Origin of the sequence: Actinocorallia libanotica (genome assembly GCF_039525175.1) — a bacterium.
GTDB classification, from domain to species: Bacteria; Actinomycetota; Actinomycetes; order Streptosporangiales; family Streptosporangiaceae; genus Actinocorallia; species Actinocorallia libanotica.
Genome location: NZ_BAAAHH010000044.1, coordinates 1 through 51,975 on the forward strand (window position 1 = coordinate 1; position 51,975 = coordinate 51,975).

The window sequence follows — 51,975 nt, forward strand, 5'->3', positions numbered from 1 at the left end:
CTCCAACCTGGGCGGGCGGTTGGCCTTGGGCCGGGACCACCGGAGGCGCGGGAGCCGGGATTCCGGGCGCCGGTGGCGCGGGCGCCGGAGCGGGAGGCGCGGGCGCGGGCACCGGCTGCCCCGGAGCGGGAACGGGCGCGGGCAGCACGGGAGGGGGATCCGGCAGCACGGGCGCCGGCGCGGGCGCCGGTGGCACGGGGGCCGGTTCCGGCTGCACCGGGGCGGGCTCGGGCGCCGGTGGCACGGGAGCGGGCTCGACCACCGGAGGCGCCGGCGCGGGAGGCACCGGAACGGGCTCGGGCGCCGGAGGCTCCGGCGCGGGCGGCTCCGGCGCCGGTGGCACAGGCGCCGGAGGTTCCGGCGCGGGCGGCTCAGGTGCGGGCGGCTCGGGTGCCGGTGGCTCCGGCGCAGGGGGTTCCGGTGCCGGAGGCTCGGGCGCCGGAGGCTCGGGCGCGGGAGGTTCCGGAGCGGGAGGTTCGGGTGCCGGTGGTTCCGGTGCCGGAGGCTCGGGCGCGGGAGGTTCCGGAGCGGGAGGTTCGGGTGCCGGTGGCTCGGGAGGCGGGGCGGAGCACTGCCCCGCCCCGATGACGATGGTGACGTCCAGCTGGATGAGCACCAGATCGGCGCCGATGCAGACCACGATCCCGGGTTGGGGGTCGGCGGCGGCGGAGGGGCCCAGGACCGTCAGCGCGCACAGGACGCCGCCCAGCACGGCGGAGCGCTTGATCATCATGGGATCTGGCGGAATTCCCGCCAGGCGCTCTCGAACGCCGAGGCGTCGACGCCGAGCGGCCCGGTGAAGGTGTGGTCGATGGCGAAGACCAGGTACACCCCCAGCATGACGCTCCCGGCCAGCAGCAGGTAGGTGAACCGCACCGCGCCGCGGGGCCGCGCCCCGGCCAGCAGCGGATAGGCCAGCACCAGTCCGGCCGACAGGACGGTCAGCCACAGTACCCCGGAGGGCAGGCTGGCCTGGGCGTCCACGGCCCGCTGCCGGCGGGCGGCGTACACCTGCTCCAGCTGGGCCTCGACCGCGTCCAGGGATTCCTTCTCGGACTTGTCGCGCGGCTCCAGCAGGCCGAGGTCGGAGCGCAGGGAGTTCAGCCGCGCCCAGCCGGCCTCGGAGAGCTCGCCCCGGGCCAGCAGCCGCCACTCGCGTTCGGTGACGAAGCGGGTGTAGTCCCGCAGCGCCTCGCGGGTGGCCAGGGCGCTGTCGGGCGGCAGTTCGCCGGCGTTCCAGTAGGCCTCGGTCAGCGCCTGGGCCTCGGCGTAGGTGTTCTGGCGGGCGGAGTCCGCCACCGTCCACGGCACGATGACCGCGATGGCGAACACCAGCAGGAAGAGCGCCGAGAACATGGCGCCCGCGTGGGAGGACGTCGGCCCGTCGGCCGCGGTGTCGGCCGCGGTGTCAGCGGAGTCGGAGTGGTCGCCGTCGTGACGGCGTTTGGGGCGCGAGAACATCGGGCCTCCAGGGGGTGGCTACGTTATGTAGCCACCCTAGCCCGGAGCGTCCCGACGGTGTGCTGAAAGTAATCGGAACGTCTCTCTCAGGTCAACCTGACGGGGTTGAAGATGTCGGCATAAACCAGCAGCGCGCCCATGACCAGGAGGACGAGGCTCATCGCGTAGGTGAGCGGCAGCAGCTTGGCGACGTCCACGTAGCCGGGGTCGGGCCGGCGCAGCAGCCGTGCGAAGCCGCGCTTGATCCCCTCCCACAGGGAGCCCGCGATGTGCCCGCCGTCCAGCGGCAGCAGCGGGATGAGGTTGAACATGCCGACCGCGAAGTTGATGGAGGCCAGCAGCGCCAGGAACCAGGCGAGCTTCTCGACCCCGGGGTTCTCCGAGGCGAGGATCTCCCCGCCCAGGCGGCTGGCGCCGACCACGCCGATCGGCCCCTCGGGGTCGCGCTCCTCGCCGCTGAAGGCCGCGTGCCAGACGCCGACCATCTTCTGCGGCAGCTGGGTGAAGGCCTCCAGGGTGCGGACGGTCATGTCGCCCATCTGCGTCGCCACGTCGCCGGGCCCGCCCTGCACCCGGTCGATCAGCGGGCTGATCCCCAGGAACCCGACGGTGACCACCTTGTCGGAGTCCTTGAGGTCCTGCATCTGGTTGGCGGTGATCTGCAGGCTGACCGGCACCTCGCGGCCGTCCCGCCGCACCACGGCCGGGACCGTCTTGTTCGCCGACTCCCGGATCAGCCCCTGGAGCTGGGAGTAGTCCTCGATCCGCCGTCCGCCGAAGGAGACGAAGGTGTCACCGGGCCGCAGTCCGGCCTTGGCGGCGGGCGTGGAGTTCGCGGTCTCCTCGGCGGTGCACTCGCGCAGGCCGCCGTCGGGCAGGTACGCCTGCTCGGCGGGGATGACGCACTTGGAGATGCTGGAGATCGTCGGGGTGGACTGCAGGGTGCCCAGGCCCATGATCAGCAGGGCGAAGAACACCACGGCCAGCAGCAGGTTCGCGGCGGGGCCGGCGAACATGATGAGGAGCTTCTGCCACCACTTCTTGCTGTAGAAGACGCGGTCGGCGTCGTCCGGGCCGACCTCCTCCAGGGCGCCTTCGCGCGCGGAGTCGATGAGCATCTGGAAGCGGCCGGTGGAGGAGGCGCGGACCATGCCCTCCGGGTCGCCCTTGCGGGGCGGGAGCATGCCGATCATCCGGATGTAGCCGCCGAGCGGGATCCATTTGATCCCGTACTCGGTCTCGCCGCGCCGCCACGACTTCAGCGTGGGTCCGAAACCCACCATGTACTGGGGGGTGCGCACGCCGAACCGCTTGGCGAACGACAGGTGCCCCAGTTCGTGAAAGGCGATCGAGGCCATGAGCAGCACGAAGAACAGCAGCGCGCCGCCGAGCACGATCAGTGTTTCCATGTGTCGATGACCCCAGTCCCGCCCTCCGCGGAGGGCTGTTTCCACCCGTTACCCCGTGCCAGGGTAAGCGATTCCGACGATTCCGGCTCGCTTTCCCCCGGCGGCGCCGGGTTTCCCCAAGGCATAGCCTGAAGCGGACTTCCCAGAGGAGAGAGGCATGGACAGTACAGACCGCTGCGAACCGGCAGGTCGCGCCTGGATCGCCGAGGCGATCCGCCGGGTCGAGGCCGACAACAACCGCAGTGCGGACACCCACCTCCACGTCTTCCCGCTGCCTCCGGAATGGGGCATCGACCTCTACCTGAAGGACGAGTCGGTCCACCCGACCGGCTCGCTCAAGCACCGGCTGGCCCGCTCCCTCTTCCTGTACGCGCTCTCCAGCGGCTGGATCACCGAGGGCACCACGGTCATCGAGGCCTCCAGCGGCTCGACGGCGGTGAGCGAGGCCTACTTCGCCCGGCTGCTGGGCCTGCCGTTCGTGGCGGTGATGCCCCGCAGTACCAGCCCCGAGAAGATCGCGCTGATCGAGTTCCAGGGCGGCCGCTGCCACTTCACCGACGACCCGGCGTCGATCTACGCCGAGGCGGCGCGGCTGGCCGAGCGCACCGGCGGCCACTACCTCGACCAGTTCACCTACGCCGAGCGCGCCACCGACTGGCGGGCCAACAACAACATCGCCGCCTCGATCTTCGAGCAGCTCGCGCTGGAGCCGCACCCCGAGCCGTCGTGGATCGTGGTCAGCGCCGGCACCGGCGGCACCGCCGCGACCATCGGCCGGTACGTGCGCTACCGCAGGCACCAGACGCGCCTGGCGGTCGTCGACCCGGAGGGGTCGGCGTTCTACGACTCCTGGGTGGGCGGCGACCCGGCGCTGACCGCCCCCGGCTCCCGGATCGAGGGCATCGGGCGCCCGCGCGTGGAGCCGTCCTTCCTGCCGTCGGTCATCGACCGCATGTACCGGGTGCCCGACGCGGCCTCGATCGCCTGCATGCGCTGGACGTCGGAGGTCACCGGCCGCAGCGTCGGGGGCTCGACCGGCACCAACGTCTGGGGCGCCCTGCAGATCATCGGGGAGATGCGCGAACGCGGCGAGAGGGGCAGCGTCGTCACCCTGATCTGCGACGGCGGCGAGCGCTACACCCACACCTACCTGTCCGACGCCTGGCTGGCCGAACAGGGTATGGACCTCACCCCCCACCTGGCGTACCTGCGCGGGCTGCTGGCCCCCTGAGCCCCAACGCCCGCCCCCGGAACGTTCAAGATCGGCCTGCGGCGGCTTGGCGCCCCGCCGCCCGGGTAGGAGAGCGGCGTGCTCGCGCTGGGTGTGGTGCTGTTCTTCCTGCTGCTGATGGCCTCGATCGCGCTGCACGAGCTGGGGCACCTGCTGGCGGCGAAGCGGTTCGGGGTGCGCTGCCCCCAGTACATGGTGGGCTTCGGGCCGACGATCAGGTCGTGGCGGCGCGGCGAGACCGAGTACGGCTTCAAGTGGATCCCCTTCGGGGGGTACGTGCGGATGATCGGCATGCTGCCGCCGCGCCAGGGCGATCCCGAGGGGAGGCTGCGGCGCTCCTCGACCGGGCGGTTCGGGCAGCTGATCGACTCGGCGCGCAAGGAGGCGCTGGAGGAGGTCGGCCCGGACGACGCCGACCGCGTCTTCTACGCCAAGAAGTGGTGGCAGAAAGCGCTGATCTCCTTCGCGGGCCCGCTGATGAACCTCTTCCTGGCGTTCCTGCTGCTGGGAGTCGCCCTCATGGGCTTCGGGATCAAGGAGCCGACGATGGGCGTTGCGACGGTCGCCAAGTGCGTCGTGCCCGCCGCCCAGGCCGCCCGCGGATGCGGTGCGGGTGATCCGCCGACACCCGCCGCGCAGGCAGGGCTGCGGCCGGGGGACGAGATCGTCTCCTTCGACGGTGTTCCGGTCACCCGCTACCGGGAGTTCCAGCGGCTGGTGCGCGACTCGGCCGGCCGGCAGGTGCGGCTGGTGGTCCGCCGCGACGGCCGGGAGGCCGTGCTCACCCCGACCCTGATCGCCAACCGCGTCGCCGCGCTGGACGGGCGCTCCGGGACGATCACCGCGGGCTTCCTCGGCATCACGCCCGTCCAGGAGTACGTCCGGCAGGGCCCGATGGACGTGCTGACGCTCATGGGGGACATGGCCGCCCGCACGTTGCAGGCGTTCGCGGTCCTGCCGCAGAAGATGGCGGGGATCTGGGACGCCTCCTTCAATGGCGCGGAGCGCGAGTCCGACAGCCCCGTGGGCGTCGTGGGGGCGAGCAGGATCGGCGGAGAGGTCCTGGCCGCGGACACCCGGGCCGTCGACAAGGTCGTCCTTTTCCTGCTGGTCCTCGGCTCGCTGAACTTCGGCTTGGCGGCCTTCAACCTCATTCCGCTGCTGCCGCTGGACGGCGGCAACATCGCGGGCTCCCTGTGGGAGGGGGTCAAACGCGCTTTCGCCCGGCTGACGGGCAGGCCCGCGCCCGGCCCGGTGGACGTTGCCAAGGCGCTGCCCCTGACCTATGTGGTGGGCGCGCTGCTGCTGGCCATGGGCCTGCTCATCGCCTACGCGGACCTGGTCAACCCGATCCGGCTGCGCGGCTGAGGCCGCCTCAGGGCTCGAAACGGGCCAGTGTCCGCACGGTGTCGATGGTGTCGGCCTCCTCGGCGGTCTTGTCGGAGCGGTACCGCAGCACCCTGGCGAACCGCAGTGCCAGCCCTCCCGGATAACGGGGACTGCGTTGCAGTCCGTCGAAGGCGATCTCCACCACCTGGACGGGCCGGACGGTCACCGTCCAGCCGTCGTCATCGGTCTTCAGCTCGGTGAAGCGCTCGGTCTGCCAGGCGAGCATGCGGTCGGTCATGCCCTTGAACGTCTTGCCGAGCATGACGAACCCGCCCGTACGCGGATCGCGGGCGCCCAGATGGAGGTTGGACAGCGTGCCCCGGCGGCGTCCGCTGCCGCGCTCGACGGCCAGGACGACCAGATCAAGGGTGTGTCGGGGCTTCACCTTGATCCAGCCGGCGCCTCGGCGGCCCGCCGTGTAAGGGGTGTCCAGCGACTTCAGCAGCACGCCCTCGTGGCCGTGGGCGAGCGCGTCGGCGAAGAACGCCTCGGCCTCCGGCAGGTCGGCGGTGACCGTCCTGGGCATGCGCAGCGGTTCGGGCAGGGCCCGTACGAGCGCTTCACCGCGGACGGAGCCCGGCTCGTCCAGGAGGTCCACGCCGTCGAGGTGCAGGACGTCGAAGACGAAAAGCGACAGGCCGCCACCGTCGGAGCCGGAGCGGGAGTGCGTGGCCGCGCGGGCGGAGGTGACCTGGAAGGGGTGCGGATGCCCGTCCTCGCGCAGCGCGATCAGCTCTCCGTCGAGGATCGCGGACCGCAGGCCCAGGGCGCCCACCCGCTCGACGACCTCGGGCACGCGGGAGGTGATCTCCTCCAGGGTGCGGGTGAAGACCCGGACGCGCTCGTTCTCCACGTGAAGCTGGGCGCGGATGCCGTCCATCTTCCACTCGACGGCCATCTCGCCCTTGAGCGCCTCCTCCAGAGAGGGCGCGGAAGAGGCGAGCATCGGCCGGACGGGCCGCCCCACGCGCAGCGTGAACGCGGAGAGCGCCTCCGCCCCGCCCGCGAGGGCGGCGACGGCGACCGCGGAGAGCGAGCCCCGGAGCATGACGGCCCGCCGGACGGCCGCCGCGGGCACCTCGGCGGCCTTGGCGATCGCCTCGGTCATCACCCCTTCGAGCGCGCCCTGGCGGAGGTCTCCGGCGAGCAGCCGGATGAGGAACTCCTGTTCCGGTCCGGTCGCCTCGGCCAGCAGCGCGTGCAGCAGGCGACGTTTTCCGGCCACGGAGCCGGGGCCGGAGGCGGCCTTGATCTCGCTGAAGACCGCGTCGACCCGGCCGACGGAGAGGGCGGGCGAGGACGCGGCGGGCGGACGGTCGCGCAGGGCGGAGCGGCCGACGCCGATCTGGCGTTGCGGCAGCTCACCGGCGAGGTAGTGCACCACGAGGGGTGCCTCCTCGGGCCCGGCGTCGCGCAGACAGGAGGCGATGAGCGAGGTCTTCTCCCGGCGCGCGGAGGTCTCGGACACGGCTCGCCAAGCGGCGGCGAGATCGGTCAGCAACATGGATCCATCCTCTCCGGAGATAATGACAAAGCCCTTACGGGTCCGTACTTTCGAGAACGTGCGCGCTGATTTCGACCGGGTCTATTCGCCTCCCGAACCGCCCGAGCCGAGCCGCTGGCGGCCCCGGGGCTGGCAGGTGGCGCTCATCTCCTTCTTCCTGGCGGCGGGCGTGGTGTTCTTCGCCTTCCCGCTCCTGTGGAGCGATGCTCCGGAAGAGGGCGCGATGCCCACTCTGACGGCCGAGCACGAGGACGCCACGGAGCCTTCGCCGGAACTTTCGCCGCAACCGGCCGACCCGTCTCCGCCGGAGGAGCCCGGCGAGACGGCGGCGCCCTCGCCCACCGCCCCGGGCACCGCGGGTGAAGGGCCGTTGACGGAACTGCCGAAGAAGATCTGCGACAGCGTCTCGGAGGCGACTTTCCGCAAGTGGGTCGCGGTGGACGACCCGCAGGAGCACGGAGGCTCCCGCGCGGGCTCGTGCGGATACACCAGCGGCGACGGGAACGATTCACGTTATCTGCGCCTGGAGACGCGTCTGGCGGACGGGAACAACGATCTGGACCCGGTCAGCACCGCCAAATGGTCTTTCAACCAGGACTACGAGCTGCAGAAATCAGACAAGATCACCAAGACGCTTCTGCTGGAAAGGGTGACCGGTCTGGGAGAAGAGGCTTTTAGGCGGGTGTTCACTGATAACGGGGTGGAGAACGTGGTGACCGCTCGCATAGAGGCGCGAGTGCAGAATGTGATCGTCACCGTCAGCTACAGCCGCGGCTTCGAGAAGAAACCGCAGGAGGAGCAGGCCAAGAGCCTTCAGGGCGCGCGCGAGGTGGCCGAGGAGGCGCTGCGCTCCTACACCTGACGGCCGCTTGACCGGTGTTACTTATTGGTAGGTAAACGACCGTCCCGGTCAGTGGGATGAGCGGGTATTATCGAATCCTTGCTCATGCCGTATTGCCTGGTAATCGTGGTTTCGGGGGTGCCGGACACGTAATGCATGGGTTTCGCTACGCAAGATACTGGTTAGTAGGTGATGACCAGTAAGCAGGAGGAGGCGAAGGGCATGGCCGTCGATGAGGCCGGGGTGTCCTGGGCTTAGGCACCGGGGACGGACTGAATTCGGCGGCGGCCGGTGAGAAATCACCGGCCGCCGCCGTTTTCTCCGGCCGCCGCCCTCAGGCCGGGTCCATCCGGAAGACCTGACCGTTCAGGCTGAGCACGTACAGCTCGCCCGAGGCGTCCTGGCCGAACGCAGAGACGTTGCTGAGGTCGGTCAGCACGGTGTGGTGCCCCCGGGCCTTCCCGTCCGCCTGCTCGAAGGACTTCACCCAGCCCGCGCAGAAGTCGGCGTAGAGATACCGCCCTTCCATTCCCCGCAGCCGCTCGCCCCGGTAGACGTGGCCGCCGATGACCGAGCACTCGCCGTTCTCGTGCAGCTTGTACTCGTGGATGGGAAGCACGCCCGCCCGATCCCCGGACCTGAACTCATGGCTGCCCTCGCGCAGCGGCCACCCGTAGTTCTCCCCGCCCTTGGACGACGCGGGCTGGAAGTCGACCTCCTCCCAGTCGTCCTGCCCCACGTCGCCGATCCACAGGTCGCCGGTCTTGGAGTCGAAGGAGAACCGCCACGGGTTGCGCAGCCCGTACGCCCAGATCTCGGGCTTGGCGCCCGCCTTGTCGACGAACGGGTTGTCGGCGGGCACCTTGTACGGCTCGCCGCCGCGCGGGTCGATCCGCAGGATCTTGCCGAGCAGGCTGCCCAGGTTCTGGCCGTTGCCGTCGGGGTCGCCCGCCCCGCCGCCGTCCCCGAGGCTGATGTAGAGGTACCCGTCCTTGCCGAAGGCGAGCTGCCCGCCGTTGTGGTTGGTGCGCGGATGCGGCTGCTCCAGCACGACCCTGCGGTCCTGCGGGCGCACCGTGCCGTCGCCCTGGACGGGGTATTCCACGACCGTGATGGTGCCGTCCTTGGCGGTGTGGTCGAGGTAGAGGTACTTCCCGTCGGGGGAGAAGGCGATGCCCAGCAGCCCCCGCTCACCGCCGCTTCCCACGACCGAGGTGAGGTCCAGGACCGGCTCGGCGACCGCCTTCCCGTCGCGGATCGCGCGCACCCGGCCGGGCTGCTCGATGACGTACAGGGCGGGGTCGCCCTTGCGGACGGCCAGGCCCGTGGGCTGCTCCAGCTCGGCGAGCTCGGTGAGCTTCACCTTCCCGGGCACGGCGCCGGCCTGCGGACCCGCGCTCGGACCGGAGGAGGCGGACGAAGGGCGCTCGTTCACACTCTCGTCTCCGGCGCAGCCGGCGAGCAGGACGCCCGCCGCCGCCACCGCGACGAACCAGAAGGATCTGTGCATACTCCGATCATCGGTGCTCAGCCGGGTGCTCCGCCCAGGGCCCCGCCGAAATCGGTCTCGTCGTACGCCGAGTCCGGAACGAGCTGGACGGGGTCCTCGTCCCCGAGCGGGCGGACGACCAGCGAACCGCAGGGCCGGTCCCGGTCGTCGGGGACGCCGATCAGCAGCGCGCCGGCGGTGAACGCGACGGAGCTGCCGAAGTGCTCGTAGGCTCCCGGGTCGCCGGGGACGTCGGAGTTGAGCGCGTCGATGAGCAGCGCCTTGTCCCGCCGGTCGAGCGGCACGAGGTGGACCCAGCCGCTCTCGGGGTTGTTCCCCGTGCCGGGGCCGTCGTGGGGCACCCCGACCGCGAGGTGGACGCCGCCGCTCGTCACGTCGTTCCCGGCCAGCGCGAGCGCCCGGCCGTAGCGGTCGCCCGCCTCGATGTAGGGCGCCTTGTCGCGGTTCTGCTCGATGACCTCCGGCGAGTTCAGCCCCCGGCCGGTGGAGGTGAGCAGGACGACCCTGCCCGCGCGCTCCTTGCCGTCGACGGTCTGGCCGGGGGCGCCGACGGCGACGTAGGAGACGTCGCCCTCCCGCAGGTGGGCCAGGCTCCAGCCGATGTTCCCGCCGGGGGTGGGGGCGCCGATCTCCAGGTTGCCGTAGTTCCAGTGCTCGCCCGCCGACACCCGGCCGGTGTGGACGTCCTCGGCGACGCTGAAGGATCCCGTGTCCTCGCCCTGCCCTTCGACGTCCTCACCGGGTTCGCTGACGATGAGGTCCAGCCGCTCGGCCTCGCCCCGGATCCGGCCGAGGGCCACCGCCCAGCCGAAGAGGTCGCCCGCCTCCGAGACGCCCGACAGCCGGTCGTCGTTCTGGTCGACGGCCGCCTGCCCGGCGACCGCGCCCTGGTCGTCGAGGGTGAACAGGTGCACCGCGCCCGCGGAGGGCTCGCCCGCGACCTCCTCGTAGGGGGCGCCGACGGTGATGGTGGCCCGGTCCGCGCCGGTCTTGGCCGCGGCGGCCACCGACCAGCCGAAGGTGCGGCTCGTCCGCGAGGGCTTGAGCACCGCGCCGGGCTCGAAGCCCTGCGGAGATCCGAGGAAGATCTGCGCGCGGCCCGTGCCGCCGTCCGCCCAGGGGGAGCCGACGACCAGGTCGAGGCACTTGTCGCCGTTGAGGTACGCGGTCGCGAAGGAGTGGCCGAAACCCGCGCCGTCCTGCGGATCCCCCTGGAGGGGGACGAGCCTGCCGCGGCCCGGCCGGTCCCCGCCGTAGTAGACGGTCACCTGCCCGGCGGAGACGGCGTCGCCGAGGGTGGCCTTGGGGTCGCCGACGACGAAGTCGTCCCTGCCGTCCCCGTCGAAGTCGACGGACGAGGCCTGCTCGCAGGAGGAGGCGCCGGCCAGCTGCGGCGGGATCAGGAACGCGCCGGCCAGCAGCGCGCAGCATCCCAGCACCCCGGCTCCGGCCGTCGTCCACCGCTTCACAGCTTCACCTCGACGCCAGGGGAGCCGTCGGCTCCGTACAGCTTCACGGAGACCAGGTCGGCCCCCTTGGGGACGGCGAACAGCAGCTCTCCGGCGATCCTGCCGCCCGGCTGCACCGCGGGGGCGTTGTTGAGGAAGCCGTCGGTGATCTCCGTCGTGGCGACGCCGCCCTCCTCGGTCACCAGCATCTGCTGCCTGCGGAAGATCCGCTGGGTGGCCTCCCGGGCCGAGGGGTTGCCGACGGTCAGCGGCACCAGGCACAGCTCGGTGCGGTCCGCGGCGGGCACCCCCCGGTAGGACTCGCCGCCGCAGCGGGGCGTGCCGACGGTGAACTCCGCGCCCGCGTCGGTGACGGGGCGGCCGACGTCGGTGGCGTCGTCCAGGTCGATCTCCTTGAAGCCGGCCTTCTCCAGCGCATTGGTGATCTCCGGGCCGCCGCGGGAGGCGGGTTCGTCGTCGCGGTCGAACACGAAGACCAGGACGGTCGCGACGAGCAGCGCGCTCAGCGCTCCCGACAGCGCGACGACCGTGCGGCGGCCCTTCCGCTCCTCGGCCGCGGCGGGCGGCAGCGTCGGCACGGCCTCCGGCGGCCCGGACGGCGTCCGCTCGCCGGGCACGGGACGGCCGGACGGGGCGGTCCGCGGGTCGGGGCCGGGCGGGGCGGTCCGCGGGTCGGGGCCGGGCGGGGGCGCCTGCCAGTTCTGCTCCACCACGCGGGTGGCCTGGGCGTCGAGGCCCTGCGGGGAGCCGCCTCCGGTCAGCGCCACCAGCAGCTGCTGCGCGGTGGGCCGCTGGAGCGGGTCCTTGTTCAGCGCGGCGCGCACCAGCTCCAGCAGCGGCCCGGGCACTCCGTCGAGCTCCGGTTCGCCGTGCAGCATCCGGGAGGCCATGGCGATCGGCTCCCCGGAGCCGAAGGGGTGGCGCCCGCGGGCCGCGAACGCCACCAGGCAGCCCCAGGTGTAGACGTCCACGGCGGTGGTGGCGCGGTCGGCCAGCAGCTGCTCCGGCGCGATCCAGCCGGGGGTGCCGATGAGCTGCCCGGTACGGGTGACGCCGGTGGCGGAGTCCTGGGCGCGGGCGATCCCGAAGTCGATGACCCGCGGCCCGGACACCGACAGGATCACGTTCGACGGCTTGAGGTCGCGGTGCACCAGCCCCGCCTGGTGGATGGCGTTCAGCGCCATGGCGACGCCCACCGCGAAGCCCTGCAGGGTGCCGGCCGACAGCGGCCCGCGCTCCTGCACCTGGGCGAGCAGGGTCGGCCCCTCGATGTACTCGGTGACGAGGTACGGGTGGCCCTCGTGCAGGCCGTGGTCGAGCACCGCCGCGGTGCAGAACGAGGCGACCCGCTCGGCCGAGGAGACCTCCCGCTCGAAGCGGGCGCGGAAGCCGGGGTCCAGGCCCAGCTCGTCGCGGATCATCTTGACCGCGACCGGCGCCCCCTCGGGGGAGCGGCCCAGGTAGACGGCACCCATCCCGCCCGCGCCGAGCCGGCCGGTGAGGGTGTAGGCGCCCACGGCGCGCGGATCCGAGGCGGCCAGAGGCTCCGCGCCGCCCGGAGGGGGCAGGTCGTACAACTTGGGCTCCCAGCGTCAGTCCCCGATGCGCCGACCTTCGGCATCACGCTATCCCGTATTTTGATGGCCATGCCTGATCTCGGGTTCGAAACCGATGTCCGATGGGGGCGCATCACCTCGGCGGAGGCCGCGGCGCTGGAGCTGCTGGACGCGACGGAGCTGGCGCGCCGCGAACGCTACCTGCGCGACGCCGACCGCAGGCGGTTCACGCTGGGCGTCAACCTCGCCAAGCTGGAGGTGGCGCGGCGGACGGACGTGCCGCCCGGACGCGTCGTGCTGGACCGCACCTGCCCGGACTGCGGCGCCCCGCACGGACGTCCCCGCCATCCGGGCCTGCACCTGTCGGTCAGCCACTCGGGGGACTGGGTCGGAGTGGCCTTCTCCCGGGTCCCGGTGGGGCTGGACGTGGAGGAGCGGGCGCGGCCGATGGACGAGCTGGACGCCCACGTGCGCTCCGCGCAGGAGCCGCCGGGCGACCTGCACGTCTACTGGACGCGCAAGGAGGCGCTGCTCAAGGCGACGGGGGACGGCCTGAAGGTGGAGATGACCGACCTCACCGTCTCGCCCGCGGACCGGCCCGCCGCGCTGCTGGACTGGCGCGGCAGGCCCGGCCTGCCGGCCCGGACGCTGCTGCGCGACCTGGAGGCGCCCGACCCGGCCTACGCCGCGGCGCTCGCCCTGATCCTGCCCGGGGAGTGAGCCCGCCCCGCCGGAGCGGGGCGGGTCAGAACGGGGCGGGGAGGCGGGCGATGAGCCGTCCCAGCGACGGCGACACCCGGGACACCACGTGGGACAGGTGGCCTTCCAGGTTGATGGAGACCACCGCCTCGTCGCGCTCGATCGCCTTGATGATGCGGGCGGCGACCTTCTCCGGCGGGTAGTTGCGCAGCCGCAGCCCGGTCTCGCCCCACCGGTGGGCCCTCGCGGCCCTCTCCGGGGGCAGTCCGGATGCCGTCCTGGCGTTCTTGGCGATGTTGGTGCCGCTGAAGCCGGGGCAGATGCAGCTCACCCCGATGCCGTCCCGGGCCAGGTCGGCGCGCATGCACTCGCTGAGCATCCGCACCGCGGCCTTGGTGGTGCAGTAGGACGGCAGGGAGCGCACCGGCTGGTAGGAGGCGGCCGAGGCGATGTTGACGATGTGCCCGGTGCGCAGCGCCTTGGGCAGCGCCCGGTTGCGCTCGGCCAGCTGCCGCCCGAAGATCCGCGAGCCGTTGACCACGCCCACCAGGTTCACCCCGATGATGGCGTCCCAGTCCGCGGCGGTGGTCTCCAGGAACGGCCCCATCACCGCGATACCGGCGTTGTTGATCACCAGGTCCGGCACGCCGTGCGCCTCCCGGACCGCCTCGGCGAACTCCTCCATGGCGGCGGCGTCGGCGACGTCCACCCGGTAGGCGGCGCCGCCCGCGCCCAGCTCCTTGGCGAGGCGGACGGTCCGCTCGGCCCCGTCGAGGTCGAGGTCGGCGGCGACGACGCGCACGCCGCGCCGGGCCAGGGCCAGCGACGTCACCCGCCCGAAGCCGCTCGCGGCTCCGGTGACCACCGCTGTCCTGCCCTGGAAGTCCTTCACGTCGCGGCTCCTTCGGTCGGGGGCTGGAGGGTTCCGCTCAGGCCGGACCAGCAGAAGTCCAGGGTGTACTGGGCGGCCTGCTCGGGGGTGATGTCCGGACGGCGCGTGCACCACAGGGAGATGCGCTCGCACGCGCCGATGATGATCTCGGTGTACGCCTCGACGGCGGTGGGCGGCAGGGCGGGGGCCCAGGCGGCCAGGACCGGCGCGATGAGCTCGTGCTGCTGGCGGCGCACGTCCTCGACGGCGCCGATGGCGCCCTCGGGCAGGGCCATGGGCTCGTGCATGAGCAGGGCGAGCGAGCGGCTGTGCTCGCCGGTGAAGGCGTAGTAGGCGACCAGGCCGCGCCGCAGGACGTCCAGCGGGTCGGCGCCCAGGGCCATCGCCTCGCTGGTGACCCGGTACAGCTCGGCGCGGGCCTTGGCCAGGCAGGCCAGCAGCAGCCCGTCCTTGGAGCCGAAGTACTCGTACAGCATCGGCTTGGACACCCCGCAGCGCTCGGCGATCTCCTCCATGGAGGCGGCGCGGTAGCCCAGCTCGCCGAACACCTCCTCGGCCACGGCGAGCATCTGCGCCTCCCGCTCGGCGCGGGACATGCGCTTGCGTCCGGTTCTGGGTCGCGTGGTCGGCGTCACAGTGCCATACTCTACCATCGGTAACTTACCCGGAGTAACTTACCCTCAGTAGTAGACGCGGAGCCAATAAGGAGAGCGGTTCATGGGCGAGATCGTCATCATCGGGGCGGGCTTCGCCGGTCTTTGCATGGGCATCCAGCTCCGCAAGGCCGGTTATGACGACTTCGTGATCCTGGAGAAGGCCGAGGACCTCGGCGGCACCTGGTGGGAGAACACCTACCCGGGCTGCGCCTGCGACGTGCCGTCGCCGATGTACTCCTACTCCTTCGAGCTCAACAGGGACTGGTCGCGGCTGTTCGCCCCCCAGCCGGAGATCCAGCGCTACCTCGCGCGCTGCGCCGAGAAGTACGGCATCACGAAGCACATCCGCTTCGGCGTGGAGGTCGACACCCTCGAATACGACGAGGACGCCCTGCGCTGGAGCGTCACCACCATGAAGGGCGAGGAGCTGCGGCCCCGCGCCGTCGTCTCCGGGGTGGGCGCGCTGCACGTGCCGAGCCTCCCCGAGATCCCCGGCATGGAGTCCTTCGAGGGAGCGGCCTTCCACTCCGCCCAGTGGGACCACTCCTACGACCTGCGCGGCAAGCGGGTCGCGGTCATCGGCACCGGCGCCTCGGCCATCCAGTTCGTGCCCGAGGTCGCCAAGGAGGCGGCCGAGCTCACGGTCTTCCAGCGCACCCCGAACTGGATCCAGTCCAAGCCCGACATCGACATGCCCGCGGCCTACCGGCTGCCCGGCATGCCGCGCGCCGTCCGCAACGCCGTCTACTGGGTGCTGGAGGCGCGGGCCGTCGGCTTCGCGGTCGACCCCCGGCTGTCGGGGCTGCAGAAGTGGCTGGCCATGCGCCAGATCAAGAAGCAGGTGCCCGACCCGGAGCTGCGCGCCAAGGTCACGCCCGACTACACCATCGGCTGCAAGCGCATCCTGCTGTCCAACGACTGGTACCCGGCGCTGGGCCGCGACAACGTCGACCTGCGCACCGAGGGCGTGGCCGAGATCCGGGCGAACTCCGTCGTCACCGAGGCGGGCGAGGAGATCGAGGTCGACGCGATCATCTACGGCACCGGCTTCAAGGTCGTGGACGCCATGGACCACTGGAAGATCACCGGCCGCGGCGGCCGGAAGATCCAGGAGGCCTGGTCCGAGGGCATCGTCGCCCACCACGGCACCACCCTGCCGGACTTCCCGAACCTCTTCATGCTGCTGGGCCCCAACACGGGCCTGGGCCACAACTCGGTGGTGTTCATGATCGAGGTGCAGGTCGCCCACATCCTCAGCTGCCTGCGGATGCTCTCGGAGACGAAGTCCACCACCATCGAGCCCCGGCCCGAGGCGATGCACGCCTACAACGAGCGCCTGCAGAAGCGGCTGCGCAAGGCCGTGTGGAACGAGGGCGGCTGCAACTCCTGGTACCTGGACGCCGAGGGCGTCAACCGCACCCTGTGGCCCGGATTCACCTTCGAGTTCTGGGCCGGCAGCCGCAAGGCCCGCCCGGAGGAGTACATCCTGGGCTGATCCTCGACCTCCGGCCCCTGACCGCCGGCGGCCCCGGCGGTCAGCGGGCGAGGCGGGCGAGGATGGCCGCGACCTCGTCGATGAGGGCGGCGGCCTCGGCGTCGGACTCGGCGACGGCGACCTCGCGGCCCGCCTCGCCCATGACGGTGGTGAGGATCAGGGCGAGCATGCCGGACTCCTGCTCGCCCAGGAGCTTGGTGTTCTGCTGGATCCACAGGCGGAACCTGCGGCGGCGCGTCAGGCCGAAACCGGCGGGCCCCTCGCCGCCGGAGAACAGCCGGCTGGTGTGCCGCTGCTCCCAGCAGACCTCCAGGAACGCGCGGGCGCCCAGGATGAACAGGGCGATCGGGTCCCCGACCCCCTCGGTCCTGGCCCGCTTGACCGCCCGGGTGGCGCGGCGCTCCTGTTCGGCGGTGTGGTCCTCCCACAGCGCCAGGTAGAGCCCGGCCTTGCCGCCGTAGTGGTGGTAGAGGCTGCCGACGCTGATCCCCGACCGCTCGACGATCTCGGCGATGCCGGCGGCCTCGTAGCCGCGTTCGGCGAACACCTCGCGGGCGGCGTTCAGCAGGGCCTGCCGGGTGGCGTCGGCCCTGGCCCACTGCGCGCCGGACCGGGCTCGGGGGGCCGGTGGTTCGCTCATGCCCGGATTCTAGAGCACGGTTCTAGAATCTCATCCGGTGCCCGGCCGCCCACTAAGATGTCGGTCAAATGCCTACGTCAACCTGGTTCCGGCTGAATCCGGACAAGCGCGAGCGGATCCTGGAGGCCGCGCAGCGCGAGTTCGGCACGCACGGATACTCGACCGGCAGCCTCAACACCATCGCGCGCGAGGCGGACATCGCCAAGGGCTCCCTGTTCCAGTACTTCGAGGACAAGCTGGAGTTCTTCACCTACGTGGCGGAGGAGACCGCGCGCCGCATCCACGCGGAGATGGAGCGCCGGATCGCGGCCAGCGACTTCGAGCAGTCCTTCACCCACTGGCTGGGCGACGTGTGCTGCATGTGGGCCGACTACTTCGCCGAGCACCCCCTGGAGCGGGGGGTGACCGCCGCGATCAACCTGGAGATCGACAACGCGGTGCGCGCGCTGGTGCGCGGTCCGTCCAACCACTACTACATGCGCACGATCCCCTCCTTCAGCGCGATCTGGCGCGAACGCGGCGACGTGCGCCCCGACCTCGACGACGACGCGGCCACGGCCCTGCTCATGCTGGTGCTGCCGCACCTGGCCCTGGCCCCCTACTACGACGGGGTCGACCCCGTCCTGGGCCTGCGCGGCAGGACCCCCGAGGAGCAGTACCCGATCATCCGGGCGTTCGTCGCCAACCTCGCGCCCCTGTTCGAGCCCAAGGTCTGAGAACTCGGGCGACCGCAGCGAAGCGAGGATCGTCCGAGTTCCCCTCCGGGGGTCTGGGGGTCGCCCCCAGGTCAATGATCGGGCGACCGCAGCGAAGCGAGGATCGTCCGAGTTCTCCCTCGGGGGTCCGGGGGTCGCCCCCCGGATGAACAGGCCCCGCGGGCCTCAGCGCTCGAAGGTGTTCGCGACCATCGCCAGGGTGGCCCGGTTGCCGACGACGAAGCACAGGACGGACAGCTGCCGGTCGCTGTAGAAGGCCGAGAGCGCCCGCCAGGTGGCGTCGGAGATCATCCGGTCGGCGCACAGCTCGTCCACCGCGGCCAGCAGCAGGCGCTGCCGCTCGTCGAGGTCCTCCGGCTCCCCCTCCTGCCGGTCGTGCGGGTCGGTGTGGCGGGCGGTGCGCCGCAGCACCAGGGAGACGTCCTCCTGGGCGAGGCCGCCGCGCCGGTAGGTGGGCACCCAGAAGGACAGCCACGGCCACAGCAGCCGGGGGTGGCGGCCGATGACCTCGACGGCGTGCGGCATCAGGACTCCTCGATCTCGGCGACGAGTATCTTCGCCAGGCCCAGCAGGCGGCGGGCGTGCGGCGGCACGGCCTCGCCCGCGGTGGGGACGTCGGTGACGCGGGCGCCGGAGAGGCGGTGCAGCCGGCCGAGCCGCTCCACCCCGCCCCTGCCCGCGGCGAGCAGGTTGCGCACCCAGTCCGTGCGGTCGCCGTACGGCAGGGCGACGAAGAGGAGGCGGCCCGAGCGCACCGCCACGACGGGCGTGCGGTACTCCCGTCCCGACCTCCGCCCCCGGTGGACGATGACCGCGTACGGCGGGAGGTAGGGCGCCCACAGTCCCTGGACGCGGTTGGTGAGGCGCTTGTTGAACGCCGGGAGCCAGGGCGGGGCGAGCCGGTCGGAGTCGTCGGGGGCGCGCAGCCAGGAGAGCGGCCCGCGCTCCCAGGCGCCCGGCTCGGGCACGGCCCCGGCGGTCTTGAGGTACATGCCGAGCATCTCGTAGTGGCCGACCAGCAGGCACAGCTCCACCAGCCGCGACTGGTCGAGGAAGCCGCGCAGCTCGGCGAGGGTCGGCTCGCTGACCGCCCGCCGGGCGTGCAGCTCGTCGACGGCCCGCAGCAGGGCGGCCTGGCGCGGGTTCCACCCGGGCGACTGGGGCCCCTCGGCGACCCGCTCCACCGAGTCGATCGACAGGCCGCCCAGCCGGGCGAGGTGCAGGTGGTGGAAGAACTCGTACCAGGCGCCGATGTTCCACGCTGTGCGCAGCGTGACGAGCTCGACGTCGGCGCGCTCCAGCCGGCCCAGGACCACGACCGAGGCGGCGAAGCGCAGATAGCGGTGCATCAGCCGGGGGTCGCGCCCCGGCAGGTCGAACAGGCGCGCCCCGTCCGTCCCGGCGACCAGCGCCATCGCCTTGGCCATCAGCCAGGTGCGGGGGCCGAGCTCGGCGGGTCCGCCGGGGGCGATACGGGGCGGGACGGCGTGCTGCCAGCGGGGGGAGGCCGCCAGCCGTTCTTCGGCGTTCATCGGTGCTCCTGCAGTCGCGGGCCGCCCGCGGGGGCCCGGGGATCGCGACAGATCACACACAGCTCGCGTCCACCGTACAACCCGACGGAGCGCAACAAAGCTGTAGCATTGTCGCATCTGATGGGAGGGCGCGGAGGAGTCGGTGAAGGACATGGTGAAGGCGGGCCGCGGAAGAGGGCTCCCGCCCCGGCCGGCCCCGGCGCTCGACCCCTACCTGGACGCCGCCGCCCGCTGCTTCAGCCGCTACGGGGTCGCCCGCACGTCCGTCCAGGACATCGCGCGGGAGCTGGGCGTCAACCGCACCACGGTCTACCGGCAGGTCGGCAACGTCGAGCAGGCCACGCGCCTGCTGGTCTCCCGCGAGCTGCACCGCATCCTCGCCGCGCTGCCGGCCCGGGTGGCCGGGCTGAGCGGGCCGCAGGCGGCCATCGAGCTGCTGGTCGTGGTGGTGGAGGAGGCGCTGGCCCATCCGGTGGTGCACAAGATGCTCACCGACGAGCGGGAGCTGCTCGGCGCCCTGCTGGCCGACGGCATCCCGCAGCTCTTCCGGGAGATCGCCGACCGGGTCGCCCCGCTCATCGCGCTGAGCGTGCGGGCCGGGATCATCGCCGAGCGCGACCCGGAGATCCTCGCCGACTGGCTGGCCCGCATCGCCGTCACGGTGATGGTCTCCCCGCCGCGCACGCCGCTGCGCCGCTTCCTGGAGGAGCTGCTCGTCCCGGCCCTCACTCCCTGAAGCGGGGGCCGGAACACCGGGCCGGGCGACCGCGGCGAAGCGGGGATCGGCCGGCCCGTTCCGGGGGTCCGGGGGTCGCCCCCCGGGTGGATGGGGCGACCGCGGCGAAGCGGGGATCGGCCGGCCCGTTCCGGGGGTCGCCCCCCGGGTGGGAGGGCGGGCTCAGGCGGTGACGGCCTGGACCTTCTGCTGGAAGGCGAGCTGCTGGGGGGTCGGGTCGCCCTGGACGTTGATCATCGCCATGACCTGGGCGGAGTCGCCCTCGATGGTCAGCTCGCCGGACATGATCGAGCTCATCACCAGCGACGGGTCGTTCTGCACGTACAGGCGCTCGGCCACCGCGTAGGGCACCGTCACGGTGGTGGCGGCGTCGGGGTGCAGGCCGCGCTCGACGATGCCGGAGTCGGCGTGCACCTGCACGTCGCCGTCGGGGCCGCCGGTGATGACCAGGTTGATCAGGAGTCCCTTGACCTCGGCCGGGGGCTCGGGCCACTCGGGGCGCAGTGCCTCGATGGCGTCGAGCCAGCCGTTGGACAGGAACACGTGCTTGGCCACTGGGTCTCCTTGAGGGGGTGTCAGACGACGGTGTCTTGGCGAAGACGCCTGTTGATCTCGGCCAGGCGGGGCAGCAGGGGCAGCAGCGCCTGGACGAAGGGCATGTCCGACACAAGATGCCGAGTCAGTGCCCGGTAGGTCAAGAGGGCGCGCAGCCACTGCAGGAGCTCCGGGGGGATCCGCAGGCCGTGCCGCACCGCGATGTCCCGCAGGACGGGGCCCGCCTCCTCGCCGTGGCGCATCAGCCGCAGCGGGGTGAGCTCGGGGGCGGCGCGCAGGTCCTCCTCCAGCGCGTCGCGGACCGCCCGGTCCGCCGTCTCCGGCACCGCGCCCAGCCGCGCCAGCGCGTCGACCTGTCCGGCGAAGTCGCCGCTGAACAGGGCGGTGACGTAGTCGAGGAAGGCCAGCCGCACCGGGCGTCCCAGCCGCCCGACGGCGCTGCAGCCGGCCAGGGCGAGCGAGCCGTCGGGCAGCACCAGCAGGTGCTCGGGCCGCAGGTCGGCGTGGAAGACCCCGTCGGCCAGCGCGCTCTCGATCACGAGGGTCAGCAGGCCGGGGAGGGCGGCCTTGGCCGCGGCGCGGTCGAGTCCTTCGTCGAGCGGGACGGCGCCCTCGGGGAACTCGAACGCGAGGGCCTGCTCGGAGGCGAACTCGGGGAAGGGGCGCAGGAGTGTGAGGCCCTTCACTCCGCGCTCCTCCAGGAGCATGCCGAGTTCGACGGTGTTCAGGGCGTCGTTGCGCAGGTCGGTGTGCTCGATGGCCTGGCGCGCGGTGGAGCGCAGCACCGGCAGCGGGCGGACGGACCGCAGCTGGGGGACCAGCTCCGCGGGGCTCAGCAGGGTCGCGGCCAGCCGCAGGTCGCGCAGGAGGTCGTCGCGCACCCCCGGGCGGGCGACGCGGAAGAGCACCCGGCGCCCGTCGGAGAGGGTCGCGGGGTGGAGCTGGCTGAGCAGCGAGACGGTGAACGGCTCGTCGGCGACCTCCCGCACCTGGCCGGGGAAGGCGCGGCCCAGCAGCCGCCACACCTCCGCGGCGGGGATCGGCTGCGGCACGAGGGGCTCCTTGCGCAGCCGGTCGACCAGGAAGCCGGGGGCGATCCCCTCGCTCTGCTCCACCAGCCGGGCGATCTCCGCGCCGGAGGGGCCGAGCGCCTCGAAGTGGTCGCGGAGCCAGCCCGCGGCGACCGTCCGGAGCAGCTCCTCGGGCGGGTCGCGGTACAGCAGGCCGTCCAGGAGCGCGCCGGGCAGCCGGCGCACCGCCCAGAGCGCCTGGCCCGCCGGGAGGACCAGCGCGTGCCGGGCGAGCCGGGTCAGCGAGGGGGGTCCGGGGCTGGCCCAGGCGCGGGCGCGCTCGTCCAGCGCGGCGTCGCGGAATCGGCGGGCACGTGCCCAGCGTTCGACCTCTGAGGCGAGACCGGGCTGCCCGCTCACCCAGACGGAGGTCCGGGCGGCGGCCACCAGGCCGGGTGCGGGAGTCTCGGCTGCCATGCTCCGGACCCTAGCCAACGCTCCGAGTGACATGCAACATATCGCCGAATTTGTCGCAATGAGCTAGTTTCCCAGTGACTTCTCTTACACCCCGTGGAGGCATGCATGGCGTTTCGTGGCCCGTACGCAGACGGACCTTCCGCGGCGGACCTGAGGGTCGAATCGCCTCCCCTGAAGAAGCTCACCTGGCGGGATCCCGGCCGTCTGGCGGCGGTGCTGGCGGTGCTGGTCTCCCAGGTGCTCCTGCAGCTGGCGAAATGGCTGGTGCGGCGGGGCGAGCGGAACTGGAAGGCCGCGGCCTCGCGCGGGGTCATCGACGCCTTCGAGCGGCTCGGCCCCACCTTCGTCAAGCTCGGCCAGGTCATCGCGTCCTCGCCGGGCCTCTTCCCCAAGCCGCTGGCGGACGCCGCCCTGCGCTGCCTGGACGAGGTCAGGCCGATCAGCGTCGACCAGGTGCGCCGCGTCATCACCGAGAACCTCGGCGCGCCGCCCGAGGAGATCTTCAAGAGCTTCGAGGCGCGGCCCCTGTCGGCGGCCTCCATCGGCCAGGTGCACGCCTGCGTGCTGCCCGACGGCCGGGACGCGGTGATCAAGGTGCAGCGCCCGAACATCACCCGCACCATGGCGACCGACCTGCGGGTGGCCTACGCCGTCACCCGGCTGCTGGAGAAGCTCTCCAAGAACGCCCTGGCGATGAAGCCGTCCGCCGCCGTCGCGGACCTGCACGCGGTCACCTTCCAGGAGCTCAACAGCGCGCTGGAGGCGCAGCGCCAGCACGACTTCCGTGCGCACCTGCACGACTTCGACGACAACTACGACGTCGCCGTCCCGGAGATCTACTGGGACTACTGCGGTCCCCAGGTCATCTGCATGGAGCGCATGTACGGCATTCCGCTGGACGAGTTCGAGGTGATCCGCGAGCGCGAGGTGGACGGCGCGGAGATGCTCCGGCGGGGCGTCAAGGTCTGGGTGGAGTCGGCGCTGCTGCGCGGCGTCTTCCACGGCGACCTGCACGCCGGCAACCTCTGGCTGCTGGACGACGGCCGCCTGTGCTACCTGGACTTCGGCATCATGGGCAAGGTGGAGGGCCCCTGGCGGGAGCTGCTGAAGGACATGTTCTACACCGGCATGTTCGACGCCGACTTCAACCGGCTGGTCCCGCACTACCGCGCGCTCGGCATGATCCCCGAGGGCATCGGCACCGACGCCGAGATCGCCATGCGGCTGGAGCTGATCTTCGGCCCCATCCTCAAGTCCGGCATGGCAGGCATCAGCCTCGGCAAGACCATCGGCCTGGTCATGGACATGGCCAAGCAGTACCAGGTCGACTCGCCCCAGGAGCTCGTCCTGGTCAGCAAGCAGTTCCTGTACTTCGAGCGGTACTCCAAGGAGCTGGCGCCCGAGTGGGTGATCTTCGGGGACATCGCGCTGGCCGAGAACATCTTCCCCGAGCGCTACCAGGCGGCCAAGGCCGAGCTGGAGGCGGCGGAGCCCGCCTCCTCCTGAGAGGTCAGTACCAGTTGTTGCGCTGCCAGAAGGACCAGGCACCGCACGGGTCCTTGTAGCGCGCCTGGATGTAGGACAGGCCCCACAGCATCTGGGTGGTGGCGTTGGTCTCCCAGTTCGGGCCCGCCGAGGACATCTTGGAGCCGGGGAGCGCCTGCGGGATGCCGTAGGCGTCGCTCCAGGGGTTGTCGGCGCGCTCGTTCCAGTTGCTCTCCTTGGTCCACAGGACCTCCAGGGCGGGCCAGCACGCCTCCCAGCCGCGGGCGGCGTTGAGCTTGCGCCCGGCGTCCTTGTTCTGCTCGGACGACGGGTTGGGCATCTTGGCCAGCTTCTCCGCGGCGAGCTTGGCGTCGATCTCCTTCTTGTGCTTCTTGTACCAGGCGGCCTTGCGCCGCGCCTTCTCCTTGGCGGCCTTCTCCTTGAGGAACGCGCGGCGCTTCGCCTCGGCGATGGCGTCGACGACCACCGGCTCCAGGGGCTTGAGGTTCGACTGCTGCACCAGTCTCAGCGCCTCGCCCGCGGAGAGGTCGCCGTCCTCGGCGATGGCGGGCGGGTCGGCGTCTCCGCCGACCTCGAGGTACCACACGGCGGCGCCGAGCCCGACCATCACGGCGAGGACGATCGCCGTGCTGGTGAGGAAGCGGCGGAACGGGGAGTCCTGCATGGACAAGAAGAATGCCCCCTGGGGCCGCTCCACGGAAACCGCGGAGCGGAAAAATCACCCGCGGGTGAGCCTGCGCAGGGCGAGTTCGGCGTACAGCGCGCTGCCCGCGGCCAGCACCGAGTCGTCGAATTCGGCCTCGGCGGAGTGGTTGCCGGCGGCGGTCAGCGGGTCGCGGTCCGGCGGGCACGCGCCGAGCATCGCCATCGCGCCCGGCACGTCGGCCAGGACGAAGGAGAAGTCCTCCGACGCCGACACCGGCTGCGGCGCCTCCACGTACCGGTGCGCGCCGAGCAGGTCGCGGACGGCGCCGCCGAGGAACGCTGCCTCGCCGTGGTCGTTGACGGTCACCGGGTAGTCGACGCGGTAGTCGACGTCCACCGACACGTCGTGGGCGGCCGCGACGCCCTCGACGACGCGGCGCAGGCCCGCCTGCACCTTGCGCTGCGACTCGGGGGAGAAGGAGCGGACGGTCGCGGTGAACATCGCGTCGTGCGGGATGACGTTCGGCGCGTCCCCGGAGTGGAAGCTGCCGACCGTCAGGACGACGGGGTCGAAGACGTCGAAGGAGCGCGTGACGAACGTCTGGAGCGCGGTGACCATCTCGCACGCGGCGGGGATCGGGTCGCGGGTGGTGTGGGGCATGGAGGAGTGGCCGCCCTTGCCGCGGACCGTCACCGTGACGGTGTCGGCGGCGGCCATGATGGGCCCGCCCTTGCACAGCACGATCCCGGACGGCAGCAGCGAGGACGACACGTGCAGGGCGTAGGCGGCCACCGGCTTCTGCCAGGTCGCCTCCAGCACGCCCTCGTCGATCATCATCCGCGCCCCGGCGTAGCCCTCCTCGCCCGGCTGGAACATGAAGACGACGCTGCCGGGCAGGTCGCCGCGCCCGGAGAGCAGCCGCGCCGCGCCGACCAGCATCGCGGTGTGCAGGTCGTGCCCGCAGGCGTGCATCACCCCGGTGCGGCGGGAGCGGAACTCCGCGCCGGTGTGCTCGTCCAGCGGCAGCGCGTCCATGTCGGCGCGCAGCAGCACGGTGGGGCCCGGCGTGCCGCCGTGCAGGACGGCGGTGACGGAGGAGAGGGCATGGCCGGTGGTGATCTCCAGGGGGAGCCCGGCCAGGGAGTCCAGCACCTTGCCCTGGGTGGCGGGCAGGTGCAGGCCGAGTTCCGGCTCGGCGTGGAGGGCGCGGCGGAGGTCCCGGAGGTCGTCCTGGAGGGCGTCGGCCGCGGCGAGGGTGGGGTTCACGTCACGATCCAACCCCGATCCCACGGCCGGGGCAATTCATGAAGGACATTCATTTAGCGATGAATCTGGAAACGGGTATTCCCTCTTTGGATGGAATGCCAGTAGAGTCCCCCCTGATCCGCGGAAGGTGACTCATGTCGCGTGGAGCGGCCCATGTCACTCTTGTTGATGAAGGATGACCGCGATGGCTCTGCTGCTCCAACGCGCACCCGCTCTGGCGCTCCGGCAGGCGGGCAGACTGCTCGACGAGGCCGGCGAGCTGTTCGTCACCCTGCTGGAGGGCATGCGCCGCACCTGGGACGTGCGCACCTGGTGGGGCGAGTTCGTCGAGCAGTGCTGGTTCATGATCAGGGTCACCACGGTGCCCCTGCTGCTCATCGCGATCCCGCTCGGCGCGACGATCTCGCTGCAGGTCGGCGACATCGCGCGCCAGATCGGCGCCCAGTCCAGCACCGGCGCGCTGGTCGTGGCGGGCATGGTGCGCCAGGTCGCGCCGCTGGCCGCGGCCCTGCTCATCGCCGGCTCCGGCGGCAGCGCCATGACCTCCGACATGGGCGCGCGGCGCATCCGCGACGAGCTGTCGGCGCTGGAGGTCATGGGCATCAACCCCACCCACCGGCTGGTCACCCCCCGGCTGTGGGCGGCGAGCGTGGTGAGCGTCCTGCTGTGCTCCATGGTGATCCTGTCGGGCACGGCGGGCGGCTTCTACTTCAACGTCGTCCAGCAGGGCGTCACCCCCGGCGCCTACTTCGACGGCGCGGCCGCCCTGCTGCAGATCTCCGACCTGCTCGTCACGCTGTTCAAGGCGTGGATGTTCGGCCTCACCGCCGCGGCCGTCGCCTGCATGATGGGCATGAACTGCGAGTACGGGCCGGCCGGCGTGGGACGGGCGGTCACCCGGGCGACCGTCGCGACCTCCCTGCTGGTCTTCGCCCTGAACTACACCATCGAGACGCTCTACACCGTCCTCGTCCCCCCCAAGTTCTGAAACTGCGAGGAACCCCTTGGCTGCCATCCTCCCCGGGCGCAAACTGGGCGTCGCCGTCCAGGATCGGGTCAAGCGGCTGCCGAACGCGGCGAATCTGCCCGTCTTCCTGGGCCGGGTCGTGTACCACCTGGTGGTCGACCTGATCATCCGCCGCAAGTACGGCAAGGCCGTCGTGCGCCACATGAGCGACATGACCATCGGTGTCAACGCCGTCCTCATCGGCGGCGGCATGGTGTTCGTCATCTTCGCGATGTCGTTCCTCACCGGCGCCCTCGTCGGCGTCCAGGGCTACCCGTCCCTGCAGCGCATCGGCGTCGAGTCCTTCACCGGCCTGGTCTCCAGCTTCTCCACCATCCGGGAGATGGGGCCGGTCATCACCGGCATCGCGCTCGTCTCCCAGGTGGGCAGCGCCTGCACCGCCGAGATCGGCGCGATGCGCATCAGCGAGGAGATCGACGCGCTGGAGGTGATGGGCATCAACTCCGTCGCCTACCTGGTCTGCACCCGCATCGCCGCGACCGTCATCGCGCTGGTGCCCCTCTACCTCCTGGCACTGTTCTCCAGCTTCTTCGCCACGAAGTTCATCTCGGTGCAGTTCTTCGGGATGTCCGAGGGCGTCTACGACTACTACTTCCACATCTACCTGCCACCGCAGGACGTCTTCTACAGCGTCCTGAAGGTCGTCGTCTTCGCGTTCATCGTCATGTTCATCCACTGCTACCGCGGCTACTACGCCAGCGGCGGGCCGGTCGGCGTGGGCATCGCCGCGGGCAACGCGATCCGCGAGTCCGGGGTGGCGATCGTGCTGGTGAACCTGCTCCTGTCGTACATCTTCTGGGGAACCGGGGGGACGGTGAGCATCACCGGATGAGCGGCTCGGATCTCTCCCTCTCCAAGGCGGCCAGGACGCGGTTCGCGCTCCTGGGCTGCGGGATCGCCGCGGCGGGCGCCGCGGGCGCGGTGGTGGCGGCCCTGCCGTCCGACCCGCCGTCGCGCTACTTCACCGCCACCTTCGACCGGGCCGGACAGGGCCTGGACGACCGCTCGCGGGTGAAGGTCCGCGGCATGACCGTGGGCGCCGTCGTCTCGGTCGACCTCGACGGCCGGGGCCGCGCCCGGGTGCGGCTGCGGGTCGACGAGGACATCCGGGTGCCCGCCACGGTCGCGGCCGGGATCGAGGCGGTCTCGGTCTTCGGGCCCAAGGACGTCACCCTCGACCTCGGCTCGGGGGAGGGCGTCGGGCCCTTCCTGGAGTCGGACGCGACCATCACCCGGACCACCGGCCCGGCCGAGCTCGCCGACACCGGGCGCCCCATCGCCGAGCTGGCCGAGGCGATCGACCCCGACGACGTCTCCACGGTGGTGCACACCCTGGCCGAGGCGCTGCGCGGCAACGGGCAGAAGCTGCGCCGGACCACCGACAACGCCCAGAAGGTGCTCGACGTCCTGCACCGCGACCGCAGGAGCACGTCGCGGGCGCTGGAGGACGCCGCGGACCTGGCCGACGTCTTCGGCAGCCGCACCGAGACCATCGACGAGCTGCTGAAGGACGCCACGACCCTCAACCGGACCCTCACCGAGGACCCGGAGGACTTCGAGCGGACGCTGGAGAACGCCTCGGTCCTGGCCGACGCGCTCTCCGGCACGCTGAAGGACAACGGCGACGACCTCGCCCTGCTGATCGACAAGGGCGCGCTGTTCAACGACAGCCTCCACTCGCGCCAGAAGGAGCTGGTGGGGCTGATCAACGGGCTCGACGGCTTCTTCGGCGGGCTGGCCTCGATCATGCAGATCCCGGGTCCCGAGGGCACCCTGCTGGGCAACACCAACCTCTACGTCTCGCTCAACCTGTGCGACGAGCTTCCGGACCTGTGCCCGCCGGAGTGGACCTACACCGACAAGGACGACCCGAAGCCCGCGAAGGGCGAGAAGGACAAGAAGAAGCGGAAGGGGAACGGCTGATGGCCCGGGGCACCATCGGGCGCTACGGGCCGACTCCCGCGGCCCTGGTCAAGGTGAGCATCTTCGTGGTGGTCAGCTCCCTGCTGACCTTCTCCATCGGCTCGCTGATCCTCGGATCGAGCTTCAACGAGCGCTACGAGCTGCGCGCGAGCTTCGACGACGTCGGAGGGCTGCTCGCCAACGACCTGGTCAAGGTCTCGGGCGCGCCCGTCGGCAAGGTCACCGGGGTGAAGGTCGTCCGCGGCAGGGCCGAGGTCACCATGATGGTCGACCGCGGCGTGAAGCTGCCCGCCGACAGCACCGCCGAGATCCGCTGGCGCAACCTCATGGGGCAGCGGATGATCTACCTGATGCCGGGCGACACCCGGAGCGGCCGGTGGCTGGAGCACCGCTCGCGGATCCGCGCCACCAAGGCGGTGGTCGACCTCGGCGAGATCGTCGACACCCTCGGCCCGCTCACCCGCAACCTCGATCCCGAGCAGCTCAACAAGATCCTCCAGGCGGTCGCGGAGATGCTGGAGGGCAACACCGAGGACATCAACGCGATGACGGTGGGCCTGCAGCAGGTCGTGCGGACCTTCGCCGACCGCAAGGAGCAGCTGACCTCGATCCTGGACAGCTACTCCGGCCTGACGGACGTCGCGGTCCGCCGGGACCGGCAGATCGACCAGGTCATCGGCGACCTGGTGGCCATCAGCGAGGCGTTCGCCGGCAACACCGAGCTGCTGGGCTCGGCCGGCGGCGAGCTCGCCCAGGTCAGCCGGACCCTGGACCGGGTGATCAGCGGCAACCAGCGGGAGCTGGAGCGCGCGATCACCAACCTCGACCGGATCGCGCAGGGCACGGCGGACAACGCCGACCGGCTGGAGCAGGTCCTCCAGGGACTGCCTCCCGCGCTGCGCTCCCTGTTCAGCGTCGCGAACGGCGGCCACTACCTGCGGGTCAACGCCATGTGCATCAACGTCGTCCAGGGCTCCTGCCCGACCCCGATGCGGCTGCCCGGGCCCGAGAACAAGACGACCGACCAGGAGCGGCGCGACGGCGCGGCCTCCCTGCGGAGCCTGCTCGGCCGGCTGTCGGGACAGGGAGGACGGTGATGAAGAAGACCTTCTCCCGCGTCACGGCCGTGCGCGGGCGGCGCCCCAGGCTCGGCTCCCTGCGCGACCGCGACCGGCGGCTCGTGGCCGTCGCCTCCCTGGCGGTCCTGGGCGTCCTGCTCGCCTTCGCCTTCCTGTACGGGCAGCTCGGCCTGTTCCGCGGCGGCTACCACGTGACCGCCGTGTTCGGCGAGACCGGCGGCATCCGGGAACGGGACGACGTGCGCCTGGCCGGCGTGAAGGTCGGCTCGGTCACCGCGATCGAGCCGGACTTCCACAAGGGCCACGTCGTGGTCACCTTCCGGGTCGACGAGGGCATCGAGCTCGGTCCGCGCACACGCGCGGACGTGCAGATGTCCAATCTGCTCGGCGGCCGGTACATCAAGCTCACCGGCCCGGTGCAGAAGCCCTACCTGGACGAGCTGTCCGAGGCGAAGCGGCGCATCCCCAAGGAGCGCACCGGCACCCCGTACACGGTCGTGGACGCCGTGAACAAGTCGACGGGCGACCTCGGCACACTCGACATGGCGGCGCTCACCAAGGTCCTGAACGAGACGGAGAAGCTGACGCTCCCGTCGCAGAAGAACCTCAACAGGCTGCTCACCAACATCAGCACGCTGAACGCGGCGCTGAACGAGAAGAGCCCGCAGTTCCAGCGGCTCATCTCCAACGCCAACCAGCTCACGGGGACGCTGGCGCGGAAGAACGCCGACCTCACCCGCCTCATCGAGGCGTCGCGCACCCTGCTGGGCACGCTCTCCGAGCACCGCGACGAGCTGGCCGACTCGCTGGGCGGCAACAGCAGGACCGTCTCCGCGCTGGCGAACGTGGTGGACAGGCGCGGCAAGGAACTCGACGACCTCCTGGCCAACCTGCACACCATCACCCAGCGGCTGGAGCCGGACATCGGCGACCTGAACACCACCCTGGCGCTGCTCGGCCCCACCTTCGAGAACGTGGCCGCGGCCGGCGACACCGGCAACCTGGCCTTCATCGCGACGGGCCTGGGCGTGCTCCAGAACACCAAGACGATCCTTCCCCCGGAGGCGCGGCCGTGACCCCCCGAACGAGGCTCGCCGCCCTCGGCCTGGCGGCGGCGCTGCTCTCCGCGACCGGCTGCTCGGCCCTGGACGACACCGGCCGCACCCGCCTGACCGTCTACTTCGACCGCACCACCAGCTTCTACGAGGGCTCGCACGTCAAGGTGATGGGCATCGACGTCGGCACCGTGGAGAAGGTGGAGATCCAGGCCGACCGGATCAGGGTCGAGGCGAGCGTGGACGGAGACGTCCCGCTGCCCGCCGAGGTCAAGGCGTCGATCGTGCCGCTCAACCTCGTCGGCGAGCGCAACCTGGTGCTCTACCCTGCCTACACCGGCGGGCCCAAGGCGCCGGCCCGGCACGTCATCGAGCAGAAGGACACCACCCTGCCGATCGAGACCGACGAGGCGCTCGCGGCCTTCACCGAGGTGCTCGACGCCATCGACCCGACGCAGGCCAGGAAGGTCACCCGCAAGGCCGCGGAGTCCTTCGAGGGCAACGGGGAGGTCTTCAACCAGGTGCTGCAGGAGAGCGGGCGGCTCACCGAGACCCTCGGCGGGCAGGCCGACTCGCTGGCCGAGCTGGCCGAGAACCTCTCGGTCCTGTCGGACGTGGTGGAGGGAAGGGAGGACGCGCTCGGCGACATGATCGAGCAGTTGTCCACCGCGACCTCCGTGTTCGCCCAGGAGCGCTCGGCGATCGAGAGGCTGGTGAAGTCGCTGGTGAGGCTGGTGCGCAGCGGCGACGTCCTGCTGCAGAAGTACGAGGGCACCCTAGCCGACGACATGCGCGTCCTCACCCAGGTGACGCTGGTGCTCAAGGGCAACAGCGGTCAGTTGGAGCAGCTCATCACCTCGCTGCCGAAGGTCGCCGAGGCGCTGCTGGAGACCTGGGACCCCAAGAGCCACACCGCCACGCTGAAGGTCGCGCTCGACCCGGCGCTGCGCAACCTGGTGCGCCAGCTCGGCGTCTCGGACGGGGACGCCTGCATCCTGCCCCAGCCCGTGTTCGCCAACTGCAAGTGGGAGGACTAGAGATGAGAAGGCTGCTCCCGCCCCTGGCGCTGGCGGTCGTCGCCGGGGCCTCCGGCGCGTGCGCCCCCTCCACGCTCGGCGCGCCCACCGGCGAGCTGACGCTGGTCGCCCGCTTCAGCGACTCGCAGAACCTCGTCGCCGGGCACAGCGTGCAGATGAGCGACATCCGGATCGGCAGCGTCACCGGGGTGAGGCTGGTCGGCTACGAGTCCGAGGTGACCATCTCCGTCGAGGACGAGTACAGGATCCCGGCGGGGACGTCGGCGGAGGTCGCGCAGACCTCGCTGCTGGGCGAGAACTTCGTGAAGCTGACGCTGCCCGAGGGCGGCGCCCTGACCCGCGGCCCCTACCTCCAGGACGGCGCGCGGATCGAGCACACCAGCGTCGCGCCGCAGTTCGAGCGGGTGGCCGACAGCGCGGGCGAGATCCTGAAGGCGATCAGCGGCGACGACATCGCGACCCTGGTCAACGAGGGCGCGACGGCGCTGGACGGGCAGGGCGCCAAGCTCAACGACATGGTGGCCCAGTCGGGCGACCTGATGGCGCTCTTCACCGACCAGCGCGAGGACCTCGGCGACGCCATCGACCAGCTCGCCAAGCTCGGGCGGATGCTGGAGAAGCACGAAGGCACGTTCGCCTCCGGGGACATCGAGGAGACCATCGGCCTGGTCGAGGACAACAAGGAAAAGATCATCGACACGGTCGACCGGCTGACGGCCGCCGCCGAGGAGCTCAACGACAGGGTCTTCGTCGGACGCGCCGAGAAGATGCGCACGCTGATCGAGCGCCTGGACCCGACCCTGGAGACGATCGGCTCCAGCAGGGAGCAGATGGACCGGCTGGTGGCGAGCCTCGTCGACTTCCAGGCCGTCATCCCGCGCGTGGTCTACGACGGGCAGCTGCTGCTGTTCGGCGCGATCCGCGGCGGCTTCCACAACGACGCCTCCAAGGACGACCCGGCCAGCCCCGTCTTCCCGTTCCTCGACCAGATCATCCAGGGAGGCGGGCGGTGAACGGCGGGCGCGTCCTGTTCAACGTGGCGGTCTTCGCGGTCCTGTCGGTCGTGATGGCGGTCTGGGCGCTGCAGAACGTCGTGCGCCTGGAGGTCGTCGACCGGCCGTACACGATCCGCGCGGAGTTCGCCTCCTCGCCGGGGCTGCACGAGGGCTTCGAGGTCGCCTACCTCGGCGTCGGCGTCGGGAAGATCAAGTCGATACGGCTGGACGACGCCGGGCACCAGGTGGTGACCGAGCTGGCCATCGACCGCGGGGTGCGGCTCCCGGCGGCCCTCAAGGCGGCGGCGGGGCGCAAGTCGGCGGTCGGCGAGCCGTACGTGGACCTGTCGCCCCTGCCGGGCGCCGACCTGTCCGAGCCGATGCGGCAGGGCGGGGTGATCCCCAAGGAGCACACCTCCGTCCCCGTCTCCTACGGAGACCTGTTCGCCAAGGTCGTCGACGGGATCGAGGCGGTCGACCCGAAGGCCACGCGGCTGCTGTGGAGCGAGCTGGCCAAGGGCCTGGAGGGCCGCGAGGGCTCGCTGCGCCAGATCATCGACGGCGGCGACGAGCTGACCGCGACCTTCGCGGAGCGGACCGAGCTGATCGACGGGCTGACCAAGGACCTCTCGCGGCTCACCCGCTCCCTGGCCGGGCACAAGGACGCGCTGGGCAACGGCATCGACGACACCGCGGCGATCCTGGGGCCGCTGGCGGACCTGCACGCCGAGATCAAGGAGCTGAACCGGCGGGCGCCCGGGTTCACCACCCGGCTCACCGAGCTCGTCGGGCGGACCGAGGACTCCGTGGGCTGCGCCCTCGACGCGCTCGCCGGCGGGACCCTGAGCCCGCTGGGCACCCAGCGCAACCTGCGGGACCTGGAGCGCACCCTCGGCATGGCCGACGAGCTGGTCGTCGCGCTCGACGACCTCATCCAGCCCACCGGCGTCGGGGACCAGCAGGCGATCAACCTGGCGGCGATCATCTCCACCGCGGGCGAGGCGCCCGAGGACTTCCGCACGCCGATGGCGCAGCCCGCCGTGCCCGGCATCCCGGCCTGCGGCAACGGCGCCGACCCGTTCCGCAAGGCGGAGCCCGTCGCGGACCGCCGGAGGGACGGCGGCCGGGCGGCCGAGACGCCGGCGGCGGCACCCTCCGCCTCCGCGGAACCGGTGGGCACGGTCGCGGCGCGCCCCGCCGCCGCACGGGAGGCCGGCGGGCCCCCCGCCTGGTTGATCTACCTTCCGCCGCTTCTGGCGCTGGCGGTGCTGGTGAGAGTCGCCGTACGTTCCGTCCCCGCCCTGGCCCGCGCGCGGCGCCGTCGCCGGTGAACACCCCGAGGAGAACAGAAGTGAGCACGACCACCGGTCCGGGCAGGAAGCCCGTCCGCCGCGTCCGGGTGATCGAGTTCCTCGACGACGAGGAGCTCGACGAGGCGACCGTCGACGCCGTCCTGGCCGAGGCCGACGCCGCCGAGCCCGCCGAGATTGCGGCCACCGAGAAAGACGAGGCCGCGGCCACCGAGAAAGTCGAGCGGCCCGAGCGGCCCGGCGCGGCCGGGAAACCGGAGGAGGAACCCGCCGCGGCGGAGAGGCCCTCGCGCGCTCGGAGGCTTCCGGCGCTCCCCTCGGGGGCGGGCGGCCGGACCACCGCGCTGCTGACGGCCGGTGTCGTCGTCCTGGCGCTGCTCGCCGGGTTCGCCCTGTTCCAGTGGCGGTCGGCCGCCTCCGCCGCCGCGGAGCGCGAGGAGATCGTCGCCCGCGTCAGCGCCTTCGGCGAGGTGATGGCCACCTACTCCTATGAAGACGTCGAGAGCGCCAATGAGAAGGCGCTGACCTACCTCACCGGCGACGCCCTCGCGGAGCGCAAGAAGGTGGACCTCGACGCCCTCCGCGAGCAGTTCCAGTCGCAGAAGACCAGGCTGAGGTCCACCACCTACGCCGTCTACGTCGGTTCCGTCGACGGGAGCCTGGCCAGCGCCGTCCTGGTCTTCGACCTCCGCGGCGAGTCCAGCGCCCTGCAGGAGCCGCAGACGATCGGCAAGAGCCATCTGACGCTCGGCCTGATCAAGCGCGACGGCACATGGATGATCAGCTCCATGGTCCCGGCGGGCTCCGAGAGCACCGCGTCGACCACGTCCGTCACCTCCGTCCCGAGCGCCGGACCGACCTCCTCACCGGCGGAGAAGGACGGCGAGAAGGGTGAGAAGAACTGACGGTTTTCGGCTCCGTCCGTCCGGACCCCCGGCTACCTTCGTGTCCGGGGGCCTTCGCAGGACGGCTCCCGGCCGGACAGAAAGTGGGACCGCGGTGGACGCCGACGCGGAGGGCATTGCGGACCAGGAGCCGACCCGGGACTTCGGGCTGCTGCTGAGCGCGACGACACGGCTGGAGCGCATCATGGGCCGGGCGCTGGAGCGGCGCACCGGCATCACCCACGTGATGTTCGAGGTGATGCTGCGGCTCCAGGACGGGTGCCGCTCGATGAGCCACCTGGCGCAGGAGATGATCCTGACCAGCGGCGGCATGACCCGCCTGATCAACCGGATGGAGCAGGCGGGCCTGGTGGTGCGCGCCACCTCGCCGACCGACCGCAGGGTCCAGCACGCCTCGCTCACCGAGCGGGGGCGCGAGACCCTGGAGCGGGCGCTGCTGGTGCACGGCGAGGTGCTGCGGGAGTTCTTCTCCGGGCCGCTCAGCGACCGGCAGCGCGCCGAGCTGCGCCAGGCGCTGACCCTGCTGGAGGCGCGGGGGCGCAAGGAGCTGCCCTCGCTGGGCTGAGCGGGCTCAGTCCAGGCGCCACAGCAGGAGCTCCTGGTCGCTGCCGCCGGTGGCCAGCAGCCGCCCGTCGGGGCTGAACGCCAGCGCCTCGACCGAGCCGGAGTCGGTGGTCAGGGGGTGGCTCACCGGGGTGTGGGAGGCGGTGTCCCACAGCCGGACGGTGCCGTCCTCGCCGCCGCCGGCCAGCAGCCGCCCGTCGGGGCTGAACGCCAGGGACAGCACCCAGCCCTCGTGCTCGCGCAGGGGGGAGCCGACGGGGGAGAGCGTGGCGGCGTCCCAGAGCCGGACGGTGCCGTCGCCGCCGCACCCGGCCAGCAGCCGCCCGTCCGGGCTGAACGCCACGCAGGCGACCGAGCCCCGGTGGTCCTGGACGGGGAGGCCGAAGGGAGCGTGGGCGGTCATGTCCCACAACCGGATGACGCCTTCGCTGCTGCTGCCCGCCAGCAGCCGCCCGTCGGGGCTGAACGCCACCGACAGCACCCAGCCGGAGTGGTCGAACACCGAGACGGGGGCGGGGCTGTCGAGGTCCCACACGCGGACCGTCCCGTCGGTGCCGCCGCTGGCCAGCAGCAGGCCGTCGGGGCTGAACGCCACGGAGCGCACCGCGTGGGTGTGGCCCCGCAGCGGCTCGCGGGCGGGGGCGAGGGTCTCGGCGTCCCACAGGCGCACCGCGTGGTCGCCGCTGCTGGCCAGCAGCCGCCCGTCGGGGCTGAAGGCGACCGCGTCGACCATGGTGGCGTGGCCGGGGACCGGCGGCGCGGCCGGGGCGCGGCGCTCCAGGTCCCACAACCACATCGTGCCGTCGCCGTCGCCGCTGGCCAGCAGGCGCCCGTCGGGGCTGAACGCCACCGCCCGGATCGTCCCGGCGTGGCCCTCCAGCGGCGGGCCGCAGGGCTCGGGGAGGAGGACGCAGTCGACGGTGGGGGAGGTGGTGGCCTGGAGCGGCGACGTCGACAGGGCCATGGTCGAGGGGACGGGGAGCGCCGAGGCGGCGGCGCGGGGGGCCGGGACCACCGGGGTGTCCCCGGCCGCCTCCCGCAGCAGCACCGCCGCCTCCGCGGCGGTGGGCCGGTCGGCCGGGACCGGGTTCATCAGCGCCCGCAGGACGGGGGTCAGCGGCCCGGCGTTGCGGGGCGGCTCGTGCTCGGCCTGGCTGATGGCGAAGAGCAGGGCGGCGGTGTTGGGCCCCTGGAAGGGCGTGCGGCCCTCCACCGCGGTGTAGAGGGTGGCGCCCAGCGACCACACGTCGGAGGCGGGGGTGGCGCTCTCGCCGCGGATCTGCTCGGGCGCCAGGTAGGCGGGGGTGCCCACGATCGTGCCGGTGGCGGTCAGCGCGGTGGAGGCGTCGTCGAGGGAGGCGATGCCGAAGTCGGTGAGGATCGACCGGCCCTCCTCCAGCAGGATGTTGCCGGGCTTGATGTCGCGGTGGACCACGCCCTCGGCGTGCGCGGCGGCCAGGGCCTCGGCCACGTGGGCGCCGATGCGGCCCGCCTCCTCGGGGGAGACGGGCCCGGCGGACTCCAGCAGCCCGGCCAGCGAGGGGCCGGGCACCAGGTCCATCACGATCCAGGGGAGGTCCTCCTCGTCCCGGAACTGGTCGTAGACCGTGATGATGTGGGGATGGCGAAGCCGCCCGGCGGCGCGGGCCTCGCGCTCCATCCGGGCGACCAGCACCTCGTGCTGCCCGGTTCCCGAGGCGGGGAGGCGGAGCCGCTTGAGCGCCACGTCGCGGCGCATGTGCTCGTCATGGGCGCGCCAGGCCACGCCCATGCTGCCCTCGCCCAGCGGGGTCAGGAGCCGGTAACGTCCCGCCACCGTCCGGTCGTCTTCATACTGCACGGTAATCACATAAGCATATGAACGACCGGTCATGAATCGGCCATGCGGTGAGCGGCCGCGGTGAGCGGCCGCGGTCAGCGGCTGTAGAACTCCACGACCTGCTGCTCGTCGCAGACGACCGGGATCTCCCGGCGCAGGGGGAGCCGCTCCAGCCGGGCGAGCAGGGCGTCGGCGCGCACGTCCAGGTAGGGGGCCGGGACGGCGGGCGCGTAGCCGCCCTGGGCCGCGGTCTGGAAGGGGACCATCGCGCGGCTCTTCTCGGCGACGGTGATGAAGTCGCCCGGGCGCAGCCGGTAGGACGGGCGGTCGACGCGGCGGCCGTTCACCAGGATGTGGCGGTGCACGACGAACTGGCGGGCCTGGTAGATGGTGCGGGCGAAGCCGGCGCGCAGCACCAGGGCGTCCAGCCGCCGCTCCAGGTCGACGATCAGCGCCTCGCCGGTCTTGCCGTCCACCTTGCGCGCCCGGTCGAAGGCGAGCCGGAGCTGGGCCTCGCGGATGTTGTACTGCGCGCGCAGGCGCTGCTTCTCCAGCAGCTGCGCCTTGTAGGGGGAGTCCTTCTTGCGGCCCCGGCCGTGCACGCCCGGCGGGTAGGGCCGGGCTTCGAAGTACTTCACGCACTTGGGGGTGAGCGGGATGCCCAGGGCGCGCGAGAGTTTCGCCTTCGGCCGGGGGTTGTTCATGGTGCTCCTTCGTGATTAGGTATGCCTAAGTAAGGCTAGCCTAACCTAAACAACGGCCTTCCGTCCGCCCCGTCCCGTCACCCGTCCCGTCACAGGAGGACCACCGGTGATCTGCAGACCTGGACCCGCCGAGCGGGCTCGCACCCTCGCCTACGGCGTCGCCGGCGGTTCGCTGACCGCCCTGGAGCTCCCCGAGGAGATCGTCACCGCGCACGTCGCAGGCCCCGGCGGCACGCCGCTGCTGCTCATGCCGACCGCCTCCCCGGTGGTGCAGAGCCTGGCGCACGCCGCGGACCTGCCCGTCACGCTGCAGATCACCGACCTGGCGCCGGTGCCGCTGGCCGACCGGGTGCGCGGCACGGCCTGGCTGCACGGCTGGGTGACCGAGGTGCCGCTGGAGTCGCGGCGCGAGGCGGCCGTGCGGATCTCGCGGCTGCACCCCCGCTCCGACCTGCTCGACATCGGGGTGCGCATCCCCCGCCCCGGCGAGGAGCCGGAGTGGACGATCCTCTCCCTGGAGATCGCCGAGGTGCACCTGCAGGACCTGTGGGGCGACTGCGTCATCGAGCCCGAGGACTACGCCGAGGCCGTCCCCGACCCGTTCGCCGCGGTGGAGCCCTCCCTGGTCTCCCACCTCGACGCCCACCACCGCGACGAGCTGCGGGCGCTGTTCGGCCGCCGCTTCGGCGACGTCACCCCGGTGCCGGACGTGCGCGCCGTCGGCCTGGACCGCTTCGGCCTGCGGGTGCGCTGCTCGGCGCCCGGCGGCCCCGCCCCCTTCGACCTGCGCTTCTCCTTCCCCGAGCCGGTCGAGGACCTGGACGCCCTCCGCCGCGCCTACCGCCACCTCTTCCACGCCGCCCGCCACACCGCCGCCTGACCCGCGCCCGACGGGTGCGGGTCAGGTGTGGAGGCGCGACTCGAACGTCTCGGTGAGCCCGGCGATGAGGCCCTTGGGCGAAGGGCTGTAGTGCGGAGCGGGGCAGCGGGAGACGTGGGCGTCGATGAGCGTGGGACGTCCCGAGTCCAGGGCCGTGCGGAAGGCCGACCTGAAGTCCTCGATGGTCTCGGCGGTGTGCGCCTCGGCGCCGCAGGCGCGGGCGTAGGCGGCGAAGTCGGGGTTCTGGAAGTCGACGAAGGCCGTCTCCTGGTGCTCGAAGAGCTGGGCGAGCTTGACGAGCTTGTACTCGTGGTCGTTGAAGACGACCCAGATGACGGGGATCTCGTGCTCCACGGCGGTCATCAGCTCGAAGCCGCCCATCGTGTAGCAGCCGTCGCCGCAGCCGACGACGACCGTGCGGTCGGGGTGGGCGAGCTTGACGCCGATGGCGCCGTTGACGTGCGCGGCCATCGCGCCGAACGCGTCGTGCTTGCGGAAGCGCTGGCCGTCCCGGAGCTCCACGTGGTAGCCCAGCCATGAGGCGTGCGCGCCGGAGTCGGCCAGCAGGACGGCGCGGGGCGGCAGCATCCCGCCGATCTCCCGGGCGAGCTCACCCGGATGGATCTTGCCGGTGAGGTGGACGATGGGCCGGACCTCCCGGCCGCGGACGCGCGCCTCGGCGGGCGGCGCACCGCCCGCCCTGCGCTCCAGCGCGCCGGCGATCGCCGCCACCGCCGGGCGCGCGTCCGACAGGAGTGTGTAGTCGGGCTTGTACGCCTTGTGGAACTCGGCCTCGGAGATGTTGACGTGCACGAGCACCTTGCCGTCGAAGAGGTCCTCGCGGTAGTCGAACGTGGCGTGCTGGCCGAGGGAGTTGCCCACGCACAGCACCACGTCCGCCTCCCGGAACTCCCGCCACGCCGAGGCGTGGCCGCTGTCGGCGAAGACGCCCGCCGCCAGCGGGTGCCGCTCCGAGACGACGCCCTTGCCGTCGAGCGTGGTCAGCAGCGGGAACCCGAACCGCTCGATCAGCCGCTCGATCTCCGGCCCGGCGCCGCTGAGCACGGCGCCGAAACCGGCGAGCACCACCACGCGCCTTCGCCCGGCGACGGCCTGCGCCAGCACCTCCGCGATCTCCTCGACCCGCGCGGGATCGGGCAGGACGGGCGCGACCGCGAGCCGGACGGGCCGGATGCCGCGCACCTTCACGCTCCGGTCGTCGAGGTCCCGGGGGACGTGGACGTGCACCGGCCCCGGCCGCCCCGCGAAGGCCAGGTTGACGGCCTCCTCCAGCACGTCGAAGACCTCGCCCGGGTCGTCGATGACGAAGGACGCCTTGGTGGTGGCCGCGAACATCGTCCGGGAGTCCGGCGTCCCGCTCAGCCCCGACGTCTCGTTGAGCGCCCCCCAGCCCCGGAACCTGCGGTCGGCGTACCCCGAGACGGCCAGGACGGGATAGCACCCGGCCAGCGCCGTCGCCAGCCCGGAGAAGAGGTTGAACGCGCCCGGACCGGCGGAGGCGAAGCAGAATCCCGGCTTCCCGCTGTACATCGCGTACCCGCAGGCCATGAAGGAGGCGGCCTGCTCGTTGCGGGTGATGACCGTGCGGATCCGTTCGGAGCGCTTCAGCGCCATCATCAGGCCGGTGATGCCCTCGCCCGCCCCGCCGAAAGCCGCCTCCACCCCGACGTCCTCCAGTACCCGGACGACGGCCTCGTAGATCCGCATGCTCTCTCCCGGGTTCAGGCGAGTCCGAGGACGCCGGGCGGAGGCTCCTCGGGCAGGGCGGGGCGCCACGGCGCGAAGGCGCTCGCCTCCCTGGGCAGGAAGGCCGCGAGGTCCGGGCAGTGCCGCAGCAGGACGTCGTTCATGCCGTTGCGGGCGATCCAGTCCATGCCGAGCGGCGTGTAGATCTCGGGGCGGAAGTCGACGGTCAGGAACCGGTCGCTCTGCAGCCGCCGGGTGGCCATGAGGAGGAACACCCGGAAGGCGGTGTCGCTGAAGCCGAACCCCTCCGGCGGGGTCTCGGCGAACAGGCCGACCATCGTGTCGACCTCGTCGACGCTGCGGTAGACGTCCTTGAGCCGCGCCGCGGTGTCCGGGTCGGCGGAGATCTCCTCGAACCGGCGGACGCGCGGCTTGCGCAGCCCGGAGCGGAAGTCGTTGTAGCGCGGGACGCCGCGCCGCCGGTCGCGCACGAGGTCGACCACCGACAGGTCGATGATCTCGCCCTCCCGCTCCAGCCGCTGGAGCGTCCTCGGGTAGTTGTGCAGGGCGATCGCGCCGGGGTGGGCGATGCCGAACGAGTAGAGCGCGCTGGACAGGCCCGTCCGGCGCAGCACGTCCTCGGCCGCCGTGCCCAGGATGCCCTCCAGGCCCAGGCTCCCCAGGGAGCGGCCGGTGCGGTGGTCGGCGAACTCGTAGTCGTCGGGGATCAGCGGGTGCATCCGGTAGACGGCGACGAACTCCTCGGTGAGGGAGTACGGCACGCCGTGGTGGTCGGGCGCCGTCCCGGGGATGCCGGTGAGCGCGTGCGCGTCGGCCAGCCACAGGCCCAGCCGCGTCGCCCAGTCGCGCGGCGGCCCCGACCAGTTGGCGCGCATGCCGGCGGCGATCGTGTCGGTGGCGAGGATCGCCGGCGTCCACTCCAGTGTGTGGATCTTGGCGATGAGCGCGGAGACGACGAGCCGCGCCGTGTGGTAGATCTGCTCCTCCTGCATGCGCGGGTACGCGGTGCGCAGCGCCTCGCACACCGTGTTGTGCTCGCGGGCGAAGAGCGTGTGCATGAGGCTGACGCCCAGCCACCAGTTCTCCCGGAAGCCGGTGAGCGGGACGCCGTCGGGGCCGAGCGGCAGGTGCCCGTCCTCCAGCCGCAGTTCGGCGGCGCCGCCGGGCTCGCGCAGCGACATGGCGACGCTCTCGTCGCCGCCGTACACCTCCGAGCCGTCCCACCAGTGGGAGGCGGTGTTGGCGAACAGGATCGGAGGCTCTCCTTCGGCCGCCCGCACCCCGTGGTTCTCGGCGAAGCGCATCACCCCCTCGGGTGTCCCGCCCGGCAGGTTGGACCAGGTCATGCCGTGCGGCAGCGGCACCTCGACGTTCCTGGTGCCCACCGGGTAGCGCCGGTGGTTGACCCAGTCGTGCACCTGGAACTGGACCCATGAGGCGGCCAGCAGGTTGAGGGTGCGGGCGGGGAGGAAGTTCAGCCGGCGCAGCAGCTGCCTGCTGACGGTCACCGGGTTGGGCACGTCGAACAGGCTCGGCCGGTAGACGGGCGGCATGTTGCGGCCGAAGGCCGTGCCGAGGGAGCCCATCATCGGCTCGGAGAGGTCGTTGTAGGAGCCGTCGAAGCTGCGCCGTACGAGCATCTCCTCGTCGATGGCCGGAGGCATCTGGCGGGGTTCGGGCGGCGCCTCGCGGACCTCGGTGTCGATGAGGTCGTGGCGCTGCAGCCCTTCCCGGAGGGTGATGAGGTTGAGCAGGCCCAGCCGGGCGGGCATCCGGTGCCACGGGACGGCGCGGTTGACGGCGCGGAACCCCCGGCCCAGGATCCGGGAGGCGACGGCGTTGCGCCTGGGCACGGGGGTGACGAAGCGCTGACCCCTGCGGTAGGCGCTGCCCGCCTCGTAGGCGGCCTTGCGGGCGCGGTTGACGTTGCCGAGGGGCCGGAAGTCGTCGGTGGTGTTCCACGGGTCGAAGGCGAGCCCGTCGACGCGCAGGGCGGCGGCGCGCCCCTCCGCGGTCCCGACGTCCTGGCGCGGGATGGTCAGCGTCGCGACCGGGACGGACGGGGAGTCCTTCCACGCGGTCGCGCCGTTCTCGACGGGCGTGCGCTCGGCGTCCCGGTACCGCTGGACGCACAGTTCGAAGACGACGTCCCCCTGGGCCAGCCGTGCGGCCATCTCGTGGCCGAGGTAGTCGGGGTCGTTCAGGGCCGGGGAAGGGCCCTGAGGGGCGTCGGGGACCCGGCGCAGGTGGAAGCGCACCGGCCCGGCCCCGCCCCACAGCATCGCGCCGCGGCTCCAGTACGTCTCCAGCGCGAGGCTGCGCACCGTCCGCCCGGTGCCCGCCTTGATGTTGCGCCGCATCCGTGCGGCGGCGCGCCGGCCGACCTTCCGCGGCAGCTTGACGTACAGCCCCAGGCCCTTGCGCAGCGCGGTGTCGGCGCCCGCCATGGCCTGCGCGAACGCGACGAACTCGCGGGCGTTCGCGGCGTGGGAGACGGGGTGGTTCGTCATGAGCAGGTCGTGCGTCTCCTCCTGGCCCACCTGGATCCGCAGGGCGACACCGCGCAGGTCGGGCGCGGCGTCCGCCTGCCGGAGCCCGCTGGCGTTGGAGAAGCGCGCGATGACCGGGTACTCGGCGCCGGGCCGGGCGAATCCGACCCGCAGGTCCGCCGGAAGGTCGGCACGGAACCGCAGCGCCGCGTTCTCCACCCCGAGCAGCCCCTTGGCGTGGAACGCCCGGTCGACGCTCCGCGCCCCGCTCCGCTTCCTGATCTTCAGCTGGACCAGCATGAGGTCCCGCGCGAGCTCCTCGAAGATCCGCCGCTCCAGCTCGGGGCTGCCGCCCGCGTACCGCTCGTACCGCTCCCCGGCCCGCGGGGCCGCGGGCACCCCGGCCGCCGCGGTGGCCCCGGCCGTCGTGGTCGTCTCCCGGGCGGAACGCACCCGCTGCTCGGTCTCGTACATGGACTCTCCTACCGGTGTCGCCCACCTTGCGGAAATCCGGCGATCGCCGGTTGAACACCCGATAGGAGAGTTCCCGCCCGTTCCTCCAGCACCCTGTACGGAGCACAAAATCTAGGCAGAGAGCGGACAATCGGCGAAGGCCCAGCGCGCTCCTTCTCCGTCTCCGTGATTTCTCTGGAATCCCTTCCCTATAAAGCGCAAGAATTCGGGCATAGTGCGCAATTATTTATGCCGGTCCTTTGCTTGGCCGTGCGGCTTTCCGGGAATTCCGAAAGGGCGAGACCGGTGCGACGAGGAGAGGCGGCGCTGATGGGCGTTTCGGAACGGCCGGGGTGGAAGGGGGCCGGCGCGGCCGGTCGCGGGGGGCCGCCCGGACGGGGCCACGCCGGCCTTCCCCGCGGCCTCGGATCGGTACCCGGCTCCCCGCTGCACGAGGGCCGGTTCGGGCGGATGTTCCGGAGGCTGCCGCCGTTCACGCCCGACGAGGCGTTCATCGAGGCGCTGGTGCGGACGATGGTGGAGCGGTCCGGCGACCCCGGCGGCGACAACGAGGCGATCCCGGCCGGCTACACCTACCTGGGCCAGTTCGTCGACCACGACCTGACGTTCGACCCGCAGTCGAGCCTGGACCGGCAGAACGACCCCGACGCGCTGGTCAGCTTCCGCTCCCCCCGGTTCGACCTGGACTCGCTCTACGGCCGGGGCCCCGACGACCAGCCCTACCTCTACGACCGGAGGGGGACCGGCGCGTTCCTCGTCGGCGGGCACGACGGCGAACGGGACCTGCCGCGCAACCCGTGGGAGACCGCGATCATCGGGGACCCGCGCAACGACGAGAACGTCTTCGTGAGCCAGATCCACCTGACGATGATGCTGTTCCACAACAAGGTCCTGGAGCGGCTGCACGAGTTCCCGAAGGCCGCGCCGCGGGCCGGCGAGACGCCCTTCGACGCCGCGCAGCGGACGGTGCGCCACCACTACCAGTGGATCGTCGTGCACGACTTCCTGCGCCGTGTCGTCGGCGGGCGGACGTTCGGATCCGTCCTCAGGCGGGAGCCGCTGGTGCCCGGCGGCGAGCCGGTGGAAAAGGCGGACCTGCGGCTCTTCCGGTGGCGCAACGCGCCGTTCATCCCGGTCGAGTTCTCCGGCGCCGCCTACCGGTTCGGCCACTCCATGGTGCGGGGCGGGTACCGGCTCAACACCACGGTTCCGCCGCTGCCCACCTTCACCCCCGAGCCGGTCGGTGAAAATCCCCTCGGACATTTCGGGGGTTTTCGGAAACTGCCTCCGCAGTGGCAGGTGGAATGGCCGCGGTTCTTCGACCTCGGCGGCGACCCCGCGGAACTGCAGCCCAGCCGCAGGATCGACACGGGGATCGCCCCGCCGCTGCACGCGCTGCCCCCCGAGGTCGCGCCGGGCATGTCCTCCCTGATCCGGCGCAACCTCACCCGGGGCGCGCGGCTCGGCCTGCCCTCGGGGCAGGCGGTCGCCGGCGCCATGGGCGTCAGGCCGCTGACCGACGGCGAGCTGGCGCTGCCGGAGCCCGGCCCGGCGCCCCTGTGGTACTACGTGCTGCGCGAGGCCCGGTGCCTCCACGGGGGCCGCCACCTCGGGCCGGTCGGCGGGCGCATCGTCGCCGAGGTCCTCCTCGGCCTCCTCCACACCGACCCCTCCTCCTACCCGGCGATGGAACCCGGCTGGCTGCCCTTCCTGCCGTCGGCGCACGAAGGCGAGTTCACCATGTCCGACCTGATCAGGTTCACCGGCTTCGGCCTGACCCCGGTCTGAGGCGCCGGCCGGGGAGCCCCGGCCGCTCCGGCCGGCCGTGCCGGGAGGCGGCGCGTTCATCGACCGGCGCGTCCACGGGCTCAGGACGGGAGGGTCCAGGCGGGGGAGGCGTCGCGGCAGAAGGAGGCGAAGTCGCGCGGTTCGCGGCCGAGCGCCTCGCGTACGCCGTGGCCGAGCGAGGCGTTGCGGCCGTCGAAGACCTCGCGGCAGAGCTCGGTCAGCAGGTGGGCGTACTCCGGCCCGGCCTGCCGGGAGAGCTCGGCGTGGAACTGCTCCAGGGTGACGGGGAGGTAGGCGACCGGACGGCCCGCGGCCTCGGTGATCCGCGCGGCGGCCTCGTGGAAGGTCAGGAGCTCCGGCCCGGTGAGCTCGTAGAGGCGGCCCTCGTGGCGGGCGTCGGTGAGCGCCGCGACCGCGACGTCGGCGAGGTCGTCCAGGTCGATGAACGGCTCGGCGACCTCGCCGGCGGGCATCGCGATGAGCCCGTCGAGCACCGGGCCCAGCAGGGGGCCCTCGGTGAAGTTCTGCGCGAACCAGCTCGCGCGCAGCAGCGTGTACGGCAGGCCGGAGCCGCGGACGATCTCCTCGCAGCGGACCGCGTTGTGCTCGCCCCGGCCGGAGAGCAGCACGAGCCGCTCCACGCCCGCGTCGGCGGCGGCGGCGACGAACGCCTCGATGTCGGCGGGCGCGCCGGGGGCGGCGAGGTCGGGGGAGTAGGAGATGTAGACGGCGCCCGCCCCGCGCAGCGCCTCGGGCCAGGTCTCCCGCTTCTCCCAGACGAAGGGGATCTCGGTGTTGCGGGAGACGCCGCGGACGGCGTGGCCGCGCTCGTTGAGCCGGGTGATGACGCGGCTGCCGGTCTTACCGGTCGCGCCGATGACGAGGACGGGCTTGGCGGCCATGAGGACTCCTGGGTGTCGTCGGGGTGATGACTCCAGGATCGTCCGGTCCGCGCGCGTGATCCATGTCAGAGCGTCCCGCCGCTTTGTCCGTTCGTCTCACCTTCATCCGGGACGTCGCGGAGGACGGCATAGGCTTCCCTACCGTGTCGATACGGGTGCTCATAGCCGATGATCAGGAGATGGTGCGGCGCGGGGTGCGCACCATTCTGGAGAGCCACCCCGACATCGAGGTGGTCGGGGAGGCCGCCGACGGCGTCGAGGCGCTGCGGCTCGCGGGGCGGCTGCGCCCGGACGTGGCGCTGGTGGACATCCGGATGCCCGGCCTGGACGGGCTGGAGGTCACCCGGCGGCTGGCGGGGCCGGAGGCGGCCGAGCCCGTCAAGGTGGTGATCCTGACGACGTTCGACCTGGACGAGTACGTGTATCCGGCGCTGCGGTACGGGGCCTCGGGGTTCGTGCTCAAGCGGTCGGGTCCGGCACTGCTGGTGGAGGCGGTGCGGGCGGCGGTGAGCGGGGACAGCCTCATCAGCCCCTCGATCACGGTGCGGCTGCTGCGGCACGTGGCCGAGCCCGCGCCCGCCCTCGAACCGCCGCACGAGCCCCTCACCGAGCGGGAGCGGCAGATCGCCGGGCAGGTCGCGCAGGGCAAGAGCAACGCCGACATCGCCGCGGAGCTGTTCATCTCGCCCGGCACCGTGAAGACGCACCTGGCGAACATCCAGCGCAAGCTCGGCGTGGGCAACCGGGTCGGGGTCGCCGTGTACGCCTGGGAGCTGGGCTATGCCTCGCAGCGGCCGCGCTGAGGAAGGCGCGGCCCCGGACCCCGGCGGACGGCCGATCCTCCTGTGCGCGGTGGCGGCGGCGGTGTCCGCCGCGGGGCTGGCCGCCCTCCCGGACGAGATCATGGCCGCGTTCCCGACGCTCGCGGCGGCGGCCGCCGCGCTGCTGCGCCGCCCGTACCGGGGCATCACCACGGCGTCGGCGGTGGCGGCGACCGTCACCGTGACGCTGGTGGTGTACCTGGCGTACCGGGGGCCGCAGGACCCGCTCGAACTGTGGAGCATCGCGGGGCTCCTGGCGGTGCTGGTGCTCGCCGGACGGGTGATCCGGCGGGAGCCGCCCCGCCGGGCGGCCGCCCTGGTCGCGGCGATCACGGTGGCGGTGCTGGTCATGGCGCTGCGGCCGGCCCTCCTGACGGAGGAGGACGAGCTGCTGAAGACCTCGCTCGTGGGCTCGGCGCTGTTCCTGTTCCCGCTGGGGTGCGCGGCCGCCGTCGGCTTCTACCTGCGGGGGCTGGACCGGCGGCGGGTCCGCGCGGTCGCCGAGGCGCGCCGCGCGCAGCGGCTGGCGCTCGCCCGCGACCTGCACGACTTCGTCGCCCACGAGGTGACCGGCATCGTCCTGGAGGCGCAGGCCGCGCAGCTGCGCGACCTGGACGCCGGGGCGGCGCGGGAGGTGCAGCGCCGCATCGAGGAGGCGGGCCAGCGCGCCCTGGAGTCGATGGACCAGACCCTCGAAGCGCTGCGCGACCCGGACGACGCGCCCGCCGGGCCGCCGCCGACCCGCCTGTACGGCCTGGGCGACCTGCCGGACCTCGTCGGCCGGTTCTCGGCTCCGGGCCTCCCGCACGCCGGGCTGGAGCTCGACCCCGAGGCCGTCGGACGCCTGCCGCGGGAGGCGGACGCCACCGCCTACCGGGTGGTCCTCGAAGCGCTGACGAACGTCCGGCGGCACGCGCGCCGGGCGAACCGGGTGGAGGTCTCGGCCCGGAGCACCGCGTCCGGCGTGGAGGTCAGCGTCCGCGACGACGGGGGCGGACGCGGCCGGTTCGGCGCGGGTCTGGCCCGGGTTCGGCGGTCGGGCGGCACCGGCCTCGCCGAGCTGGAGGCGCGGGTCAGGGGGCAGGGCGGGACGTTGTCGGCCGGATCCGATGAGGCGGGCGGCTGGCTGGTGGTGTGCGCGCTGCCCGCGCGGCCCGGCACGGACTGAGGCGATATCTGCCGAATGGGAGATGTGGCGGCACCCCCGGCGGCACGAGCCTGAAGAAGCGCCGAACCGGCGCCTGCAGGAGGAGTGCCATGCTGGAACTGATCGACGTCACCAAGGTCTACCGGGGCGGCAAGCGCGCCGTCGACACCATGACGATGCGCCTCGGCCCGGGGATGCTGGGCCTGTTGGGGCCCAACGGCGCGGGCAAGTCCTCGCTGATGAGGATCGCCGCCACCATCACCCGCCCCACGTCCGGGAAGGTGCTGTTCGACGGCGTCGACGTCGTCGCCCGCCCGGACGCGCTGCGCCGCCACCTCGGCTACCTGCCGCAGGACTTCGGCGCCCACCCGAACCTGACGGCGCGGGAGTTCCTGTCCTACCTGGCGGCGGCCAAGGGCATGTCGGCGCGCTCGTCGAAGGCCCGCATCGGGGAGCTGCTGGAGCTGGTGAACCTCACCGAGGCGGCCAAGCGCCCGCTGGGCGGGTACTCCGGGGGCATGCTGCGGCGCGTCGGGATCGCCCAGGCGCTGCTCGCCGACCCCCGCGTGATCATCGTGGACGAGCCGACGGCGGGCCTCGACCCGCAGGAGCGCGTCCGGTTCCGCACGATGCTCGCCGACCTGGCCGCCGACCGCGTCGTCATGCTCTCCACGCACATCGTCTCCGACATCGAGTCGGTGGCCTCGGACATCGCGGTCGTGGCGGGCGGCAGGCTGCTGCGCCGGGGCACCCCCGACGAGCTGCTGCACATGGCGCGGGGCCGCGTGTGGGATCTGCTGGTGTCCCCGGCCGAGGCGGACGCCGTCCGGATGGGGTACGTGGTGAGCCGGATGGTGCGCACGGCGGAGGGCGTGCGGCTGCGGGTGATCTCGGACGCGCCCCCGAGCCCCGGCGCGGTCCCGGCGGCACCCGACCTGGAGGACGTGTACCTGGGCCTCGTCCAGCCGGCCCCCGCCCCGAGCCGTGCGATGGGGGGTCTGCGGTGATGTTCCGGAGCATCGGCGGCCTGGCCCTGGGCGACTTCCGCGACCGGGTGCGCCGCCCCGTCTACGCGGTGACGCTGCTCGCCGCGGTCATCCTGGGCTACCTCGCCGTCCCCGACCCCCAGGCCCGGCTGGTGATCATGAACATCGGCGGGTACCGCGGCGTCTACGACAGCGCCTACGTCGGGACGGCCACCGCGCTGGCCGCCGCCCTGTGGCTGACCCTCGGCGGCTTCTACGTCGTGCGCGGCGCCATAGAACGCGACGAGCGCACCGGGGTCGGCCGCCTCGTGGCCGCGACGCCGCTGCGCACCCCCGCCTACCTGGCCGCGAAGTTCCTCAGCAACACCATGGTGCTCGGCTCGATGGTGGCGGTCCTGGCGGCGACGGCGGCGGTGATGCAGTTCGCCCGTGCCGAGGACCGGGCGATCGACCCCGTCGCGCTGCTGACCCCGTTCGTGGTGATCGCCCTGCCGATGGCGGTGGCGACCGCCGCCGCGGCGCTGCTGTTCGAGACGCTCCCGCTGCTGCGCGGGGGTCTCGGCAACGCCGGATGGTTCTTCGTGTGGCTGGCCGTGGCGGTCGGCAGCCTCTCCGAACGCGCGCCTTTCGACGTTCTCGGCGCGCGGCACGTCGTGGAGGCGCTGCGCGCCGCGATGGTCGAGCAGGGGTTGTGGAAGCGCCACAGCTCCTTCAGCCTCGGCCTGACCGAGGAACCCGAACCGCTGAAGTCCTTCCCGTGGGACGGCTTCCCGCTGACCGCCGCATTCCTGGGCGGCCGGGCCCTGCTCGTCGTGGCGGCGCTCGCCGTGGTCCTGCTGCCCGCGCTCTGGTTCGGCCGGTTCGACCCCGCACGCGGCACCCTTCGGCCGACGCCGCAGCAGGCGGCGGAGCCCGGGCTTCCGCCCGCTCCCGCCTACCGCGGCCTGCCCGCCACGGCTCCGGCGTACGGGAACACCTTCGGCAGGCTGCTGGCCGGGGAGCTGACCGTCATCGTGCGGGAGGCCACCAGGTGGTGGTGGCTGGGCGCGGCGATCCTGGCGGTCGTCGGCCTGGCCGTTCCGTCGGGTTCGGTCGCGGCGGTGGCGCTGCCGCTGGCCTGGGTCTGGCCCGTCCTGCTCTGGTCGAGACTGGGCACCCGCCACCAGAGCGACGGCATGGAGGGCCTGATCGGCGCCTACCCGGCGCCGCACCGCCGCCTGCTCGCCGAGTGGACCGCGGGTCTGGCCGTCACGGTCCTGCCGGGGCTGGCGCCGCTTCTCCGGATGGCGGCCTCCGGGGACGCCCCCGGCATGGCGGCCTGGCTCGGCGGCGCCCTGCTGATCCCGTCTCTGGCCCTGGCCGCCGGGATCCTGACCCGTACTCCCCGCCTGTTCCAGGCGCTCTATCCGGCCCTGTGGTACTGCGCGTTCAACGGCCTGGCGCCGCTGGACTTCATGGGCGCGGTCCGTGACGGCGGCGTCCCGGCGGGCCCCCACCCCCTGGCCGTGGCCGCGCTGGCGGGGCTGCTGCTGGGCCTGACCCTGCTCACCACGACCGTCCGGGGGGCCGCCTGGACCACCCGCCGCGCCTGACCGCCCCGGTGTGATCCAGTGCACCCGTTGAAGTGGACTCCAGAGTCCGGTACTCCGCTATCGTCTCAAGCGGACCCGAGGGTCCACTCAAGGGAGAACGGAGACGAGGGTGAGTGAGACACCGCGGGCCGAGAACGGGTCCGAAGGCGTGCTGATCCTGATCCTGGCGCTGGCCGCCGCGTCGTTCGCGCTGGCGCAGACGGCGGTGCTGCCCGGCATGGGCGTGCTGGGGCGCGAGCTGGAGGCGTCCGCGGCGGACATGTCGTGGGTGATGAGCGGATACCTGCTGGCGGCCGCGGTGCTGACGCCGGTGTTCGGGCGGCTGGGCGACATGTGGGGCAAGCGGCGGATGCTCGTCGCCGCGCTGCTCCTGTTCGCCGCGGCCAGCGTGGTGGCGGCGCTCGCCTCGAACGTGTGGGTGCTGGTGGCCGCGCGGATCGTGCAGGGCGCGGGCGGCGGCATCATCCCGCTGTGCATGGGGATCATCAGCGACGCGTTCTCGCCGCGGCGCCGCCCCGTGGCGCTGGGGATCGTCGGGGCGACCGCGGGGATCGGCGCGGGCGGCGGCCTGCTGATGGGCGGCCTCCTGGTCGACCACGCCTCCTGGGAGTGGATCTTCTGGGCCGGGGCGGCCATGGCGGGCGCCGCGGCGCTGGGCTCGCTGCTGCTGCCCGCCGACGGGGCGCGCACGCCCGGCCGGATCGACTTCGGCGGCCTGGTGCTGCTGACGGCAGGACTCGTGGCGCCGCTGTTCGCGCTGACCCGCACCTCGGCCTGGGGCTGGGGCGACGCCCGCACCCTCGGCCTGATCGCCGCCGGCCTCGTCGTGCTGGCGGTGTTCGTCCACTACGAGCGCCGCGCGGACGACCCGCTGGTCGACATGCGGGTGCTGGGCCGGCCGGTGGTGCTGTTCACCAACGTCACCACGCTGCTGTTCGGGTTCGGGATGTTCGGCGCGTTCATGCTGATCCCGCAGCTCGCCCAGACCCCCGAGGCCGCCGGCTACGGCCTGGGGCTGGACGCGACCGGCTCGGGACTCCTGCTGATGCCCGCCTGCCTGGCGATGCTGGTGACCGGCGGCCTCGCCGGGACGCTGAGCCTGCGGTTCGGGCAGCGGACCCCGCTGATCGCCGGCGCGCTGCTGGGCGCGGCCGGGCTGGCGGCGCTCGCCACGGCGCACGGCTCGCAGGGCGCGGTGATCGGCTGGTCGGTGCTGCTGTTCGGCGGGATCGGCCTGGGCATGGCGGCGATGCCGAACATCCTCGTGGACGCCTGCCCCCGCGAGATGAGCGGCCAGGCCACCGGCGTGAACGCCCTCATCCGCTCCGTCGGCTCCTCCCTGGGCAGCCAGATCGTGGCGACCCTCCTGGCCGGAAGCGCCACCCTCGCCCGCCCCGTCCCCACCGACGCCGCCTACGGCCAGGCGTTCTGGCTCGGCGCCGCCGGCCTCCTGCGCGCCGCCCTCGCCGCCCTCCTCGTCCCCCGCCGCCCCGCCCCCACCACGGTCCTGGCGGCGTGACCGCCCCGCCGCCGACGCCGTGCGGGCACGGCGTC

45 protein-coding genes are annotated in these 51,975 nt (G+C 72.5%); 25 read left to right on the forward strand and 20 right to left on the reverse strand.

From position 1 onward, the window contains the following. Positions 1-729: 729 nt before the first annotated feature. Both ABD140_RS34245 and ABD140_RS34250 read right to left on the reverse strand, forming a co-directional pair. Positions 730-1,461, reverse strand: a complete 732-nt coding sequence (locus ABD140_RS34245; RefSeq protein WP_344246078.1) for a bestrophin-like domain — start codon at positions 1,459-1,461, stop codon at positions 730-732. Between the two features lie 86 nt (positions 1,462-1,547). After that, on the reverse strand, positions 1,548-2,870 hold the full coding sequence (locus ABD140_RS34250; protein ID WP_344246080.1) for a M50 family metallopeptidase: 1,323 nt from the start codon (positions 2,868-2,870) through the stop codon (positions 1,548-1,550). 157 nt (positions 2,871-3,027) lie between these two features. Between ABD140_RS34250 and cds1 the strand changes: the two genes are divergently transcribed. Continuing rightward, positions 3,028-4,101, forward strand: a complete 1,074-nt coding sequence (cds1, locus tag ABD140_RS34255; protein WP_344246082.1) for an L-cysteine desulfhydrase Cds1 — start codon at positions 3,028-3,030, stop codon at positions 4,099-4,101. Positions 4,102-4,179: 78 nt separating this feature from the next. Beyond that, positions 4,180-5,469, forward strand: coding sequence for a M50 family metallopeptidase (locus tag ABD140_RS34260; protein ID WP_344246084.1), 1,290 nt, complete (start codon positions 4,180-4,182; stop codon positions 5,467-5,469). Between the two features lie 7 nt (positions 5,470-5,476). On the opposite strand, the gene ABD140_RS34265 is transcribed toward ABD140_RS34260, so the two are convergent. Beyond that, positions 5,477-6,994: an ATP-dependent DNA ligase gene (locus tag ABD140_RS34265; protein WP_344246086.1), complete on the reverse strand. Its 1,518-nt coding sequence runs from the start codon at positions 6,992-6,994 to the stop codon at positions 5,477-5,479. Positions 6,995-7,052: 58 nt separating this feature from the next. On the opposite strand from ABD140_RS34265, the gene ABD140_RS34270 reads away from it, so the two are divergent. Beyond that, positions 7,053-7,856, forward strand: coding sequence for a hypothetical protein (locus ABD140_RS34270; RefSeq protein WP_344246088.1), 804 nt, complete (start codon positions 7,053-7,055; stop codon positions 7,854-7,856). A 313-nt stretch (positions 7,857-8,169) separates the two neighbouring features. Here the strand turns inward: ABD140_RS34270 and ABD140_RS34275 are convergent, their stop codons facing one another. Genes ABD140_RS34275 through ABD140_RS34285 form a run of 3 tightly spaced genes read right to left on the reverse strand, consistent with a single transcriptional unit; the run spans position 8,170 to position 12,391 of the window. Next, positions 8,170-9,345: a PQQ-dependent sugar dehydrogenase gene (locus tag ABD140_RS34275; protein ID WP_344246090.1), complete on the reverse strand. Its 1,176-nt coding sequence runs from the start codon at positions 9,343-9,345 to the stop codon at positions 8,170-8,172. 17 nt (positions 9,346-9,362) lie between these two features. Further along, positions 9,363-10,814, reverse strand: a complete 1,452-nt coding sequence (locus tag ABD140_RS34280; protein WP_344246092.1) for an FG-GAP repeat protein — start codon at positions 10,812-10,814, stop codon at positions 9,363-9,365. Beyond that, positions 10,811-12,391: a serine/threonine-protein kinase gene (locus ABD140_RS34285; protein WP_344246094.1), complete on the reverse strand. Its 1,581-nt coding sequence runs from the start codon at positions 12,389-12,391 to the stop codon at positions 10,811-10,813. Before ABD140_RS34285 ends, ABD140_RS34280 begins: the two co-directional genes overlap by 4 nt. A 69-nt stretch (positions 12,392-12,460) precedes the next feature. On the opposite strand from ABD140_RS34285, the gene ABD140_RS34290 reads away from it, so the two are divergent. Further along, a complete protein-coding gene (locus ABD140_RS34290; protein ID WP_344246096.1) occupies positions 12,461-13,090 on the forward strand; it encodes a 4'-phosphopantetheinyl transferase family protein in 630 nt (209 codons plus the stop codon). A 25-nt stretch (positions 13,091-13,115) separates the two neighbouring features. Here the strand turns inward: ABD140_RS34290 and ABD140_RS34295 are convergent, their stop codons facing one another. Together ABD140_RS34295 and ABD140_RS34300 are read right to left on the reverse strand one after the other, a co-directional pair. Then, positions 13,116-13,961 carry an SDR family NAD(P)-dependent oxidoreductase gene (locus ABD140_RS34295; RefSeq protein ID WP_344246098.1) on the reverse strand — a complete coding sequence of 282 codons (846 nt, stop codon included), beginning with the start codon at positions 13,959-13,961 and terminating at the stop codon, positions 13,116-13,118. After that, a complete protein-coding gene (locus tag ABD140_RS34300) occupies positions 13,958-14,596 on the reverse strand; it encodes a TetR/AcrR family transcriptional regulator (RefSeq protein WP_344246100.1) in 639 nt (212 codons plus the stop codon). The genes ABD140_RS34295 and ABD140_RS34300 overlap by 4 nt, the downstream gene beginning before the upstream one ends. Positions 14,597-14,678: 82 nt before the next feature. Here ABD140_RS34300 and ABD140_RS34305 point away from each other — a divergent pair, with 82 nt between their 5' ends. Further along, positions 14,679-16,112, forward strand: coding sequence for a flavin-containing monooxygenase (locus ABD140_RS34305; RefSeq protein ID WP_344246102.1), 1,434 nt, complete (start codon positions 14,679-14,681; stop codon positions 16,110-16,112). A 40-nt stretch (positions 16,113-16,152) separates the two neighbouring features. Here the strand turns inward: ABD140_RS34305 and ABD140_RS34310 are convergent, their stop codons facing one another. Then, positions 16,153-16,752, reverse strand: coding sequence for a TetR/AcrR family transcriptional regulator (locus ABD140_RS34310; protein ID WP_344246104.1), 600 nt, complete (start codon positions 16,750-16,752; stop codon positions 16,153-16,155). Between the two features lie 68 nt (positions 16,753-16,820). On the opposite strand from ABD140_RS34310, the gene ABD140_RS34315 reads away from it, so the two are divergent. Further along, positions 16,821-17,468 carry a TetR/AcrR family transcriptional regulator gene (locus ABD140_RS34315; RefSeq protein WP_344246106.1) on the forward strand — a complete coding sequence of 216 codons (648 nt, stop codon included), beginning with the start codon at positions 16,821-16,823 and terminating at the stop codon, positions 17,466-17,468. 165 nt (positions 17,469-17,633) lie between these two features. Here the strand turns inward: ABD140_RS34315 and ABD140_RS34320 are convergent, their stop codons facing one another. Both ABD140_RS34320 and ABD140_RS34325 read right to left on the reverse strand, forming a co-directional pair. Continuing rightward, positions 17,634-17,993, reverse strand: a complete 360-nt coding sequence (locus ABD140_RS34320; protein ID WP_344246107.1) for a carboxymuconolactone decarboxylase family protein — start codon at positions 17,991-17,993, stop codon at positions 17,634-17,636. Continuing rightward, positions 17,993-19,000, reverse strand: a complete 1,008-nt coding sequence (locus ABD140_RS34325; RefSeq protein WP_344246109.1) for a nitroreductase family deazaflavin-dependent oxidoreductase — start codon at positions 18,998-19,000, stop codon at positions 17,993-17,995. The genes ABD140_RS34320 and ABD140_RS34325 overlap by 1 nt, the downstream gene beginning before the upstream one ends. A 151-nt stretch (positions 19,001-19,151) precedes the next feature. Between ABD140_RS34325 and ABD140_RS34330 the strand changes: the two genes are divergently transcribed. Then, a complete protein-coding gene (locus ABD140_RS34330; protein ID WP_344246161.1) occupies positions 19,152-19,736 on the forward strand; it encodes a TetR/AcrR family transcriptional regulator in 585 nt (194 codons plus the stop codon). Between the two features lie 162 nt (positions 19,737-19,898). Here ABD140_RS34330 and ABD140_RS34335 read toward each other — a convergent pair whose 3' ends face one another. Both ABD140_RS34335 and ABD140_RS34340 read right to left on the reverse strand, forming a co-directional pair. Continuing rightward, positions 19,899-20,291 (reverse strand): hypothetical protein, encoded by a 393-nt coding sequence (locus ABD140_RS34335; RefSeq protein ID WP_344246111.1) that lies wholly within the window; start codon positions 20,289-20,291, stop codon positions 19,899-19,901. 20 nt (positions 20,292-20,311) lie between these two features. After that, entirely contained in the window at positions 20,312-21,778 is a 1,467-nt protein-coding gene (locus ABD140_RS34340) for an AarF/UbiB family protein (RefSeq protein WP_344246113.1), read from the reverse strand. 105 nt (positions 21,779-21,883) lie between these two features. Between ABD140_RS34340 and ABD140_RS34345 the strand changes: the two genes are divergently transcribed. Beyond that, a complete protein-coding gene (locus ABD140_RS34345; RefSeq protein WP_344246115.1) occupies positions 21,884-23,284 on the forward strand; it encodes an ABC1 kinase family protein in 1,401 nt (466 codons plus the stop codon). Between the two features lie 4 nt (positions 23,285-23,288). Here the strand turns inward: ABD140_RS34345 and ABD140_RS34350 are convergent, their stop codons facing one another. Next, positions 23,289-23,948 (reverse strand): aggregation-promoting factor C-terminal-like domain-containing protein, encoded by a 660-nt coding sequence (locus ABD140_RS34350; protein ID WP_344246117.1) that lies wholly within the window; start codon positions 23,946-23,948, stop codon positions 23,289-23,291. Positions 23,949-24,002: 54 nt separating this feature from the next. After that, positions 24,003-25,196 carry a M20 metallopeptidase family protein gene (locus ABD140_RS34355; RefSeq protein ID WP_344246119.1) on the reverse strand — a complete coding sequence of 398 codons (1,194 nt, stop codon included), beginning with the start codon at positions 25,194-25,196 and terminating at the stop codon, positions 24,003-24,005. 184 nt (positions 25,197-25,380) lie between these two features. On the opposite strand from ABD140_RS34355, the gene ABD140_RS34360 reads away from it, so the two are divergent. The 10 genes from ABD140_RS34360 (at position 25,381) to ABD140_RS34405 (ending at position 35,092) form a co-directional block, all read left to right on the forward strand. Continuing rightward, positions 25,381-26,184 (forward strand): MlaE family ABC transporter permease, encoded by an 804-nt coding sequence (locus tag ABD140_RS34360; RefSeq protein ID WP_344246121.1) that lies wholly within the window; start codon positions 25,381-25,383, stop codon positions 26,182-26,184. A 16-nt stretch (positions 26,185-26,200) separates the two neighbouring features. Beyond that, positions 26,201-27,055: an MlaE family ABC transporter permease gene (locus ABD140_RS34365; protein ID WP_344246123.1), complete on the forward strand. Its 855-nt coding sequence runs from the start codon at positions 26,201-26,203 to the stop codon at positions 27,053-27,055. Next, positions 27,052-28,146, forward strand: a complete 1,095-nt coding sequence (locus tag ABD140_RS34370) for an MCE family protein (protein ID WP_344246125.1) — start codon at positions 27,052-27,054, stop codon at positions 28,144-28,146. The genes ABD140_RS34365 and ABD140_RS34370 overlap by 4 nt, the downstream gene beginning before the upstream one ends. Beyond that, positions 28,146-29,243 carry an MCE family protein gene (locus ABD140_RS34375; RefSeq protein ID WP_344246127.1) on the forward strand — a complete coding sequence of 366 codons (1,098 nt, stop codon included), beginning with the start codon at positions 28,146-28,148 and terminating at the stop codon, positions 29,241-29,243. The genes ABD140_RS34370 and ABD140_RS34375 overlap by 1 nt, the downstream gene beginning before the upstream one ends. Next, the gene (locus ABD140_RS34380; RefSeq protein WP_344246129.1) at positions 29,243-30,301 is read left to right on the forward strand and encodes an MlaD family protein; all 1,059 of its coding nucleotides are present in this window, start codon (positions 29,243-29,245) and stop codon (positions 30,299-30,301) included. The genes ABD140_RS34375 and ABD140_RS34380 overlap by 1 nt, the downstream gene beginning before the upstream one ends. Then, complete coding sequence (locus tag ABD140_RS34385) at positions 30,298-31,317, forward strand: MCE family protein (RefSeq protein WP_344246131.1); 1,020 nt, start codon at positions 30,298-30,300, stop codon at positions 31,315-31,317. The genes ABD140_RS34380 and ABD140_RS34385 overlap by 4 nt, the downstream gene beginning before the upstream one ends. 2 nt (positions 31,318-31,319) lie before the next feature. Continuing rightward, complete coding sequence (locus tag ABD140_RS34390) at positions 31,320-32,330, forward strand: MCE family protein (RefSeq protein ID WP_344246132.1); 1,011 nt, start codon at positions 31,320-31,322, stop codon at positions 32,328-32,330. Then, the gene (locus ABD140_RS34395; protein WP_344246133.1) at positions 32,327-33,643 is read left to right on the forward strand and encodes an MCE family protein; all 1,317 of its coding nucleotides are present in this window, start codon (positions 32,327-32,329) and stop codon (positions 33,641-33,643) included. Before ABD140_RS34390 ends, ABD140_RS34395 begins: the two co-directional genes overlap by 4 nt. A 20-nt stretch (positions 33,644-33,663) precedes the next feature. Beyond that, positions 33,664-34,527, forward strand: a complete 864-nt coding sequence (locus tag ABD140_RS34400) for a hypothetical protein (protein WP_344246135.1) — start codon at positions 33,664-33,666, stop codon at positions 34,525-34,527. A 94-nt stretch (positions 34,528-34,621) separates the two neighbouring features. Next, positions 34,622-35,092, forward strand: a complete 471-nt coding sequence (locus ABD140_RS34405) for a MarR family winged helix-turn-helix transcriptional regulator (protein WP_344246137.1) — start codon at positions 34,622-34,624, stop codon at positions 35,090-35,092. 6 nt (positions 35,093-35,098) lie between these two features. On the opposite strand, the gene ABD140_RS34410 is transcribed toward ABD140_RS34405, so the two are convergent. Then, on the reverse strand, positions 35,099-36,931 hold the full coding sequence (locus tag ABD140_RS34410) for a WD40 repeat domain-containing serine/threonine protein kinase (protein ID WP_344246138.1): 1,833 nt from the start codon (positions 36,929-36,931) through the stop codon (positions 35,099-35,101). Between the two features lie 74 nt (positions 36,932-37,005). Next, positions 37,006-37,614: a 30S ribosomal protein S4 gene (rpsD, locus tag ABD140_RS34415; RefSeq protein WP_344246140.1), complete on the reverse strand. Its 609-nt coding sequence runs from the start codon at positions 37,612-37,614 to the stop codon at positions 37,006-37,008. Between the two features lie 106 nt (positions 37,615-37,720). Between rpsD and ABD140_RS34420 the strand changes: the two genes are divergently transcribed. After that, positions 37,721-38,494, forward strand: coding sequence for a DUF2470 domain-containing protein (locus ABD140_RS34420; protein WP_344246141.1), 774 nt, complete (start codon positions 37,721-37,723; stop codon positions 38,492-38,494). Positions 38,495-38,515: 21 nt separating this feature from the next. Here ABD140_RS34420 and ABD140_RS34425 read toward each other — a convergent pair whose 3' ends face one another. Then, on the reverse strand, positions 38,516-40,222 hold the full coding sequence (locus ABD140_RS34425; protein ID WP_344246143.1) for a thiamine pyrophosphate-binding protein: 1,707 nt from the start codon (positions 40,220-40,222) through the stop codon (positions 38,516-38,518). A gap of 14 nt (positions 40,223-40,236) precedes the next feature. After that, positions 40,237-43,185, reverse strand: coding sequence for a peroxidase family protein (locus ABD140_RS34430; RefSeq protein ID WP_344246145.1), 2,949 nt, complete (start codon positions 43,183-43,185; stop codon positions 40,237-40,239). Between the two features lie 309 nt (positions 43,186-43,494). Here ABD140_RS34430 and ABD140_RS34435 point away from each other — a divergent pair, with 309 nt between their 5' ends. Then, entirely contained in the window at positions 43,495-44,973 is a 1,479-nt protein-coding gene (locus ABD140_RS34435) for a peroxidase family protein (protein ID WP_344246147.1), read from the forward strand. An 80-nt stretch (positions 44,974-45,053) separates the two neighbouring features. On the opposite strand, the gene ABD140_RS34440 is transcribed toward ABD140_RS34435, so the two are convergent. Next, complete coding sequence (locus ABD140_RS34440; protein ID WP_344246149.1) at positions 45,054-45,875, reverse strand: NmrA family NAD(P)-binding protein; 822 nt, start codon at positions 45,873-45,875, stop codon at positions 45,054-45,056. Positions 45,876-46,018: 143 nt separating this feature from the next. Between ABD140_RS34440 and ABD140_RS34445 the strand changes: the two genes are divergently transcribed. The 5 genes from ABD140_RS34445 to ABD140_RS34465 all read left to right on the forward strand — a co-directional run bounded on the left by ABD140_RS34445 (position 46,019) and on the right by ABD140_RS34465 (position 51,940). Further along, positions 46,019-46,678 (forward strand): response regulator, encoded by a 660-nt coding sequence (locus tag ABD140_RS34445; protein WP_344246151.1) that lies wholly within the window; start codon positions 46,019-46,021, stop codon positions 46,676-46,678. Beyond that, on the forward strand, positions 46,656-47,864 hold the full coding sequence (locus ABD140_RS34450) for a sensor histidine kinase (protein WP_344246153.1): 1,209 nt from the start codon (positions 46,656-46,658) through the stop codon (positions 47,862-47,864). The genes ABD140_RS34445 and ABD140_RS34450 overlap by 23 nt, the downstream gene beginning before the upstream one ends. A gap of 89 nt (positions 47,865-47,953) precedes the next feature. Further along, positions 47,954-48,850, forward strand: a complete 897-nt coding sequence (locus tag ABD140_RS34455) for an ABC transporter ATP-binding protein (RefSeq protein WP_344246155.1) — start codon at positions 47,954-47,956, stop codon at positions 48,848-48,850. Further along, positions 48,850-50,421, forward strand: coding sequence for a hypothetical protein (locus ABD140_RS34460; RefSeq protein ID WP_344246157.1), 1,572 nt, complete (start codon positions 48,850-48,852; stop codon positions 50,419-50,421). Before ABD140_RS34455 ends, ABD140_RS34460 begins: the two co-directional genes overlap by 1 nt. Positions 50,422-50,530: 109 nt before the next feature. Further along, the gene (locus ABD140_RS34465; protein WP_344246159.1) at positions 50,531-51,940 is read left to right on the forward strand and encodes an MFS transporter; all 1,410 of its coding nucleotides are present in this window, start codon (positions 50,531-50,533) and stop codon (positions 51,938-51,940) included. Positions 51,941-51,975: the final 35 nt, after the last annotated feature.

Excerpts from the sequence above, each read along its gene's own strand:
- ABD140_RS34250 (WP_344246080.1), bottom strand. The coding sequence starts at position 2,870 with ATGGAAACACTGATCGTGCTCGGCGGCGCGCTGCTGTTCTTCGTGCTG.
- ABD140_RS34450 (WP_344246153.1), top strand. The coding sequence starts at position 46,656 with ATGCCTCGCAGCGGCCGCGCTGAGGAAGGCGCGGCCCCGGACCCCGGC.
- ABD140_RS34370 (WP_344246125.1), top strand. The coding sequence starts at position 27,052 with ATGAGCGGCTCGGATCTCTCCCTCTCCAAGGCGGCCAGGACGCGGTTC.
- ABD140_RS34375 (WP_344246127.1), top strand. The coding sequence starts at position 28,146 with ATGGCCCGGGGCACCATCGGGCGCTACGGGCCGACTCCCGCGGCCCTG.
- ABD140_RS34360 (WP_344246121.1), top strand. The coding sequence starts at position 25,381 with ATGGCTCTGCTGCTCCAACGCGCACCCGCTCTGGCGCTCCGGCAGGCG.
- ABD140_RS34320 (WP_344246107.1), bottom strand. The coding sequence starts at position 17,993 with ATGCCGCACGCCGTCGAGGTCATCGGCCGCCACCCCCGGCTGCTGTGG.
- ABD140_RS34345 (WP_344246115.1), top strand. The coding sequence starts at position 21,884 with ATGGCGTTTCGTGGCCCGTACGCAGACGGACCTTCCGCGGCGGACCTG.
- cds1 (WP_344246082.1), top strand. The coding sequence starts at position 3,028 with ATGGACAGTACAGACCGCTGCGAACCGGCAGGTCGCGCCTGGATCGCC.
- ABD140_RS34310 (WP_344246104.1), bottom strand. The coding sequence starts at position 16,752 with ATGAGCGAACCACCGGCCCCCCGAGCCCGGTCCGGCGCGCAGTGGGCC.
- ABD140_RS34305 (WP_344246102.1), top strand. The coding sequence starts at position 14,679 with ATGGGCGAGATCGTCATCATCGGGGCGGGCTTCGCCGGTCTTTGCATG.
- ABD140_RS34265 (WP_344246086.1), bottom strand. The coding sequence starts at position 6,994 with ATGTTGCTGACCGATCTCGCCGCCGCTTGGCGAGCCGTGTCCGAGACC.
- ABD140_RS34340 (WP_344246113.1), bottom strand. The coding sequence starts at position 21,778 with ATGGCAGCCGAGACTCCCGCACCCGGCCTGGTGGCCGCCGCCCGGACC.
- ABD140_RS34275 (WP_344246090.1), bottom strand. The coding sequence starts at position 9,345 with ATGCACAGATCCTTCTGGTTCGTCGCGGTGGCGGCGGCGGGCGTCCTG.
- ABD140_RS34460 (WP_344246157.1), top strand. The coding sequence starts at position 48,850 with ATGTTCCGGAGCATCGGCGGCCTGGCCCTGGGCGACTTCCGCGACCGG.
- ABD140_RS34440 (WP_344246149.1), bottom strand. The coding sequence starts at position 45,875 with ATGGCCGCCAAGCCCGTCCTCGTCATCGGCGCGACCGGTAAGACCGGC.
- ABD140_RS34435 (WP_344246147.1), top strand. The coding sequence starts at position 43,495 with ATGGGCGTTTCGGAACGGCCGGGGTGGAAGGGGGCCGGCGCGGCCGGT.
- ABD140_RS34425 (WP_344246143.1), bottom strand. The coding sequence starts at position 40,222 with ATGCGGATCTACGAGGCCGTCGTCCGGGTACTGGAGGACGTCGGGGTG.
- ABD140_RS34245 (WP_344246078.1), bottom strand. The coding sequence starts at position 1,461 with ATGTTCTCGCGCCCCAAACGCCGTCACGACGGCGACCACTCCGACTCC.
- ABD140_RS34380 (WP_344246129.1), top strand. The coding sequence starts at position 29,243 with ATGAAGAAGACCTTCTCCCGCGTCACGGCCGTGCGCGGGCGGCGCCCC.
- ABD140_RS34325 (WP_344246109.1), bottom strand. The coding sequence starts at position 19,000 with ATGAACGCCGAAGAACGGCTGGCGGCCTCCCCCCGCTGGCAGCACGCC.
- ABD140_RS34430 (WP_344246145.1), bottom strand. The coding sequence starts at position 43,185 with ATGTACGAGACCGAGCAGCGGGTGCGTTCCGCCCGGGAGACGACCACG.
- ABD140_RS34290 (WP_344246096.1), top strand. The coding sequence starts at position 12,461 with ATGCCTGATCTCGGGTTCGAAACCGATGTCCGATGGGGGCGCATCACC.
- ABD140_RS34390 (WP_344246132.1), top strand. The coding sequence starts at position 31,320 with ATGAGAAGGCTGCTCCCGCCCCTGGCGCTGGCGGTCGTCGCCGGGGCC.
- ABD140_RS34315 (WP_344246106.1), top strand. The coding sequence starts at position 16,821 with ATGCCTACGTCAACCTGGTTCCGGCTGAATCCGGACAAGCGCGAGCGG.
- ABD140_RS34350 (WP_344246117.1), bottom strand. The coding sequence starts at position 23,948 with ATGCAGGACTCCCCGTTCCGCCGCTTCCTCACCAGCACGGCGATCGTC.
- ABD140_RS34330 (WP_344246161.1), top strand. The coding sequence starts at position 19,152 with ATGGTGAAGGCGGGCCGCGGAAGAGGGCTCCCGCCCCGGCCGGCCCCG.
- rpsD (WP_344246140.1), bottom strand. The coding sequence starts at position 37,614 with ATGAACAACCCCCGGCCGAAGGCGAAACTCTCGCGCGCCCTGGGCATC.
- ABD140_RS34455 (WP_344246155.1), top strand. The coding sequence starts at position 47,954 with ATGCTGGAACTGATCGACGTCACCAAGGTCTACCGGGGCGGCAAGCGC.